At 60.6% G+C, this 57,671-nt stretch carries 41 protein-coding genes (1 of these 41 running past the window's edge); 31 read left to right on the top strand and 10 right to left on the bottom strand.

All coding sequences use genetic code 11. The annotated features are described in order from the left end of the window. Positions 1-560, top strand: partial view of a ShlB/FhaC/HecB family hemolysin secretion/activation protein gene (locus IEX75_RS17425; protein WP_229720927.1) — the final stretch only. It extends 1,210 nt beyond the left edge of the window; 560 of the gene's 1,770 nt are visible here — the last part of the coding sequence; its start codon lies beyond the left edge, outside the window; its stop codon occupies positions 558-560. A gap of 91 nt (positions 561-651) precedes the next feature. On the opposite strand, the gene IEX75_RS17420 is transcribed toward IEX75_RS17425, so the two are convergent. Together IEX75_RS17420 and IEX75_RS17415 are read right to left on the bottom strand one after the other, a co-directional pair. Further along, positions 652-957, bottom strand: a complete 306-nt coding sequence (locus IEX75_RS17420) for a helix-turn-helix domain-containing protein (RefSeq protein ID WP_188796111.1) — start codon at positions 955-957, stop codon at positions 652-654. 4 nt (positions 958-961) lie between these two features. Then, complete coding sequence (locus tag IEX75_RS17415) at positions 962-1,324, bottom strand: type II toxin-antitoxin system RelE/ParE family toxin (RefSeq protein WP_188796109.1); 363 nt, start codon at positions 1,322-1,324, stop codon at positions 962-964. A gap of 86 nt (positions 1,325-1,410) precedes the next feature. On the opposite strand from IEX75_RS17415, the gene IEX75_RS17410 reads away from it, so the two are divergent. Further along, on the top strand, positions 1,411-1,557 hold the full coding sequence (locus tag IEX75_RS17410) for a hypothetical protein (protein ID WP_188796108.1): 147 nt from the start codon (positions 1,411-1,413) through the stop codon (positions 1,555-1,557). Positions 1,558-1,725: 168 nt separating this feature from the next. Here IEX75_RS17410 and IEX75_RS17405 read toward each other — a convergent pair whose 3' ends face one another. After that, a complete protein-coding gene (locus IEX75_RS17405; protein ID WP_188796106.1) occupies positions 1,726-2,208 on the bottom strand; it encodes a hypothetical protein in 483 nt (160 codons plus the stop codon). Positions 2,209-2,285: 77 nt separating this feature from the next. Here IEX75_RS17405 and IEX75_RS24225 point away from each other — a divergent pair, with 77 nt between their 5' ends. The 7 genes from IEX75_RS24225 to IEX75_RS17370 all read left to right on the top strand — a co-directional run bounded on the left by IEX75_RS24225 (position 2,286) and on the right by IEX75_RS17370 (position 19,071). Continuing rightward, positions 2,286-2,624: a hypothetical protein gene (locus IEX75_RS24225; RefSeq protein WP_229720926.1), complete on the top strand. Its 339-nt coding sequence runs from the start codon at positions 2,286-2,288 to the stop codon at positions 2,622-2,624. A 254-nt stretch (positions 2,625-2,878) separates the two neighbouring features. Then, a complete protein-coding gene (locus tag IEX75_RS17395; RefSeq protein ID WP_188796102.1) occupies positions 2,879-3,532 on the top strand; it encodes a response regulator in 654 nt (217 codons plus the stop codon). 441 nt (positions 3,533-3,973) lie between these two features. Beyond that, a complete protein-coding gene (locus tag IEX75_RS17390; protein WP_188796100.1) occupies positions 3,974-4,957 on the top strand; it encodes an AraC family transcriptional regulator in 984 nt (327 codons plus the stop codon). A gap of 720 nt (positions 4,958-5,677) precedes the next feature. Then, a complete protein-coding gene (locus IEX75_RS17385) occupies positions 5,678-8,905 on the top strand; it encodes an autotransporter family protein (protein ID WP_188796098.1) in 3,228 nt (1,075 codons plus the stop codon). 730 nt (positions 8,906-9,635) lie between these two features. Then, on the top strand, positions 9,636-17,516 hold the full coding sequence (locus IEX75_RS17380) for an ESPR-type extended signal peptide-containing protein (RefSeq protein ID WP_188796096.1): 7,881 nt from the start codon (positions 9,636-9,638) through the stop codon (positions 17,514-17,516). A 19-nt stretch (positions 17,517-17,535) separates the two neighbouring features. Continuing rightward, positions 17,536-18,369, top strand: a complete 834-nt coding sequence (locus IEX75_RS17375) for an OmpA family protein (RefSeq protein ID WP_188796094.1) — start codon at positions 17,536-17,538, stop codon at positions 18,367-18,369. A 243-nt stretch (positions 18,370-18,612) separates the two neighbouring features. Continuing rightward, complete coding sequence (locus IEX75_RS17370; protein ID WP_188796092.1) at positions 18,613-19,071, top strand: DUF4019 domain-containing protein; 459 nt, start codon at positions 18,613-18,615, stop codon at positions 19,069-19,071. Between the two features lie 138 nt (positions 19,072-19,209). Here IEX75_RS17370 and IEX75_RS17365 read toward each other — a convergent pair whose 3' ends face one another. Continuing rightward, positions 19,210-19,548: a DUF559 domain-containing protein gene (locus IEX75_RS17365; RefSeq protein ID WP_188796090.1), complete on the bottom strand. Its 339-nt coding sequence runs from the start codon at positions 19,546-19,548 to the stop codon at positions 19,210-19,212. A 273-nt stretch (positions 19,549-19,821) separates the two neighbouring features. On the opposite strand from IEX75_RS17365, the gene IEX75_RS17360 reads away from it, so the two are divergent. The 3 genes from IEX75_RS17360 to IEX75_RS17350 all read left to right on the top strand — a co-directional run bounded on the left by IEX75_RS17360 (position 19,822) and on the right by IEX75_RS17350 (position 21,351). Beyond that, on the top strand, positions 19,822-20,355 hold the full coding sequence (locus tag IEX75_RS17360) for a DUF3011 domain-containing protein (protein WP_188796088.1): 534 nt from the start codon (positions 19,822-19,824) through the stop codon (positions 20,353-20,355). Positions 20,356-20,495: 140 nt separating this feature from the next. Continuing rightward, entirely contained in the window at positions 20,496-20,783 is a 288-nt protein-coding gene (locus IEX75_RS17355; protein WP_188796086.1) for a DUF2845 domain-containing protein, read from the top strand. A 4-nt stretch (positions 20,784-20,787) separates the two neighbouring features. Then, a complete protein-coding gene (locus IEX75_RS17350; RefSeq protein WP_188796084.1) occupies positions 20,788-21,351 on the top strand; it encodes a GNAT family N-acetyltransferase in 564 nt (187 codons plus the stop codon). Here IEX75_RS17350 and IEX75_RS17345 read toward each other — a convergent pair. Beyond that, the gene (locus IEX75_RS17345) at positions 21,335-22,639 is read right to left on the bottom strand and encodes an Nramp family divalent metal transporter (RefSeq protein WP_188796082.1); all 1,305 of its coding nucleotides are present in this window, start codon (positions 22,637-22,639) and stop codon (positions 21,335-21,337) included. The genes IEX75_RS17350 and IEX75_RS17345 overlap by 17 nt on opposite strands. A gap of 145 nt (positions 22,640-22,784) precedes the next feature. Beyond that, positions 22,785-23,813 carry an NADP-dependent oxidoreductase gene (locus IEX75_RS17340; protein ID WP_188796080.1) on the bottom strand — a complete coding sequence of 343 codons (1,029 nt, stop codon included), beginning with the start codon at positions 23,811-23,813 and terminating at the stop codon, positions 22,785-22,787. Between the two features lie 274 nt (positions 23,814-24,087). On the opposite strand from IEX75_RS17340, the gene IEX75_RS17335 reads away from it, so the two are divergent. The 6 genes from IEX75_RS17335 to IEX75_RS17310 all read left to right on the top strand — a co-directional run bounded on the left by IEX75_RS17335 (position 24,088) and on the right by IEX75_RS17310 (position 30,118). Further along, entirely contained in the window at positions 24,088-24,876 is a 789-nt protein-coding gene (locus IEX75_RS17335; protein ID WP_188796078.1) for a thioesterase II family protein, read from the top strand. Next, positions 24,873-25,700: a 4'-phosphopantetheinyl transferase family protein gene (locus IEX75_RS17330; protein ID WP_188796076.1), complete on the top strand. Its 828-nt coding sequence runs from the start codon at positions 24,873-24,875 to the stop codon at positions 25,698-25,700. The genes IEX75_RS17335 and IEX75_RS17330 overlap by 4 nt, the downstream gene beginning before the upstream one ends. Before the next feature lie 17 nt (positions 25,701-25,717). Further along, entirely contained in the window at positions 25,718-26,545 is an 828-nt protein-coding gene (locus IEX75_RS17325) for a hypothetical protein (protein ID WP_188796074.1), read from the top strand. Between the two features lie 271 nt (positions 26,546-26,816). Further along, positions 26,817-28,700, top strand: a complete 1,884-nt coding sequence (locus IEX75_RS17320) for an AI-2E family transporter (RefSeq protein WP_188796072.1) — start codon at positions 26,817-26,819, stop codon at positions 28,698-28,700. A 98-nt stretch (positions 28,701-28,798) separates the two neighbouring features. Further along, on the top strand, positions 28,799-29,791 hold the full coding sequence (locus IEX75_RS17315; protein ID WP_188796070.1) for a glycoside hydrolase family 43 protein: 993 nt from the start codon (positions 28,799-28,801) through the stop codon (positions 29,789-29,791). 120 nt (positions 29,792-29,911) lie between these two features. Beyond that, positions 29,912-30,118: a dodecin gene (locus IEX75_RS17310; RefSeq protein ID WP_188796068.1), complete on the top strand. Its 207-nt coding sequence runs from the start codon at positions 29,912-29,914 to the stop codon at positions 30,116-30,118. Between the two features lie 91 nt (positions 30,119-30,209). Here IEX75_RS17310 and IEX75_RS17305 read toward each other — a convergent pair whose 3' ends face one another. Both IEX75_RS17305 and IEX75_RS17300 read right to left on the bottom strand, forming a co-directional pair. Continuing rightward, positions 30,210-31,679, bottom strand: a complete 1,470-nt coding sequence (locus tag IEX75_RS17305; RefSeq protein WP_188796067.1) for an asparagine synthase-related protein — start codon at positions 31,677-31,679, stop codon at positions 30,210-30,212. Positions 31,680-32,062: 383 nt separating this feature from the next. Beyond that, positions 32,063-33,505: an FAD-dependent oxidoreductase gene (locus IEX75_RS17300; protein ID WP_188796066.1), complete on the bottom strand. Its 1,443-nt coding sequence runs from the start codon at positions 33,503-33,505 to the stop codon at positions 32,063-32,065. A gap of 934 nt (positions 33,506-34,439) precedes the next feature. Here IEX75_RS17300 and IEX75_RS17295 point away from each other — a divergent pair. The 9 genes from IEX75_RS17295 (at position 34,440) to IEX75_RS17255 (ending at position 49,693) form a co-directional block, all read left to right on the top strand. Continuing rightward, positions 34,440-37,427: a TonB-dependent receptor plug domain-containing protein gene (locus IEX75_RS17295; RefSeq protein WP_188796065.1), complete on the top strand. Its 2,988-nt coding sequence runs from the start codon at positions 34,440-34,442 to the stop codon at positions 37,425-37,427. 335 nt (positions 37,428-37,762) lie between these two features. Beyond that, positions 37,763-38,566 (top strand): class I SAM-dependent methyltransferase, encoded by an 804-nt coding sequence (locus IEX75_RS17290; protein WP_229720955.1) that lies wholly within the window; start codon positions 37,763-37,765, stop codon positions 38,564-38,566. A 16-nt stretch (positions 38,567-38,582) separates the two neighbouring features. Beyond that, positions 38,583-39,794, top strand: a complete 1,212-nt coding sequence (locus IEX75_RS17285; RefSeq protein ID WP_423373287.1) for an amidohydrolase family protein — start codon at positions 38,583-38,585, stop codon at positions 39,792-39,794. Then, positions 39,794-40,498, top strand: coding sequence for a class I SAM-dependent methyltransferase (locus tag IEX75_RS17280; protein ID WP_188796570.1), 705 nt, complete (start codon positions 39,794-39,796; stop codon positions 40,496-40,498). Before IEX75_RS17285 ends, IEX75_RS17280 begins: the two co-directional genes overlap by 1 nt. Before the next feature lie 263 nt (positions 40,499-40,761). Then, positions 40,762-42,264 (top strand): B12-binding domain-containing radical SAM protein, encoded by a 1,503-nt coding sequence (locus tag IEX75_RS17275; RefSeq protein WP_188796062.1) that lies wholly within the window; start codon positions 40,762-40,764, stop codon positions 42,262-42,264. Positions 42,265-42,267: 3 nt separating this feature from the next. Then, the gene (locus IEX75_RS17270; protein ID WP_188796061.1) at positions 42,268-43,386 is read left to right on the top strand and encodes a glycosyltransferase family 4 protein; all 1,119 of its coding nucleotides are present in this window, start codon (positions 42,268-42,270) and stop codon (positions 43,384-43,386) included. Then, a complete protein-coding gene (locus tag IEX75_RS17265; protein ID WP_188796060.1) occupies positions 43,383-44,510 on the top strand; it encodes a glycosyltransferase family 4 protein in 1,128 nt (375 codons plus the stop codon). The genes IEX75_RS17270 and IEX75_RS17265 overlap by 4 nt, the downstream gene beginning before the upstream one ends. Before the next feature lie 181 nt (positions 44,511-44,691). Next, the gene (locus tag IEX75_RS17260; protein ID WP_188796058.1) at positions 44,692-45,843 is read left to right on the top strand and encodes a Fic family protein; all 1,152 of its coding nucleotides are present in this window, start codon (positions 44,692-44,694) and stop codon (positions 45,841-45,843) included. Between the two features lie 397 nt (positions 45,844-46,240). Then, positions 46,241-49,693, top strand: a complete 3,453-nt coding sequence (locus tag IEX75_RS17255; RefSeq protein WP_188796056.1) for an autotransporter outer membrane beta-barrel domain-containing protein — start codon at positions 46,241-46,243, stop codon at positions 49,691-49,693. 299 nt (positions 49,694-49,992) lie between these two features. Here IEX75_RS17255 and IEX75_RS17250 read toward each other — a convergent pair whose 3' ends face one another. Together IEX75_RS17250 and IEX75_RS17245 are read right to left on the bottom strand one after the other, a co-directional pair. Continuing rightward, on the bottom strand, positions 49,993-51,204 hold the full coding sequence (locus IEX75_RS17250) for a nucleotidyltransferase family protein (protein ID WP_188796054.1): 1,212 nt from the start codon (positions 51,202-51,204) through the stop codon (positions 49,993-49,995). Next, positions 51,179-52,654, bottom strand: a complete 1,476-nt coding sequence (locus tag IEX75_RS17245; protein WP_188796052.1) for a B12-binding domain-containing radical SAM protein — start codon at positions 52,652-52,654, stop codon at positions 51,179-51,181. The genes IEX75_RS17250 and IEX75_RS17245 overlap by 26 nt, the downstream gene beginning before the upstream one ends. 250 nt (positions 52,655-52,904) lie before the next feature. On the opposite strand from IEX75_RS17245, the gene IEX75_RS17240 reads away from it, so the two are divergent. The 4 genes from IEX75_RS17240 to IEX75_RS17225 all read left to right on the top strand — a co-directional run. After that, entirely contained in the window at positions 52,905-53,864 is a 960-nt protein-coding gene (locus IEX75_RS17240; protein ID WP_229720924.1) for a phosphoenolpyruvate carboxykinase (ATP), read from the top strand. 262 nt (positions 53,865-54,126) lie between these two features. Continuing rightward, entirely contained in the window at positions 54,127-55,842 is a 1,716-nt protein-coding gene (locus IEX75_RS17235; protein ID WP_188796048.1) for an ATP-binding cassette domain-containing protein, read from the top strand. 124 nt (positions 55,843-55,966) lie between these two features. Continuing rightward, complete coding sequence (locus IEX75_RS17230) at positions 55,967-56,578, top strand: peroxiredoxin (RefSeq protein WP_188796046.1); 612 nt, start codon at positions 55,967-55,969, stop codon at positions 56,576-56,578. 241 nt (positions 56,579-56,819) lie between these two features. Further along, on the top strand, positions 56,820-57,671 hold an 852-nt coding region (locus IEX75_RS17225), incomplete at its 3' end, for an IS481 family transposase (protein WP_188796044.1).

Here is a 57,671-nt window from a genome sequence, read left to right as displayed (position 1 = left end):
TCAGCGGTACGCGTGGCCACCTGTACCTGGATAACTTCCAGACGCTGTTCGAGGATTATTTTGGTGCGCGCACTGCCGGCATTTACGTGAAGTGGGATTACTCCCTGTCACGCTTGCAACAGCTGAACGCTACCAACGCACTGTACTTCGGCTTCTCTGGCCAGCATGCCAACAAGAACCTGGATACTTCCGAACAGTTCTACCTCGGCGGCCCCAGCACCGTGCGTGGCTACGACGTAGGCGTGCTGTCGGGTGCGCAGGGCGACTTGGGCACCATCGAATACCGTCACGATTTCTCAGTCGCTGCGTTGCCGGGGCCGTGGCAGGCATCGGCTTTCGTCGATAGCGGTCGCGTGCAGGCGTACAAGCAGCCCTTCATCCCCGGGCAGAACAGTGGACGCTTGAGCAGCTTCGGCGTCGGCCTGCATTGGAGCGCGCCACGCGATTGGGTGGTCTCCACCAGCGTGGCCAAGCCGATCGGCAACAAGCCGGAGCTTGCCGGACCGCACGTGGGTAGCACGCCGCGGTTCTGGTTTCAGGTGCAGAAGGGGTTTTATTGATTTTGCGCGGTAAGCGTAGGTTGGAGTGAAAACTCCAACCTTAAACCCGCCAGTTGTGTCGGTCGTGGATTTGCCAGGCGAAGAGGGTGGGTCAGATCAGAGCCTCCAATCCCTTGCTGGCCACCAGATTCAGGAGCTTCAGCGATGGGCCGTTCGGGTGCTTTTGCCCTTGTTCCCACTTCTGCACGGTGGATGGACTGGTATTGAGATAAGCCGCGAACACTGCCTGGCTGGCACGGCAGCGCAAACGCAGTCGCTTGATCTGCGCAGGAGTGAAATCTTTGACCGGTGGCAGGCACAAGGCGTCAAACTCGCGCATAGTCTGTGCGTCGATCAGGCCATTGTTTGCCAATCCCTGGGCGGTTTCATGAAGGGTTTTCAGCAATCGACTTGCCATGGCGTTATACCTCGATCAATTCGCTTTCGGACTTTGCATGGCGCAGCTGCGTCATATCAAAGCCAAGATAGATGGCTGCCAAGCGTTTCAGGGCTTTCAGTTCCCCAACGCTGATATTGTCGCGCTCGTTCTTGGCAAAGCCATATATAAAGAAGGCCCGATCACGTAGACGGTAGGCCAGTAGCGTGCGCGCACCCCCACGCTTGCCGCGCCCAGACAACGCTACCCGTTTCTTGACCACATGACCCCCTAGGTCAGCATCAATCAAGCCTGCTTCCATTTCGCCAACTGCCATTCTTAACTCGCTGTCGGTCAGGCCCTCCTTTAAAGCCCATTTGGCAAATTGCCGGGTCTTATAGATATGCATGCGCGTCCATGTCGTTTTGAGAAAATTATAGCACTAGGTGCTATACATGGATATCAGGTGGTTTTTCCCTGATCGGCGATCGCGTCGTGCCGAAAAGCATCGTTGTGGAGAAGAGCCAGATCGTGGTGACCTATCTGGGCCGTTCGAGCGATCAGCCCATGAGCACACCGCCTACGGCAACCTTGGTGCGGCGGTTTGGCTTGCAGCAGGGCCATCTGGTGAACTTGCCGTAATCTCATGGCCGTCATTCCGGCGAAGGCCGGAATCCATGCTTCGTACTGGCGATGGATTCCGGCCTTCGCCGGAATGACGTTGAGGCAAGGCTGTTTATTTCCGAGGTGAACAACGCTGCGGAGATCAAAAACGTGGAGATATATTCGGATTTACACTTCAACCTCAATCTACGGCGAGCCCGTCGCAACAATAGCCGCGCCCGACATACCTTCCAATGCCGCCTTGGCAATCGCCTCATCACGCTGTTTCGCCGTTGCCAGCACTGTCACTATGCGCACAGCACCGCTTGCATCCCGCACTAAAAAACTCAACGTACGCCTCGCTCTTGCGGGTTGCTTCACTAATACGTTCGCGTAATGCGACAAACAGTGCGACAAACCCACGCTGTCCACGTCGCAAAACGCCATATTCGCCTGCGCAGGGCACCGTTCGGCGTTCGCTTGCGATGTGAGGCACACGGCGTTGATGCTTTGTACTGTCGCAAGTGGTTGTGCGTGGACTGCCGAAATCGGAGCAGCTAGCGACGAGGGTTGGATGACGGTGGGATAGATGGATCCCCCAATCCGGGAGGCGTCATGCGTTGTTTGAGCCATGGCAAAAGCGGGCAGGGCAAAAACAACCATGGCGGCAAAGCGCGCATTGGTGTGCATGACACCCTCCTTGTCCAGCAGGCGTACGCTTTCGAGATAAGCGCAGGCGTCTATTTGCAGGGACGCTAGTCCAATGGATGAGCTGCTGGCGTATCAGCCATCACAAAATTGAACGCATTGCGCGCATTCGTCACCTAAAGACGCGCAAACATACAAATGGTGTTATGCGATGGCGCCCGTTTCATCACGCCACCTTCATAACGCTCACCGACACGGTGATGTCGCAGCATTGCTGTTGCAGGATCAGGCAAATGCTTTCCCAGGCGACCAAACATATCGGCGACATCTTCGATATGCGCGGCAGTGATGTTCGCTGCTTTGAGGCAATCATGTCGCTCGCACAAGGCTTGCGCTTTCTTGCGGATCACTGTGATGCAGATCACAGCTTTGATGGCTGGCCTGCTATGACAGTATAGTAAGACGAATACGACTCACCCATCGGGATAAGGTCGTGGACTCAAAGGAGTAAATCAGTCTCTGTGGGCCGGGCGCGTGCATGTAATGACAGGTGCTGGCAGTGAGGGAGAACTGACATCCGGTCAATGCATGGTGGCAACAACCCAGATCCTGGCAAAAAAGCAAGCGACAACGGGCAGCGCACGCTGCGGAAGTAACAACAACGCTTTGCGGCGTGGTGCCACGCGCAAGGCCAGGAACAATAAGGTGGGGCGTGCAGGTCGTTATAGCGGATGACCATGAAGTAGTGCGCATCGGTTTGCGCACCATCCTGGAACAGAGTGGTGAGGGTTATAAGGTTGTCGGCGAAGCATCCACCGGCCGTGGCCTGTTGAAGCTGCTGGCTGGTACGCGGTGCGATCTGGTCATCGTCGATTTCCTGATGCCCGAGGAAGACGAAACGTCACTCGCGCTCGACGGTGTCGCGTTGCTGCATGAATTGCGCCGGCTGCATCCGAAGCTGCCGATCGTGGTGCTGACGATGATGCGCAACTCGGCGATCTTCCGCACCATTTATCAGGAAGGTGTGGATGCCGTCGTGGAGAAGGCGCGCGTGGTCGAAGACATGTTGATTGCGCTGCGCACGGTGCGCGCCGGCCGAACTTACGTCAGCAAGCAGGTTGGCGAGCATCTGGATGGCTACGCCGCCCGTAGCCAGGCCGGCAAGGCTGTGCCCGTGCTGTCCATGCGTGAGGCAGAAGTGGTGCGCATGTTTGCACAAGGCCGCAGCATTACAGATATTGCCGCGCTCACGCATCGCAGTGTGAAGACCATCAGCCGGCAGAAGCGTAGTGCCATGGAAAAGTTGGGGCTCAGCAGCGATGGGCAACTGTTCGAGTATGCGCGGACGCATGGCTTGGCGGGTTGACGTGCGTGGTGATATGCGCGCCACGAAATCACGCCGTCATCACGCCATCTTGACGCTGATTGAGATTCCTCTTATTTCGTTCGATCCAATTGCCACCTATGCTTCGAGCAAGCCTTTAATGGCGTAGGCATTCCACCCGGTCCATAAGTGCGTTGCATGGAAGGTTCGCGGTGATGGAGTGCATACAGGGGGCATCGCGTCATGGATAAACGGATGCCATTGATTTAGGGCTACAGGGGTCGCTCTTCATGCTATACGCATACCTTTGCGGTGCAGGGCTCGGTGCTGTCAGGCACGCGGACGCCAAGTACGTGCGACACAAACCTCCAGCAATCATGCGGTGATAAAGCGCGGCGCGCGGCGCCGTGCTTCTTTTTTGCCCAGCGACACGTTTTTGCTTGCGCGTGCCGCGGCCATCGATCTTTGCATTGGGAACGTCGCATGGAATCGCCCGAATCCGCTGTCGAACGCAAACGTTCATTGCCTGGCCTGGCCATCATCCGCCGGCTGCAGGAAACCTGCCGGCTGGAGGCCATCTCGCTGCAGGAGGGCGGGCTGAGTGGTGCCTTCGGCAGCTACCAGCACTGTGGTGCCAGCTTTTGCAGCTTCGTCACCGATTTTGCATTGCACGGTCGCTTTGTGTTGCCGCAAGGCCACTACTTGGCGTGCTATCTGCACGACGTGGCGCCGGAAAGCTGGTGCGCCGGCATGTCGCTGGCACCCGGCACGATGCTGCTGGTGCTCCCCGGCAGCGCATGCGAACTGATGCTGGGGCCGGCGTCGCGCGTGAGCATGGCGCTGGTGCCGTTGCACGGTGGTGCCAAGCGCGCGATCGACGCGCACGCGGATTTCTTCAACCTGCCTGGCCGGCAATTCACCTTGTTCAAGCCGGAATGCCATCGCGGCACACCGCTGCAAGCTTTGTACGGGATGCTGTATCAGGGGTTGGTGGAGGGAAACAGCCAGCAATTGTGGCGTCTTACGGAAAGTGGATCGGTGGATTTCCTGGCCGATGAGCGGGGCATCAGGGCGCTGTCCGACCAAGGTGGATTGCACACACCGTATTGCGCCAACTATCGCGCGTCATACCCTGCCTTCCGCAAGGCCGTGCAGTACATGCGCGAGAACTTGCAACGCGACATCTATATGGACGAAGTCGCCGCTGCGGCGCAGATCAGTGACCGCAGCCTGCGCATGAGCTTCGATGATTTGCTGAGCGTCTCGCCCACCCGCTATCTGACCTTGCTGCGGCTGCATGAGGCGAGTCGCCAGTTGTCCATGCGCAGCACCGAACGGCTGTCGGTGAAATCGGTGGCGATGAGCTGCGGCATCTGGAATCTGTCGCGCTTTGCGGCGAATTACCGGCGGGCGTTTGATGAGCATCCGAGCGATACGCTGATGAGGGCGTGCAGTTTCGCTTCTTGAGCTTCTTTCGTTCTCGTAGCGAGATCTGCAAGGCACCGGAAACAGCTCCCTCCCCTGCGACAGTAGGGGAGGGCTGGGGTGGGGTTGCTTGTGCTTTAGCGCATAGCCAAATTTCGCCAGGATATGCCTCGGGGCAACATTCAAGCAGCTCGCTTCGCTCGCACCCCACCCTAACCCTCCCCTGCAAGCAGGGGAGGGGATGGTCTTTTGCATTAATCGAGATGCGTGCTTGAGCAAGCGGCTTTGCTTTGTTTACGCCGGTGGCATATTGCTGAGATGTCATTTAGCACATCAGGCCACTGTTTGATTTTCTAGATAATGAGTCATGACAGAAAAATTAGTCCCTTTGGATAAATCCCAAAGCAAAGGGACAAAAAGCAGTCATTAGCTGTTTTTATTTTAGGAATCGTCTGGTCTGCGACCGCTAGGTTCGTGGTTATCCTATGCACCACGAAACGGCAGCATGGCGGCGAGGCACGGTAGTGCACTCGCAAGCCCAGTGTCTGCTGATTTTCCGCACTGAATACGAACAAGTCTGCGTCGACGCAACGCGGCGGCGTGGGCTGCTGCGTGCCTTTTGCAGTCATGCGGGAAAAAGAATTTCAAATAACGCAAAGACCAGTCATGAAAAACACAACAACTCATCCTATCGCTGCCACTGCCGCTCATTCCCGCACTTTTTCAAATAATCATGCATGGCCACGACGTAAAGCTGCCAGTGTGGCCGTGCTGACCTACGTGGCGCTGATGGCTTCGCAGGTACACGCCAATTGCACGACCACTAATAACGCCACCACGTGCGATACGACCACGCCGTCGCCGTGGACGAGCACCATCGGCACAGGGGCGAGTACGGCTTCCGGCGCTTCCGTCACGTTGCAATCCAATGCCCAGCTTGTGGTGGCTGATGCGTCGGCTATTGCGCTGGGGAACAACTCGACCATCCTGCTGCAGTCGGGTGCGCTGGTGCAGAACAGCGCCGTGAGCAGCAAAGGTACCTATGGCACCGGCGGCAACACCATCGATTTCGGTAGCAACACCACACTGACAGTAGAACAGGGTGCCACCGTGCTCGCATCTGGCACGGAAACCGATGCCGAAGCGGTGAACCCGGAAGGTACGGGCAATACCATCGTCAACAACGGCACCATCAAGGCCGTCCACGCTGCAGCGATCTGGTTTCAGGCCATGTCCGGCTCCAACGCCGTGATCAACAGTGCGACTGGCGTCATCGAGACCGACGTGGCTAATGGCGATGTGCTTGGCGCTTCAGGCAGCGCCTCGGTGGATTTCACCAACCAGGGCCAGGTGATCGGCAATCTGGCGTTCGCAGGCGGCAATGACACCCTGCATTTCTACACCGGCTCCTCGGTGACCGGCAGCATCGATGGCGGCGGTGGCAGCAACCTGATCACTTTGAACGGCACCGGCAGCAGCACGCTCGGTACCATCAGCCGTTTCCAGACGTTGCAAAAACAGGACAGCGGCACCTGGACCCTGGCCAACGCGCTCACCAGCATCGGTGTAACCAGCGCCGAAGTGCAGCAAGGCACGCTGATCCTCAATGGCGACAACTCGAAGTACACCGGCACCATGCTGGTGGATGCGCAAGGCACGCTGCAGTCGAGTTCGCAGAGCATGCCGTTGGCGGTGACGGACAACGGCCTGGTGCGTTTCCAGCAGGATAGCGACGGCACCTACACCGGCTTGATCAGCGGCACCGGCGCGGTGGAAAAGAGCGGCACGGCCACGCTGACGCTTGCGCCGAGCGCCGCGGGCGGCAATACATACAGCGGCGGTACCGTGCTCACGCAAGGCGTGTTATCCACGTCAGCGGACAACGCCTTGGGCGATACCAGCGGCGGCATCACCTTCAACGGCGGCACGCTGCAATTCGGCAGCAGTTTCAACCTTGCCAGCACGCGCGCCATCAGCGTGAACAATGGCGGCGGTACCATCGATACACAGGGCTTCCAGTCGACCATCACACAGGACATCAGCGGCACCGGCGCATTGGCCAAGGCTGGTTCCGGCGTGCTGGTGGTGGACGGCAATGGCAGCTACAGCGGCGGTACCGACGTCACGACCGGCACGTTCGTGGTCGGCGACGACAGTCACGCCAGCGCGGCGTTGAGCGGTGGCGGCGCGACGACGGTGGCATCGGGCGCGACACTGGGCGGCTACGGCAGCGTAAGCGGCGCCGTCACCAACAACGGCACCATCGCCGTGGCCGATGCGTTGTCGGCATTGGGCAGCAGCACCAAGGGCAGCTTCACCATCAACGGCACCTTGAACAACAACGGCGTGGTGCAGGTGGGTGGCACCGGTACCGGCAACAAGCTCGTCACCAACAGCTATGTGGGCGGTACGGGCAGCGTCGTTGCGCTCAACACGTATCTGGATGGTGACGGTTCGGCATCGGACAGGCTGGTGATCAACGGTGGCACGGCCACCGGCAGCACGACGCTGCAGATTACCAACGCGGGTGGTCCTGGTGCGCTGACCACGGCGAACGGTATCGAAGTGGTGGAAGCCATCAACGGCGGCACGACGTCCGCCAATGCCTTCAGCCTGGCCGGTTCGGTGGCAGCGGGTCCGTATGAGTATTCGCTGTTCCGCGGCAGCACCGATGGCAGCAGTGCCGACAGCTGGTATCTGCGTTCGCAGCTCGATTGCTCGTTGGTGCCAGGTGCTGCGGCGTGTGCGACGCCGGCACCGGCACCGGCTCCCACTCCGGCACCGACACCAGCACCAGCACCAGCACCAGCACCAGCACCAGCACCAGCACCAGCACCAACACCAACACCAACACCAACACCAACACCAACACCAACACCAACACCAACACCAACACCAACACCAACACCAACACCAACACCAACACCAACACCAACACCGACTCCGACTCCGACTCCATCACCATCACCATCATCTTCCAACACGACAACGACGACGCCCGCGCAGAAAACCGTTCCTCTCTATCGCCAGGAAGTGTCGCTTTACACCGCCATACCCTCGATGGCGCTGTCGTATGGCCAGAGCCTGATGGACAGCTTGCAAGAGCGCGTCGGCGATGATGTGTTGCAGGCGAGCAATGCGAGCAGCAACAGCAGCTGGGCGCGCGTCATTGCACAACACGATTCGCGTCATGGCGGATCGCTCGGCATCTACGGCGACAAGGGGCCGAGCTACAACGACGACATGTTCGCCGTGCAGGCCGGTGTCGATCTGTATCGTGGCCAGCACGACAACGGCAGCGACATCGCCGGTGTCTACATCGCCCTGGGTCAGATTGCCGGCGACGTGAAGCACTTCGATGGCATCACCGCGGGTCACGATCAACTGCAGAACTACACGCTCGGCGGCTACTGGACGCATATCGGTCCATCCGGCTGGTACACCGACACGGTGGTGCAGGGTACGGGCTACAACATCAAGGCCAGCTCTACGCGTATGGCGCCGCTGAAGACCGAAGGCCGTGGTGTCGCCGCATCGCTCGAAGGCGGCTATCCGATACCGCTGCGCAACGGCTGGGTCTTCGTGCCGCAGGCGCAGCTGGTGTATCAAGCCACGTCTTTCAACGATGCATACGATGCGGCATCCAGCGTGTATTTCGACAACGCCAACTCGCTGGCCGGCCGTTTCGGCACCGAGGCGAAGAAGAACTGGACACTCGGCAACGACACGCAACCCAGGCTGATGAGCACCTGGCTGCGCGTGGACGTGTGGCACGAGTTCATGGCCAACCCGGGTGTGGCGTTTTCCACGCCCGCTGCGCCGGTGAGCTTCCATTCCAATCTGGAAGGCTCGTGGGTTGGTCTTCGTGCCGGCCTCAGCACGCAGCTGACGCGGAGCGTGTTTGTCTACGCCAACGTCGGCTATGACATTGGCATCGACAATCATGGCGACGGTTACGGTGGCAAGGCCGGCATTCGTATCAATTGGTAAGCAGCTTGCTAAGCCTGTATCTCGACACTCGTCGTGATGCACTCCCTCCCCTGCGGCAGTAGGGGAGGGCTGGGGTGGGGTTGCTTGTGCTTTAGCGTGGAGCCCACGAAACGTCATCCGCAAGTTGCCATGAAAGGTGCAATGCCTGCATGGCAATGCTGGGGTTCGCACCCCAGCCTACGCAGCTTTCCCCAAATCCCTCCGCCCATTTCCGAATTCATACGACAATTGCCGAATTTGGCTATATCCCTTGCCGAATTTGTGCATCCGTTTCCGCTCCCATCCGCTTCAATCACCCAACAGTCATCTGCATGACGCATGGCGGCTGTGACAGGGGCACGAAGCCGGGGGCAATCATGAATCACAGCTGCGACACCGCGGGCACAAACGGTTTGCACATCGCGTGCGCGCATCCATCAGGTAGGGCGCATCGGCACGGCTGTGCCGTTAGCTATCCCTATCACCCGCCCGAACACCACTTGCCGAACGTTCAGTGCCCGCGCATCGCCGCGCTCGACACGTACTGAACCCGTTGAAAAGTTTTCCCGCATGCCAGGACGGCATGTGTTCGCGAAACGACGCGGACGGCCGGCGATTGACTCCACCCCCCGAGACGACGCCTCAGGATCCATTGCCTGTCGGGAAATTCCATGCGTTGCGCGCTTGAGTTCGCTGCATCGATCGATGACTTGATTTTTTCCGTCCGTGGAATCGGATTTGGGAGACAGCTATGAACAGGATCTATAGCAAGGTCTGGAATGCTTCGTTGAAGCAGCTTGTGGTGGCGTCGGAGTTCGCGACCTGTCGCCACGGGAGTGTCATCGACCAGCGCAGTGACAGCAACGCCGCATCATTACAGGCACTCGCGCCGCGCATGCTCAGCGTGCTGCTGCTATTGGGCTTGAGTACATGGGGTGGGCGAGTGGAAGCGCAGACGAACTGCTCGCCTTCGCCCTTCAACGCCTACAACGGCACCTCGTCGTGTATGGGTTTTAACGCGCAGGCAGCGGACCAGGCCACGGCGCTGGGTGCGAGCGCGACCGCATCGGCAGTGCAATCTGTGGCGGTCGGTTACGATGCCACTGCGTCGTCAAACTACGCAATAGCTATCGGCTATCAAGCGGTTGCTTCAGGTGCTCAAGGTGGGGCAGTGGCGTTGGGCCAGGGCGCTCTCTCAAGCAACATCAATACGGTCGCGATTGGCGTTGACGCCCATGCCACCGGAGCCGGCGATAGCGCTTTGGGTACCTTCGCTCACGCTACGGGAGGAAACTCGACGGCAGTCGGTGTTAGCTCAAACGCCATCGGCAATCAGGCGTTCGCCGGGGGCTGGTCGTCTGTTGCCAGCGGCAGTAGCGCCGTCGCTATAGGTGTAAGTAGCAATGCTTCGGCTGCGAATGCTGTTGCCGTCGGGCCTACCTCCAACGCCACAGCAAACTACGCGCTAGCCCTCGGCAATCAGGTCACGGCAAGCGGTGTGGGCTCGGTTGCAGCCGGATCGGGTGCTGTTAGTTCGGGTACTTCTTCTGTAGCGTTGGGCAACAACGCCTTTGCCAGCGGCAACAGCGCCATCGCGTTGGGTTTAGGGGCTCAGTCCATCGAAGGGGGGACAACGGCGAGCACCATTGCCATTGGCGAGAACGCCATCGCTAACAGCGCATCCGGCATCAGTATTGCCATAGGCCAGGGTTCTAAGGCCGTCGCTTCGGGTACGGGTGGCGGCTCGCCGATCGCAATCGGCGCAAACGCCAGTGCAAGCGGAACGTCCGGCATCGTAGCCCCAAATGGCACCACCACAACCTTCGAGGCTGTTGCGGTAGGCAATGGTGCGAACGCTCCGGGTTATGGGGGAACGGCGCTTGGAGATTCCGCCAATGCCGCGGCAACATGGACTACTGCCGTCGGCTTTATTGCCAATGCATCGGGGGCAGAATCCACGGCTTTTGGCGCGTTTTCGAATGCGAGCGGTACCTATTCCACGGCACTGGGTTTGGGCGGCAACGGGACCACAGGAGCGGTCACTGCCTCCGGTGCTGGTTCGCTAGCCATCGGCGGCAACGCAACGGCGGGCGCTGTGGCATCGGGCGCCAACGCCATTGCCATCGGCGGCCAATCGGTTGCGAGCAGTGCCGATGCATTGGCCATTGGTCTTTCGTCGAACGCGGCCGCACAAAACGCGATCGCCGTCGGCAATGGCTCGCGTGCACTTGCTGCCTCCACGACGGCCATCGGCGATACGAATACCGTTGCTGCAGCGGCGGGTGTGGGCTCGTTTGCAGGCGGTTACAAGTCGCAAGTGCTTGGCGGCACCGGCGCGGTGGCGATCGGCCAGCAGCAGATCGCGAGCGGCAACGGCGCTGTAGCGATCGGTGATCCGAATTCCGCCACCGGTAATGGTGCTGTAGCAACCGGTGCGAACGACACGGCCAACGGCAACGGTGCCGTAGCTATCGGCAACACTAACAATGCGACCGGGCAAGGCGCGGTGGCGCTGGGCAATTCGTCCAACGCAACGGCTGCCAGCGCACTCGCGTTCGGCGATACGGCTACCGCCAGCCAGGCGAATTCGATTGCACTAGGCGCAGGCGCCACGGCGGGTACGCAGGCGGGTGATGTGGCGTTGGGGGCGGGCTCCGCGACGTCCACGGTGGTGAACACGCCAAGTGTCACGCTCGGCGGCACCACGTACACCTTCGCCGGCACCAATGCCACCAGCACGGTGAGCGTGGGCTCGGGCACGGCGCCGCGCACGATTACGAATGTTGCAGCGGGCCGCATCAGTTCCAGCAGCACGGATGCGATCAACGGTTCGGAACTGTATGCGACGAATCAGGCGCTGTCGTCCATGATCACCGGCGCGACGCTGCATTACTTCAGCGTCAACGATGGCAGTACTACACAGGGCAACTACACCAACAACGGTGCGACGGGAACCAATGCCGTAGCGATTGGTCCGGCGGCGAGCGCGGGAGGCAACAGCATTGCCATGGGGTGGAATGCGGCAGCCTCCGGCGTGTCGGGCGGTGCGGTGGCGATCGGTTACAACGCTAACGCGGTAGGGGGAACTACAGCGTCTTACATGACCGCGATTGGCGAAAACTCCGCTGCAACTGGCAGCTGGGCGGTGGCCTTGGGGTGGGGATCCAACGCCTCAGGCCAGGCGTCTACGGCCCTCGGCTCAAGCACCGTTGCCAATGCCAATTTTGCCTATGCGGCCGGTTTCCAGACCAGCGCGACAGGCACGGGGGCCATGGCATTGGCTATCCATGCCACAGCTTCGGGGCAGAACTCTATTGCGGAAGGCAATGCTGCGAATGCTGCTGCTACGAACAGCATTGCCATTGGTACAAGCGCCGTTTCAACCGGGCCGCTAGGAGGTTCGACCGCCATAGGCGCCAATGCCAATGCTACGGGTTCCTTTACGACTGCCACTGGCACGAATGCAATTGCCAGTGGCGACTGGGCGACCGCTTATGGCTACAACTCCAACGCAGCAGTCACCACGGCCACTGCGCTGGGCAGCGGCGCCACGTCCAATGCGACCTTTGCATTGGCAACGGGTTATCAGGCAACGGCATCAGGGGTGGCTGCCACAGCCATCGGTCTGCATGCGCTTGCTTCAGGATCGAATGCCGTAGCAGAAGGTAATGCTGCCAATGCGACGGCCGCGAACGCTACGGCCATTGGCAATGGCTCGCAGGCGCTGGCGTCGTCGACGGTCGCTGTTGGCGATACCAACACGGTTACAGCCGCAGCGGGGACAGGTTCCTTCGCAGGCGGTTATCAATCCAAAGTGCTCGGCGGCACCGGCGCGGTGGCGATCGGTCAACAGCAGACGGCCAACGGCAATGGTGCGGTGGCGATTGGCGATCCCAATACCGCCACCGGCAATGGCGCGGTCGCTGAAGGTATGAACAACGTTGCAAATGGCAACGGTGCGGTGGCAATCGGCAATACCAACAACGCGACCGGGCAAGGTGCAGTGGCGCTGGGCATCAGTTCCACCGCCACCGCTGCCAGCGCGCTGGCGTTTGGCGATACGGCGGCGGCGAGCCAGACCAACGCCATTGCATTGGGTGCCGGCGCCACCGCCGGTGCGCAAGCCGGCGATGTGGCACTGGGTTCTGGCTCCACAACGTCGACCGTGGTGAACACGACTAGTGCAACCGTGGGCACGACGACGTATTCCGGCTTTGCGGGTACGAATGCGCAGAGCACGGTTAGCGTGGGTGCGGTGGGTAGTCCACGCACTATTACCAATGTGGCGGCGGGCCGGATCAGTTCGGGCAGCACGGATGCGATCAATGGCTCAGAACTGTATAGCGTGGCGAACACGCTGCAGTCGAACATCACGGCAGGGCAGACGCACGATTACAGCGTCAACAGCACGTCCAGCGGTACGGATACCAACTACAACAATGCCGGCGCCACGGGTAGCAATGCATTGGCCGCGGGCGTAAGTGCTTCGGCTGCTGGCGCGAGTGCAACGGCCGTCGGCAACAATGCCAACGCCGGCAGCGCGAACAGCGTGGCGCTCGGCAATGGCAGCAAGTCCAGCATCGGCTCGGCGGTGGCGATCGGCAATGGTGCAACGGCCGGCTCGAACGCGGGCGACGTCGCGCTGGGTTCCGGCTCCACCACGGCTGCCGTGGTGAACACACCCAGCACCACCATCAACAACAGCACCTACACCTTTGCCGGCACCAATGCGACCAGCACGGTCAGCGTGGGTGCGGCGAACAGCCCGCGTACGATCACCAATGTTGCGGCGGGCGAGATCAACGCCAGCAGCACGGATGCGATCAACGGTTCGCAATTGTTTGCCACCAACAGTGCCGTCACCACCGTGGGCGGGCAGGTGACAAACCTGGGCAATGTCGTAACGAACCTTGGTAATACCGTGGCTTCGTCGCTCGGCGGCAGCAGTGCGTACAACAGCAGCACCGGCGCCGTCACCACCAACCTGAGCTATGGCGGCAACACGTACAACTCCGTGCAGAACGTGCTGGACCAGATCAACAACGCCACCGACGGCGGCGGCATCAAGTATTTCCACGCCAATTCCACCCTGGCCGATTCGCAGCCCACCGGCACCAACAGCGTGGCAATCGGGCCAGTATCGGATGCGACCACGGCCAATGCGGTATCGATCGGCAATGGCGCGACGGCCGGAGCGAATGCGGGTGACGTGGCATTGGGTGCGGGGTCTGTCACGTCGACCGTCGTAAATACGCCAAGCGCGACGATTGCCGGTACCACCTACACCTTTGCCGGCACCAATGCGACGAGCACGGTAAGCATCGGCAGCAGTACATCGCCACGCACGCTGACGAATGTGGCAGCCGGGCAGCTCAGTTCCGGCAGCACGGACGCGATCAACGGTTCGCAGCTGTACGCAACGAACCAGGCCGTCGACAGCATCAACAACACGCTGACCACGGTGAATGGCGAGCTGACGCATTACTACAGCGTCAACGATGGCGGTACGCAGAAGACCAACTACACCAACAACGGCGCCACCGGCACGGATTCGCTTGCGGCTGGCGTCAAGGCGTCGGCGACGCAAACCAATGCGACGGCGATTGGCTATAACTCGCAGGCGCTCGCGGCGTCCACCATGGCGATCGGCGACAGCAACACGGTGGCGGCTGCATCGGGCACGGGTTCCATTGCCGGCGGTTATCAATCGCAGGTATTGGGCGGTACCGGTGCGGTGGCGCTGGGTAACCAGCAGACCGTGAATGGCGACGGCGCGGTGGCGATAGGTGATCCGAACTCGGTCAGCGGCACGGGTGCGGTTGGCGTGGGCGCCAACAACACCGTCAATGGTCAAGGCGCGGTCGCGCTGGGTGATGGCAACACGGCGACGGGGCAGGGGGCGGTGGCATTGGGCAATGCCTCGACCGCCTCGGCGGCAAGCGCACTCGCTTTTGGCGATGCGGCAAGCGCCAGCCAGGCGCAGTCGATCGCGTTGGGTGCGGGTGCCAGCGCTGGTGCGCAAGCGGGTGATGTAGCGCTTGGTTCTGGTTCGGTCACCACGACGGTGGTGAATACACCAAGTGCCGTGATCGCCGGCACGACTTACAACTTCGCTGGTACCAATGCGACGAGCACGGTGAGCGTTGGCTCGGGGACGGCGCCGCGCACGGTGACGAATGTGGCGGCAGGCCAGATCAGCGGCAGCAGCACGGATGCGATCAACGGCTCGCAGCTGTATGCGACGAACCAGGCGGTGGATGCGCTCAACACCACGGTCAACAACGGGCTGACGCATTACTACAGTACCAACGATGGCGGTACGCAGCAGGCCAATTACAACAACAACGGTGCGACGGGTGCGAACTCGCTGGCAGCGGGTGTGGCGGCATCGGCTGCAGCAACCAATGCAACGGCGATTGGCGAAAACTCGCAGGTAGCGGCCGGCATCACCGACGGCGTGGCGCTGGGTTCGCAATCGGTCTCTGATCGCGCGATTACGCCGGCCAGCGGCACCATCGGTGGCACCATCATTAACTACAACACCACCGATCGCACACTGCTCGGCGCGGTCTCGGTGGGAAGTTCCACCACCTATCGCCAGATCACCAACGTGGCGGATGGTACGCAATCAAACGATGCGGTGACGGTGCGTCAGCTGACCGGCGCGTTGACGTCATTTGCGACCACCACCACCAAGTACTTCCACGCCAATTCCACCGCGCCCGATTCCTTGGCGGTGGGTACCGATTCGATTGCGGTTGGCCCGAACACGGTAGGCAACGGTGATAACGGCGTGGCGATGGGCAATGGTGCGCTGGTGCAGCAAAACGCACCGGGCGGTGTCGCGATCGGCCAGAACGCGACCACAAATCTGCAAGACTCCATCGCGCTGGGTACCAACTCCACCGCAAGCGGTATCCAGGCCGTATCGATCGGCGCCGGTTCTTCCACGGTCAATCCCACCGACGTGGCCTTGGGTGCGGGCGCATCGGCCGGTGCGCAAGCGGGTGACGTGGCGCTGGGTGCGAATTCGGTTACCTCTATGGTGGTAAACACGCCGAGCGCGACGATCGCCGGTACGACCTACACGTTTGCCGGCACCAATGCGACAAGCACGGTAAGTATCGGCAGCAGTACTTCGCCACGCACGTTGACCAATGTGGCAGCGGGACAAATCGGCCCGGGCAGTACGGATGCGATCAACGGCTCGCAGCTCAATGCCACCAACCAGGCGGTTACCTCGCTCAGCACGGCGACCACCGTCCTAGGTAACACCGTCACCAATCTCGGCGACACCGTCGCCTCGTCGCTGGGCGGCAATACCACCTACGACTCGACCACCGGCGCCATCACCACCAACCTGAGTTACGGCGGCAACACCTATAACTCGGTGCAAAGCGTGCTGAACCAGATCGGTGGTGCGGTGGATGGCGCTGGTATCAAGTACTTCCACGCTAACTCGTCGTTGGCCGATTCGCAGCCCATCGGTACCAATAGCGTCGCGATCGGTCCGGTATCCACCGCGAGCACGACCAATGCGGTGTCGATCGGTAACGGCGCCACCGCGGGTGCCAATGCGGGCGATGTGGCGTTGGGTGCGGGTTCGACAACGTCGACGGTGCAAGGCACCAGCAGCGTGACGGTCGGCGGCAACACGTATGCGGTAGCCGGCACCAATCCCACCAGCACCGTGAGTGTGGGCAGTGCAGGCAACGAACGCACCATCACCAACGTGGCGGCGGGGCAGGTGAATGCCACCAGCACGGATGCGATCAACGGTTCGGAGCTGTATGCAACGAACCAGCAGGTAAATGCCAACACCTCCGCCATCGCCAACCTCAACACCACCGTCAGCAACATCAACAACGGCGGCAGCAAGTATTTCTCGGCGAACTCCAGCGGCACCGCGGCGTCGGCCACCGGCAACAATTCCGTGGCGGAAGGCCCCTCGTCGACCGCCTCGGGTACGGATAGCACGGCGATTGGCGATGGCTCCTCATCGAGTGGCAACAACTCGGTGGCACTGGGTGCGGGTTCCACCGACGATGGCCGATCGAATGTGGTGTCGGTGGGTTCGTCCACCGATCAACGCCAGATTACCAACGTAGCGGCTGGTACGGCGACGACCGACGCGGTGAACGTCGGCCAGTTGCAGACGGCCGAAGCCGGTTCCGTGCAGTACGACAAGAACAGCGACGGCACGGTGAACTACAGCAGCATCACCGTGGGGCAGGCGGGTACGCCGGCGCAGATCCACAACGTGCAGGCTGGTACGGCAGCTACGGATGCGGCGAACGTCGGCCAGGTGAATGCGGGTATTCAGACGGCCGAGAACTGGGCGCAGAACTACACAGACCAGAAATTCTCGCAGCTCAATCAAAGCCTGAACGCGATATCCAATCGCGCGAATGCCGGTGTCGCCGCAGGCATTGCCATGTCCAGCCTGGGCCAGGCGTATCAGCCCAACCTGAGCAGCTTCGGCGTGGGCTTTGGCAGCTATCACGGCGAAGCGGGCATGGCGGTGGGTTTGTCCACCATCACCGAAAGCGGGCGCTACATCTTCAAGCTGGCGGCTTCATCCAACACGCGCGGCGATGTGGGTGTGGGTGGCAGCGTCAACGTGGTCTGGTGAGGACAGGGAGACGATGAATATGAAAACGTCAAAGCAGATCTCGGTAATGGCAGTGGCTTTGTTGGCGCTGGGCTTGAGCGCTTGCGGCAATGTCAGCCGCAACGTCGCCGAGGATGGTTCGAATGCGCAGGAATTAGTTTGGCCAAAGCCGGACGACGTGACGCCCATGCATCGCGGCGGGACGTTCCCCGAAATCGACCATTTGCGCGAGCTGCATGCCGGCCTCAACAAGCAGCAGATCTCGCAGCTGATCGGCTGGCCGCATTTTGAAGAAGGCATTTGGGGCGTGCGCGAGTGGAACTACGTGTTCAACTTCCGCGATGCAGGTTCCGGTCAGGTGACGGTATGCCAGTTCAAGATTCTGTTCGACCACGACAAGCTGGCACGTGGTTTCTACTGGAAGCCGGAAGACTGCGCGCGTTACATGAATCCGCCACCGCCTGCGCCGGTTGCCAAGGCGGAACCGCAGGAGACCACGCTGTCGACGGACGCACTGTTTGCGTTCGATCGCTATTCGCTCAAGGACATCACCGATGGCGGGCGTGCGCAGCTCGACGCACTGGCAGCGCGCTTGCTGGATGAAAAGGATCGCATCGCGCATATCAGCGTGGTGGGCTACACCGATCGCCTCGGTAGCGATGACTACAACCAGGTGTTGTCGCAGCGTCGCGCGGATACGGTGGCGCAATATCTCGTCGCCAAAGGCGTGCCGCAGGATGTGATTGGTGCAGAAGGGCGAGGGAAGGCCGAGCCAGTGGTGCAGTGCGCGGATCAGGCGCGTAGCAAGCTGATCGCCTGCCTTGCGCCGAATCGGCGTGTGGTGGTGCGGGTGGATACGCACGATCGAGGTTGAAGATTTTGCCCTTCTCCCCTTTGGGAGAGGGTTGAGACAAAGGGGAATAGCGCGCGATGTCTGTTTTCCCCTCACCGTCATTCCGGCCTTCGCCGGAATGACGACGGGGCGAGATTGGCGCTAGTGCCAATAGCCCCATCTCTCCGCCGATGGATGCGGCGGAGGGAGCAGATCGCGCAGTTAAGTCGTTGAGGCTTGTCGCAAGTTTGTTTTTCAAAACAGCATTCTCGGGAGCTGATCATCATGCGCGTCATGACATGTCTTTCTTTCCTCGCCCTGGCCACCGTCACTGCCAGCGCTTTCGCTCAATCGCCAGCCACTCATCAACCCACGCCGCAGGAATACGCCCAGCGCAACCAGCAACTCGAACAGGCTGCCTTGCAGGTAGCCGACCTGGTCGACAAGGGGCAGGAAGGGCAGGTGTGGGATGGTGCTTCCGCCATGACCAAGCAACTGGTGGCGCGCGATGCTTTCGTGAAAGGCGTCAGCACGGATCGCCGCACAGTGGGAACGCTGATAACGCGTACGCCGGCGAACCTTTCCTTTAGTGAATCCGACGGCAAGAAGCTTCCTCCGGGACTGTTCGCCAACGTGGCATTTGCTACGCGCTTCGCCAATGAAAAACAGCCGGTGCGTGAGCTGATCTCGTTTCACTTGGATGGTGACAATGTGTGGCGCGTGACGGGGTATACGTTGCGGTGATGTTTGGCTACTGCCCGCTCGCTTCGCTCGCACCCCACCCTAACCCTCCCCTGCAAGCAGGGGAGGGGATCGATCCCGCGGTGATGTGCTCCCTCCCCTGCGATAGCAGGGGAGGGTTGGGGTGGGGTTGCTTGTGCTTTAGCGTGCAACCAAATTTTGCCAGATAACTTCCAAGACATCTCCCGTCTGCAACAGCACTTCATCATTCCAAAAGCGCAACACACGAAATCCTCGCGCTTCAAGCCTGCGAGTCCTGACTGCGTCGTACTCTGCAGCGTCCACATGTTGACCACCGTCGATCTCAATCACGAGCATCGCGGACAGGCAGACAAAATCGACGATGTATTCGGCGATCGGATATTGGCGCCGAAATTTATGAGCTTCCAAATTCCTGTGGCGAAGATGACGCCACAAGTGACGCTCTGCGTCCGTACTGTTGCGCCGTAGTTGTCTGGCGTAGTTCCATTTTTCTTTCAACGCAATAGCGTAGTTTGGTCGCGAGGTTGATTTAGCCCATCCCGGCCCTCCCCTGCACGCAGGGAAGGGAGTGGATCTACGTAAGTAAGAAGCTCACGGCTCTCACATCCGCCTCATTTAGGCATTGTCGACCAACACGGTTTTCGCAACGGCACGGCAGCCGGGCTCAACATGAACTGCTGCTTTCACCCCTCCGCCAGGAGCTCATGACTTGCCGCGGCGATACGGCTATCGTCCGTATCGAAATATTTTGCGCGGAAAAAAGGAGCATCCATGAGCGTGATCGGCAAGTTTTTGGTGAGCGGTGCGGCCACATTGGCCGTGGGGTTTGGCTTGTTGGCGGTCACTACGCCGTCGCACGCGCAGCAGGGGCCACAAGGTGCGTATTGCGCCAGTAACGACAACCGCTTCGCCCGTTGCCAGGTGCCCTGGCGCGATGCGGTGCTGGTGCAGCAGGCATCCAAGGTGCGCTGCATACGCGACCAGACGTGGGGATTCGATCGCAACGGCATCTGGGTAGACAAGGGCTGCCGTGGGCAATTCGCCCCGGCATACGGCCGGCCATCCTATGGCGGACCGGGGCCTGGCTGGAGTCGTCCGCCACAGTCGTTTCAAGTGCGTTGCGAAAGCCACGGCGGCAGCCGCCAGTACTGTCCTGCGGAGCTGCACCGCGATGATTCGGTGCGCATCGTCAACCAGCTCTCGAGCGCCGATTGCCGGCAAGGTCGGAGCTGGGATTGGTCACGCGATGGCATTTGGGTAGATCGCGGCTGCCGTGCCGTTTTCGTCGTGGATCGCCGCTACTGACGGCGTGCAGGTTGGGTTAGCGCAGCGCGCAACCCAGCCTCTTTGAAGGGAGACATGCCGACTGATGCTGCGCTGATCCCACCCGCAGTTCGATGGCATCCGTTGATCAAGCCGTCCACACAATGAAAAGGGAGTTCGTCATGCGCCGCTATCTTCTTCTAGGTTTGTTGTTGGCCAGTATCACCGCGCAAGCCGCAACATCGCTGCGCGTGGGTGACAAGGTGCTGACGATCGGTGACAGCGCCGCCTATGTGCAGCAGTTGATGGGTCCGCCAACGGTGCGTACTTATTTGCATCGGACGGACGGTAGCCTGACGGATGACCAGGTGTCGCGTGGCGAGCAATGGCAATACGTGCAGGACAACAAAATAGAAATCATCACCATCGTCAACGGCAAGGTCACCGACTTCCAAACGCAATACCATTGATCGCATGCCGATACCGACGCTCGTTACCGAACGGCTGATACTTCGTGGCGTCACCGAAGCGGATGCCGATTCGTACGAGCGTCATTTCGTCGACTACGACGTGATCCGGCACTTGTCGGCGGAAGTGCCCTGGCCTTATCCAACGGGCGGCGTGCGCGCCTTTATTTGCGCTGCGATCGTGCCGGTGCAAGGCCACGATCGCTGGGTGTGGGGGTTGCATCGCAAAGATGTCGATGGCGTGATCGGCGCCATCGACTTGCGGCGTGATGGCGAACGGAAAAATCGCGGGTTCTGGCTGGGTCGCGAATTCTGGGGCAGGGGCTACATGACCGAAGCGGTGATCCGCGTGAACGATTTTGCGTTCAATGAACTGGGTTTCGAGCGTCTGCTGTTTGCCAATGCCGTGAGCAATGAGCGTTCTCGCAACATCAAGCTGAAAACCGGTGCCAGGTTCATCGGTGTCGCGCCGGGAAAATTTGTGGATGCCGGCTATACGCAGCAGGAGATGTGGGCGTTGACGAAGGAGCAGTGGCTGGCTTGGAAAAGCCGAATCAGCGAACAGCGTTGATGCCAAAAGCCTGCAGCACCCACGTCGCATTGAGTACCAACACCGCCGCCGTCGCCGCCCACGCAACCCCTTGCAAGCGGGGACGATTGCGATGCACACCCATCACATCGCGGCGGCCAGTCAGCCAAACCAAGGCCAGCATCGGCAGTGACAGTGTCAGGCTCAGAATCACCTGGCTCGACAACAGCGCCTTGGTGGGATTGATGCCGGCGCCCACGACGAAAAAGCTGGGCAGCATGGTGATGGCGCGCCGAAACCACAGCGGTATCCGCCACTTCACAAAGCCCTGCACGATGACCTGGCCAGCCATGGTGCCGACCACCGAGCTAGATATCCCCGAGGAAATCAGTGCGACCAGAAACAGGCCCGCAGCGGCAGCGCCCATCGCAGGCCCTAGTATTCGATAGGCATCCTGGATGTCGGAAACGTTGGCGTGGTGATCATGAAAGGCGCTCGCCGAAGCGATGATCATCGCCACGTTGACGAAGCCGGCCAAGGCGAGGGTGATGCCGACTTCGCGATGGGTGAATGTCACTAGCTTGGTACGCTCGGCATCGGTTCGCACGGGAACGCGCGCCTGGGTCAAGCCGGAATGCAGATACAGCGTATGCGGCATCACCGTGGCGCCCACGATGCCTACGGCGAGGTTCAGGGCATTGGCGTCGGGAAGCTCATGGCCAACCAGTCCTTTGAACACGCCGCTCCATGCCACGGGAGATAGAAACAGTTCCGCGGCGTACGCCATGCCGATCGCTCCGACCAGCACGCCAATCGCCAGTTCCAGTGGCCGGAAGCCACGGTTTCCCAGCAGCAACATGGCACACGTGATGGCTGCCGTGATGATCAAGCCGGGCAGAAGGGGCACGTGGCACAACAGCGATACGCCCAAGGCGCCGCCGAGCAATTCCGCCAGATCCGTCGCCATCGCAGCCACTTCGCTGGCCAGCCACATGCCCAGCACCAGCGCGGGCGGCAGATGCTCGCGCGACAACTCTGCAAGGTTGTGCCCGGTAACGACGCCCAGTTTGGCGGAAAGCATTTGAAACAACACCGCGGTGGCGCTCGCCAGCACCACCACCCACAGCAAGCTGTAGTTGTATTGCGCGCCGGCCTGGATATTGGTGACGAAATTGCCGGGGTCCATGTACGCAACCGAGACGACGACACCCGGTCCGACCAGACCCAGCAAGGCGCGCCAGTTGCCACGCCGCTCGCCCAGCATTTCGTGCACGGAGTGGGTGATTTTCTCCGAGCTGGATAAGCGGCGATCGAGGACCAGGGTGTTCATCGGTACACGTATTCGGCTTGCCGGCGGATCACACCGGCGCAGTAACTGTCGTGACCGAATCTAGCGCCGCCGCCGGTTGGGGTGAATTCGATTTATCGGATGGCGGCGATAGCCCAGGTCAATAGGGTGTCGCTTTTACGTGACATCACCCTTCGCCAACCCGCACCACCACCTTCCCAAAATGCTTTCCTGCCAGTAAATCCATCAAGCCTTGTGGTGCTTGCTCGAGTCCATCCACGAACGCCTCGCGCACGGTCACTTTGCCTTGCGCCACCCATCCACTCATATCGCGCAGAAAATCCGCAAATTCGGTCGCGTAGTGATCGAGGATGATGAAGCCTTCCACGCGCAAGCGCCGTGCCAGAACCAGCCCCATCAACTGCGGCACGCGATTGGGTCCTTCCGGCAACTGCGTTGCGTTGTACTGCGCAATCAAGCCGCACACCGGCACGCGTGCTCCGATATTGAGCCGCCGCAGTACGGCGTCGAATACGGCGCCGCCGACGTTTTCGAAATACACGTCGATGCCTTTGGGCGTCACCGCGGCCAGTTGCTCGGCAAAGTCGGGTGCACGATGATCGATGCATGCATCGAAGCCGAGTGTTTCCACCGCATAACGGCATTTATCGGCACCACCTGCGATGCCGATGGCGCGTGCGTGTTTGAGCTTGGCGATCTGCCCGACGGCCGAGCCGACGGCACCGGTTGCTGACGCCACCACCACCGTCTCACCAGGCTTCGGCTGCCCGATCTGCAGCAAGCCGTGATACGCGGTGAAGCCAGGCATGCCCAATACGCTCAGCGCCAGCGAGGGCCGGCTGATGCGACTGTCGAGCGCGTGGATGTCGTTGCCATCGGAAAGCGCATAGTCCTGCCAGCCGCTGGCGCCCAGTACTACATCGCCCACTTTGAACGAGGGATGGCGCGATACTTCCACACGGCTCACGGTGCCGCCCACCATGACGTCGCCGAGGGCTACCGGTGGTACGTACGACGGGGCATCGCTCATGCGGCCACGCATATACGGATCCAGTGAAAGATAGATGGTGCGCAGTAGCACCTGGCCTTCGGCGGGTTGCGCAACCGGCTGGTGTTCGAGATGAAAATCACTTGGCTTGGGTTCGCCATGTGGGCGCGACTGCAACACGATGCGGCGATTGACGGTCGGTGTCATGGGATTTTCCTTGGGAGCGATGCCACGCTTAGTGGTATCCGTTGCCGTGATAACGAGGCGCGAGTTTGTGTGCGGCGAAAGCGTCTATGCATGCTATCCGACGTCATGTGTCTGAATCCTGCGCCTCGGCAAGGAAGGCGAAACAGGAGATATTTTCACGATGTCTTCACATCCTTGGCGACGTGCCGATGGGGCATCGCACCGGCTTATCTCAGCCATCGAAGTTGATGCAAAATGACACGCGATGCGTGGGGCATTCGAAGGGGGCAAGGGGATGGCCGTAAGCATGCGGGCGAATGCGGCCGATGCGGGCCGCTGGTTCCGGCGCTTCAATGCGAGCGCCGGTACCCGCCGCCGCCTGATCTGTTTTCACCACGCGGGTGGCGGCCCCTCGTTGTTCCGGGACTGGCACCAGCACCTGACGCCGTATACGGAGATCTGGGCAGCCGCGATTCCAGGGCGGGAAATCCGTGCTGCCGAACCGCCGCTCTATCGTCTGGATACGCTCGCCCTGATGCTGGTCGAGGCGCTGCCGCTCGACCTGCCGTTCGCCTTTTTCGGTCACAGCCTGGGCGGCGTGGTCGCTTTCGAAGTGGCGCGGCAATTACACGAGCGCCGTCTGCCTCTGCCGCAGCGCCTGTTCGTATCGGCTTGCCCCGCACCGCAGTTGTGCCGGCGCGAACGATCGCGCGCCACGCTAAGCGATGCCGAACTGCTGCGCATGCTGGAAAGTTTCGGGGGCACGCCCAAGGAAATCCTCGGGCATCCTGATTACCTGCAAATGGTGTTGTCGGTGCTGCGCGCGGACTTCAACCTCATCGATAGCTACGTGGTGCCGGAGGGCAGCGCCTTGCGGCTGCCCATCACCGCCTATGCCGGGACGGCCGATGCGCATATCACGCCCTCGCGAATACTCGCCTGGCAGCACTGGGCATCGCCTGGCTTCGCCTGCCGCAGCTTCGAAGGCGATCATTTCTATCTCAATCATCAGCGCGCGGCGTTGATCGACGACCTGCTGTCGCGCTGGAGCGGCGACGAAGCACGCCGAGCCATGCGCGCATGAGCGATGCCAGTGCGATCGATGGTGACGCGGCGGTGGTGGCAAGCTGCCGGCTCATCATGGTTCACGCGACATCTGCGGCATTGTGGCAAGAAGCTCGCCGCCTTTGCGACGACGCCCTGGCGCAGGGCTTCAGCTTCGTGGCCATGTTGCGTGATGCGGAGGCCTTTGCTGACGAAGGTCTGCTGACGGAAGCGGATCGCCAACGCGCTGCGCGCTTTCGCCAGCCGCGCGATCGCCACAATCTCGTCTTGGGCCGCACCATGGTTCACCATCTGGTTCGCCCGCATGGCGCGTTGGCGCCATGCAGTTTTTCCGTCGGTCCTTACGGCAAACCCTTTTTGCCCGACGCCCCAGCCTACAATCTCTCGCACTCCGGCCCCTGGATTGCTTGCGCAGTCGGCCGCGCCGAACCCATAGGTATCGACGTCGAAACGTTCGCCCGCCTGCGTGATTATCAAAGCCTGCTGCCCACGATTGCGCACGAGACCGAACGCCGCAGCATCGAACAGGCAGCGCCAGACCATCGGCTGATGCTGTTCAAGCGCTGCTGGACACGCAAGGAAGCCGTGTTGAAGGCGACCGGCGTAGGGCTCAGCGACAAGCTGCAGGCTATCGATGTTTGCCTCGATCAGAACGAACCCGTGCTTGATGTCCCGCTGCCGTTGCGCCTGGTGGATCTGCCGATACAGGGCGAGCCGGTGACGGCCTCGCTTGCGCAGTCGCCTTCCGTGGCGGGTGTCGTCGTCATGCTGGTCCTGGCCGACATCGCAAGCAACGAGAAGGTGTTCGTGCACAATGGCGGCCCACGGCCACCCGCCGTCTGAAACACAGGAGGTGATCCATGTTCGGCAGTATCGTTCTTGAAGCCGCCATCGGCATGATCGTGTGCTTTGGCTCGGTTGCGTTGATTGCAAGCAGCCTTCAAGAGGCCATGGCCTCCTTGCTTCGCATGCGTGCGAGGACGTTGTTGAAAGGCGTCGACCAGCTTTTGAATGGGCATCCGCTGGTGCTGGACATCTACAACCATGCGCTCGTGAATCCGCGCAGCAACGGCCGCGCGGAAAGCATCGGCAACCTGTCCATGAAGCTTGCGCCTTCCTACATCGTGCCGATCAATTTCGCGCGTGCGATGGTGGATTCGCTGGATCGAGGGCAAGTGACGTTTGGCAATCTGCGCCCGGTGCTTGAAGGCATTTCCGATGTGCAGATTCGTACCTGCCTTTGCAGCATGTATGACCGCGCCGCGGGCAGTACGGCCAATTTTGAAGCCGAGATAGCCCAATGGTTCGACTCCGCCATGGACCGCATCTCGGGTGCGTACAAACGGCATGCGCAATGCTGGGCCTTTATCCTTGCGTTGACGGTGGCCATCGCCTTCAACATTGATGCGAGCCACGTGTTGACACACCTATGGACCATGTCGGCCACCGGTGTGCTTCATTTGCCTGTGACGGGACCGGCAACGGACGTCGCCGGTGCCTTTTCGTCCTTGGGCAAGTTGCCGATTGGATGGAGTGCTGCCCCCGGCTTCGGCATGGCGATGATTGCCATGATTCCCGGCTGGCTCATCACGGCATCGTCGTCACTGTTCGGGGCGCCATTCTGGTTTGGCTTGCTGGGGAAGGTCACGAATCTTCGTGGTGCAGGGGACAAGCCCAATAACGCTTGATGCGTCTAGCCGCGTAGATTGTCCCTCTGATCCGTCGTCCCGGCGAAAGCCGGGACCCAGTGACTTTGGGGCTCCTCAAAGTCGCTAGGCCCCGGCTTTCGCCGGGGCGACGGGAAACAGACAACTTTCGTTATGGTGGGTGCCGTGACGTTGCGTGGCTGTGAGGTGCAAACCTCAACATGGCATCTTGGCTTAGCTCCGTGATTGCCTGCCCATCCCAAGCATGCCATCGTTGCTGGCACTTGCCAGGCACCCAAAAAGCCAAGCCCCCATGCCCGTCATACCGGAACCACTTCCTGCCTCGCACGTGAGCCATCGCGCATTGACCGTCATCGCCACGGGCGTCGTGCTGGCGTTGCTGTATTTCGGCAAGGATGTGCTGGTGCCCGTCATCCTGGCCATGATCCTGGCGCTGCTGATGGCGCCATTCGTGCGCATGCTGCAGCGGATCGGATTGGGGCATGCGTATGCCGTCTTGGTTGCCGTGTTGTTGCTGGCGCTGTTTGCGACGGGCCTGATGACGGTTATCGGCTCGCAGATCGTGCATCTTGCCGGCAGCCTGCCGCAGTACGAGATGACCATTCGTGCCAAGGTGCAGCTGTTGCACGACGTGACCATTGGTCGTTTGCAGGCGATGCGCGGTGAGGCGGGCAAGTTGATCAACGCGCTGGGCACTCGGAGCGAAGGGGCAGGGCAAGCGACACTAACCCCCATGGCTCCCTCCTACGCGGCGCCCGGATTGCCGACCCTGGGCGGCGGTCCTTGGGATGCGATAAGGAGCGTGCTCTCATCACTGTGGAGTCCGTTGGAAACGGCCGGTATCGTTCTGGTCGTGCTCGTGTTTATCCTGCTTGAGTACGAATCCCTGCGTGATCGCTTCATCCGTGTGATAGGTGGCACCGATCTGCGCGCAACCACCGTTGCGATCAATGATGCCGGCCAACGGTTGTCGCGGTTTTTCGTCTCGCAGTTTTCCGTCAATTTCGGTGTCGGCTTGGCGATATGGCTGGGCTTGGCGGCCATCGGGCTTCCCAACGCATTGTTGTGGGGAGCGCTCGCCGCGGTACTGCGTTTTGTACCTTATGTGGGCGTATGGCTGGCCGCGCTGCTGGCGGCTTTGCTCGCGGCGGCGGTCACGCCGGGTTGGTCGCTCATGCTGCTGACGCTTGGCTTGTTCGCCGCCGTCGAAGTGATCGTCAGCCAGTTGGTGGAACCGCAGCTCTATGGGCATGCCACCGGCTTGTCACCGCTGGCTGTGGTGGTGGCAGCCATTTTCTGGAGCTGGCTCTGGGGGCCGATGGGGCTGGTGCTGTCCACGCCGCTGACGCTTTGCCTGGTGGTGGCTGGGCGGCACGTCCGCTCGCTCACGCTGCTTGAAATCCTGCTGGGCGATACGCCTGCCCTGACCATGCCGCAGCGCTTCTACCAGCGCGCGCTTTCCGGAGACTCCCAGGAAATCATCGCCGCTGCGCGCGAATTTCTGCGGCAAAAATCCTTTGCCCGATATTGCGACGTCGTGTTGCTGCCGGCGTTTCAGCTTGCACAGATGGATCTGCGGCAAGGCACCATCAATCCGGATCAATTGCGCCGGGCACGCAGCGCCGTCGTGCGAGTCATCGAAACCCTCGGCAGGGACACGCCCGTGCAGCCACGTTGGCGCCGGCGCACGTCCGTACTCGATGACGACAACATCGGTCATTACCTCCGGCAACAGCGCGAGCAGGTCAGCGGACGCTGGCAAGGTCCGCTCGCCGTGGCCCCGGGATCGATCGTGTTGTGCATCGACATCGGCGTTCGCGAAGACGATCTGCTGACCGAGGTGTTGGTGCGCGTTCTGCGGGAACTTCACATCGACGCGCGGCATGTCTCCATGCAGGACGTGGAGGATTTTGCGCAGGAACACCATCCGGAAGCCACGCCCAACGCCGTCTCCATGGTGCAGGTGGTGATTGCCGATGCCACCAACGAGTGGGAGCGGGGCGATGCCGTAACACGGGAACTGCGGCAAAGGTTTGCCGACGCCACGATCGTCACTGTCGTGCTCCCCAATCTCCTGGAAGATCCGGTGCTGCCGGAGACAGGGCCGCACGTTGATGCTGTCGCCAAGTCATTCGAAGAAGCGGCGCAGTACGCGCTCAAGAAATTCATGCCGTAGGTTGCGGTCTGTTTCCAGCCAGGCTAGCCGCGATCCATGCGCTTCTGCATAATAGTCATACAATATGATTGCATCGCGGCAAAGCCAGGATTTACTCAATGATTCGAATCAGTGTCTTGCTGGGGGCGGGCATGCTTGCCGCGCTCAACCTTGCGCACGCCACCGCACCCGAGCCGGCAGCCAAAACGGCACACCTCCAAGGCCCGCTGTTGCCATCGGGAGCAGACCCGTGGGTCACCCAGCGTAACGGCATTTACTACTACACCAGCACGGAAGGCGACCATATCTCGCTGCGCACGACGACGGACATGGCGCGCTTGGCCGATGCAAAGCCTGTTGTGGTGTGGCGCGCACCGCAAGAAGGCCCCAATTCTGCTTCGATCTGGGCGCCCGAGCTGCACTACTTGGACGGCAAGTGGTATCTGTATTACACCGGCGCCGACAAGGCCCATAACGATGACCAGCATCGTCATGTTTTCGTGCTGGAAAATGATTCAGCGGATCCCACGCAGAGCCAGTGGCTCGATAAAGGCATGCTGAAAACACATTTGAACGGCATCGACGGCACGGTATTCGACCATGCAGGCAAACGGTATTTTGTCTATTCCGCGTACGTCGGCGACCACAGCGATTTGATCATCGCACCCATGACCACGGCCTGGACGCTGGGCGAACCGCAAGTAGATATCGCGCATCCTACCTACAACTGGGAAATGCAGGGCGGCCGCAAGATCATGGAAGCGCCGGAATTCATCCAAGGGCCACGTAGTACGTTGTTTCTCACGTATTCGGCCAGTGCGTGCTGGTCGGACGGCTATTCGCTAGGCCTGCTGCAGGCCGATCCCGATGCCGATTTGCTTGACCCTGCGTCGTGGCATAAGTCACCAGCGCCGGTATTGACCAGTTCGGCCAAGTTCGGCTTCTACGCACCCGGGCACAACGGGTTTTTCAAAACCGCCGATGGGCAGGACTGGATCATCTTCCACGCCAACGCCGGCCCCGGTTGGAAATGCACGCCGCGCCGGGCACCGTACATCAAGCCGTTTCATTGGGATGCGCAAGGGCGGCCCGTGTTTATGGATGGGGCGTAGGGCGCAACGATTCATTCACGCGAATCGATGGCGAGTGGAGTAAATGTTGGGTCGGCCGGATCAGTGATCGAAAGCCGCCTTCGGGCGGTTGCCTGTCCACAACCGACGGAGACCCAAGCCATGTCCGATCACGTCTACAAGACGATTGAACTCACCGGTTCCTCAAAGAGCAGCAGTGACGAGGCAGTTCGCTGCGCCATCGAGCGAGCATCCAAGACCGTTCGCGATATGCGTTGGTTTGAAGTGACGGGTGTCAGAGGGCATGTGGAGGGTGGCAAGGTGGCGCACTGGCAGGTGACGGTGAAGGTGGGTTTTACGCTCGAATAGCATGTAGGTTGGGGTGCAAACCCCAACATCGCCATGTCGATCGACATCATCATGTTGGGGTTTGCACCCCAACCTACGACAGCGGTTGTTTTCAGGCTGAAACAAGCTCGTCGACACGATCCGCATCCGAAGGCGGTGCATCCGCAGCGGCATTCACCGGATTATCCAATCGGCTAAGCAGCCACGGCAGCGTCACCGCGAGCAAATAGAACTTGGACGCAAAGAATTTGTTGTCCAGGCAATCGCGATGCTCCTCCAGCCATTTCGATGCGCCAGGAACCAGCGTCTGCACCTGCAGGGCAAAGGCATGGACCTGCTCGAAGCGCTGCTGCGCCAGGCCCTGCACATCGAAGCGGAAGGAACCCTTGGCTCGCACATAGGGCAATGCCTCGAAGCGTTGCGCGATATAGCGGCGCACCAGCACCTTGTTCACCCCGCCGCGGCCGATCAGGAGGTCATCCGGAACGCTGTTGAAAATCCATTCGCAAAGCTGCGGGTCGCAATACGGATAGGCGAGGCGCAAGCCCATGGTGGGTGCGGTGTACATGCCTTTGGCGAACCCTGCCGCTTCCATCACGACGAGCACGATGCGTCGCACGGCCTCGGCGGATTCCGCAGCCTGCATGTCGTCCCGATAGGCATCCATGCGTTGGCGCGAATAGCCGGACACATTCGCGCCGAGAAGCTCATCCACCTCGCTATCGCTGAAACGCGAGCCTGGGAAATAGCGTTCGAACCCGTGCATTTGCAGTGTGCCGAGTGCAAAGCAAAGCTTGAAATGGCGGCGTACGAGCGGGTGCCTGAGCCATGCGCCGGGTAGACGGGCACTTCTTGCCAACCAATAGAGAACGCGGTCTCTCAGATGCAAAGGCACACCAAAGTAGGGGTCTGCGCCCAACGCATCGATAATGCCGTCGCCGTGGTGAAGGCCGATTTCCGTCGCAACGTCCACGTACGAGAGCGTGGCAAAGTCGGCCGTCAGCAAAGGTATGCGCGGCGCGACGGCCACGTAGCGGTCGTAAGCCCGTCCCGGATCACACACCCATCCTTCGTGGCGCAGGCCTAGCTGGCGCGCCACGAAACGTGCCGAGTCGACTTCGTTCTCCTCCTTGCCGCCCAGATAGGTAATGCAAGTCGTATCGGGACGCGCGTCCGCCACGGCGATGGCCAGCGACGTGGAGTCCTTGCCGCCGCTCTGCAACAACCAGGGAGCACGCATAGTGGCCGTGCTACGTTGCACGGCCTGGGTAAGCAATTGATGGAAGGTATTCAGCAAGGTTTCGTCGCTCACTGCACCGGAAGCAGGTCGTGACGTAGCGGAGGTGGATTGATAGGCGAAGTGGAATCGAAACTCGTCCTGCATGCCCTGTTGCAGGGTGAAACCGGTCTGCACATTCTTCACATCACGGTAGATGGTGTGCGGCGGGTAAACAAAGCCGTTGCGCAGCAGATCGGCAAGTGACACCGGATCGATAGCATTACCCGATGCGCGTGGCGTCTCCAGGGGCAAAAAATCCAAGGCGCCGTAGGGGCTGGTATGGAGATGGGTTGTCCTGTTCATCGCCGGTAACCAAGCCGGCCAGTCGAAACGCAATGTATCCACGCAACCACCTACGGTTGATTCCAGATCAGCAGATCGCCATGCGGAACGAGTGATGGCCCAATCGAGGCGCAGACCGTCATCGCTTTGGTACGCGCGCCGACGCCACCGCAGCTGAGTAAACCAACATCATGGTCAAGCCAACAAAATGTGGCGCGACGTCATCGTCATGATGTCTTTACGTAGCGCCACGCGTGGTACGGGGTTTTACAACATGCTGCCTTTCGTGTTTCTCGCGCGAATCTTAGGAAATGCTTTGTATACACGCGGTAAAAATACACATTCCAGAGCGCATATGGATGCATCGTTATCGCATAAGCGTTCAGCTTCACCAGGCTCGTCTGCTACACCTCGAAGGCAAAATTCGGCCTCGCGTGGGCGGGTTTCAGAACAGGGGCGCCTTCGATGGTTGTCAGTGCGCTGTCCAGCAGCGATGGGAGTGGCGGAAGTGCAGCCTGCAACGCGGACATGGCGACATCCTGCGGTACATCGCCGGCGCGCGGAAAATCGCGCAGCAATTGTTCGAGCACCTGGTTTTGCACGCGGCCGCGCTCATAGGCGTACGCATACGGCAGCAGCGTAAACGTGACCATGCGATAGCGCGACATAAAATATTCCGGTGACCATTGCGTCATCCGCGTGCTGAGTTCGAGTTTGGCGAGGTAACGGGGATCGGCGACCGAATCGCGCATCTCCACGTAGTTTTCCAGCGTCATGGCGGCGATGGCGTCGGCATTCGGTTTGCGGATCTGCTGGAACTTGGCGAATGCGCCGGCCGTATCGCGGCCACAGCCGGCCAGCAGCTCGGCCAACACCACCGTGTCCTCGAAACCACAGTTCATGCCTTGGCCGTGAAAGGGTGCAATGGCGTGTGCTGCATCGCCAACCAGTACGGCGCGCCCGTCGATATGCCAGCGATCGAGATAGAGCGTGGCAAGCTTGCCGACAGGGTGGCCGTCGTAATCGTCGGCAAAGCGCGGCATCAGCGGAGCCAGGTCCGGAAAATCGCGGCCAAAAAAGGCGCTTGCCGTCGCGGCGTCCCGCAGCGTGTCAAAACTGGGGTGAGGACCATGCAGTGGCAGGAACAGCGTGACATTGAAGCTGCCGGCGATGTTCGGCGTTGCAATGGACATGTAGCCGCCGCGTGGCCAGATGTGCAGGGCGTGAGGTTCAATCGCAAAGCGACGGTGGTCGGCGGCGGGAGGAATCTCCAGTTCCTTGTAGCCATGGCCTAGTGGTTCCACGCGAATGCCGAGCGGCTGGTAAAGATCCATGGCGGCACGCAGGGCGGAGCCGGCACCATCGGCACCGATCAGCAAGCCGGCACCATAGTCACGCTGCACGTCCTCGCGATCGATCAGCGAAAGGCATTGCTCATCGATATCGGCAGACACCAGCGTCTGCCCGAAGTGGAAGGTGGCGCCGGCTTCCTCGGCCGCATCGACCAGCAGCGCGTTGAGACCGCTGCGTGAAATCGACCAGATGACTTCGCTGTCGTCGACACCATAGCGTTGCAACCCGGCTTCGCCGCCAAGCGGATGCACCATGCGGCCGCGCATCATCACGGACTTCTGCAGTGCGCGCTCCGCCAGCCCGGCCGTGCGCAACGCCTGCAGTCCGCGCTCGGCAATGGCGAGGTTGATGGTGCGCCCGCGCTTGAACCCGATGCGTCGTGGATCGGAACGTTTTTCGAAGACCGTCACGGCAAAGCCACGCTTGGCCAGAAGTTGTGCGAGCAGCGCGCCCACCGGGCCGCCGCCGATCAAGGTCATTGCTTGCCGGGCCATTCCTACTCCTTGATGCAAAGGTCGTTTTCAAAAACTCGGCAGCGAGAGTTTCAGTGCGATGATCAAGAAGGGATGAAGAAGCCGTCGCCAATCGTTGAGTGGCGGGTGATGCATGCGTGAATGCCGTGGCAAAACGATGTCGTCAAGGTGTTGCAGAGGCCGCTAACACGCTGAAATTTGGATCGAAACAATGATTGTGATTTTTTTATTGAAAATCACACGGAATGTGGACATTGGCGAATCAAAGCTGAAGGCAATGTTTTCCGGCGATCGTCATTGCCGTCGTGGCTACTGCAGATATCGGACGACGAGATGCGCAGCCTCGCCGACGAGCGTTTCAAATGCATCGTCAGCACGTAGGTTGGGGTTTGCACCCTGATATATCCCCACGATTTGCTGAGGAAACGGACGTGCGCCCTTTAGGGTCCGAAAGCGCCGCAGGCAATGCCTCATTCTCCCGCGCGCCAGCTCGGAGCGATGCGACAAAAAAAACGCCCGCAATGCAGGCACATCGCAGGCGCAAATCGACACATTTGAATGACTAACCCGCGGGAAGACTCGGGACATCATGCGTATGTCCGCCGTGTCCCCACACGTCGAATACATAGCGATGCCAGTCGCTACGCTCAACTCGGCAAAACGCCGAAGAACATCGATACGCACGCGTTATTTTATAGGCCCGCAAACGGAAGACCATTTCCCGATGGGGAAGGCTTCCAGTGCAAATAGGCCAAATTTTTCGTGGAAAATTGCGATGGCCTATTTAGGCCGGCAAAGACATTTCCTTGTCCCAATTTGGACCGTGAGCAAGTGACGGCAATCGCTTAACTTGCCTCTAACAGCGTTGACTTTTCTCCTTGGCGACTCCGGAAAGCCGAGGCGCTTCTGTGCGGGGAAAGAGCGCTATCAGGACATCCATAGGGGAATTTGTTGCATGAAAGATCTACGACACAAGTCGCTGTGCCTGCTTATTTGCGCGTCGCTTGCAGGTTCCATTGGGCATGCCGGTGTGGTCGCTGCGCAGACGGCAAATGATTCATCCGCACCCGATACGCAGGGAAAGCCGCTGCAGGTGATCCAGGTGACCGGTTCGCTGATCCGCAGCGTCGATATCGAGCAGGCGCAGCCCGTCGTGACCATTTCGGCGCAGGATATCCAGCATCAGGGCTTTGCAACGCTGGGACAGCTGCTGCAGAACCTTACCTCTACCTCCACCGCGGACATCAGCAAATCCAATCCCTCTGATGCCAGTACGGATGTGGGCGGAAGCTACGCCGACCTGCGTGGCCTGGGCTCGACGCGTACGTTGATTCTCATTGACGGCAAACGCGTCGGCAGCTCCTACACGGGCATGACCAATCTCGACACCATTCCCGTTTCGATCATCGATCACGTGGATGTTCTGGCTGACGGCGCGTCGGCGGTGTACGGTTCGGATGCCATCGGCGGCGTCATCAACGTCATTACCAAGAAAGACTTCAATGGCGCGCAGATCGACATGTACGAAGGCAAGTACATGCCGCACGGCGACGGTACGCAAGGGCAGTACGGCGTGACCTTCGGCAAGAGCAATGCGCGCGGCTCGATCCTGTTCTCCGCGCAGTACCAGAATCAGGATGGGATCAGTGCCAACCGCCGTCCATACAGCGCTTATCCCTTGACGGACCGGTTTCCGCTGAATGGCCTTGGTGAAGGCGCCTATGGCAGTTTCGTCAATGCAAACGGCGGGATTTCCGTGCTCAATACCGGCGGCGATCCGCGCAACATCAATGATTACCATGCGCTGGTGCAGCCGACGGTGGCGGCCAACGGCGTGACCACGAATGCGGGCGACAGCTACAACTACAGCAATCAGGTCAGTCTGCTCAGCGCGACGACCATGAAGAACATGTTTCTTGCGGGGCAGTACAACATCTCGGACAACCTGTCCGCGCATTTCAATGCGGCTTTCAACCAGGACGACAATACCTCCGAGCTGGGCGGCTTTCCGCTGTCTTCGTCCAGCATCACCTCGTCGGTGCCGCAGTACAACAATCTGCTGCTGTCGGCCCAGAGTTATTACAACCCGACCAATGCGGACGGCCAGACGCCGACGGATCTTTCCTTCCAGCGTTACGTGGAAGAACTGCCCCGCCAGACCATCAACAAGCAGGAAAATGTTCGCTTCAGCCTGGGCTTGCAGGGTTATTTCCAGCTGGGCGAGCATCAATTCAGCTGGAACGCGGATTACTACGACACGCGCTACACCGGTACCGTCATCACCCAGGGCAACTTCTATCTGCCTCACCTGGCGAATGCGCTCGGGCCGTCGTTCCTGGCTTCCAACGGCACGGTGGAGTGCGGTACGCCCGGCAACGTGATGGCAGGCTGCGTGCCGCTGAATGCACTTGCCGGTCCGGGCGGCTACACGACGTCGATGCTCGACTACATCGCCGTCCCCACCTACGAACACTACGGCAGCTCGGAAAAAGGCCCGCAGATCGACATCAGCGGCGACGTGCTGGAGTTGCCTGCCGGTGAGGTGAATGTGGCGGCAGGTGCTACGCATCGCTCCGTGTCCGGCTATGACACGCCCGACCTGAATTCGATGGAAGGCCTTACCACCAACCTCAGCGGACAACCTACCCGCGGCGGCTATGGCGTGAACGAAGCCTATGGCGAAGTCAGCGTGCCGGTGCTGAGGGACCTGCCGATGGCGAAGTCGTTGAACGTGGACGTCGCCAGCCGTTTCTCGCACTACACCAACTTTGGCAATACCCACAACAACCAGTACAAACTCAGCTGGAAGCCGATCGACGACCTGCTGGTTCGCGCCAGTTACGGCTCCGGTTTCCGCGCGCCGGCAGTGGCCGATCTGTATGGCGGCGTCAGCACCACCTATCCCTCGTACACCGATCCCTGTGATGTGACCTATGGCCTGGCCCGCTACAACGCGACCGTTGCGAAGAACTGCGCCAATGGCACCGGCGGCCAGCCTGCACTGAGCAAGCAGGCCTTGAGCGCGGCCGGCCTGGGCAGCGAGTACACGAATGGTTTCATGCAGGAACAGGCACCCGGCACACCGACGACCTCGCCAGGCGGTTACCCGGTGTACCAGCCGTTCACCGTGGGCGGCAATGCCAGGCTGCGGCCGGAAACGTCCAAGAGCAAGCAGTTGGGCTTCGTATACAGCCCCGGCTATCTGCCTGGTTTCAATGCCACGGTCGACTGGTTCGATTACAAGGTGCGCAACGTCATCTCCTATATTTCGCCGGATGAGGTGTTGTACAACTGCTACGCCCTGGCCATTGCCCGCGATTGTGGTTTGTTCCAGCGCTCGGCCAGCAATGACTACCAGGTCAGCGGTTTGTTCATGGGCGAGGAGAACCAGGGCTTCATGCGTGCGACCGGTTACGACGTGAACCTGTCGTATGCGCTGCCGAAGTTCTCCTTCGGCGAGTTCAAGCTGATCTCGCAGTCCACCTACTACACACGCAACGAAAACCAGCAATACGACAACACGCCAGTCACCTCGAACAACGGCATCGGCTCATCCTGGCGCGTGCGTTCCAACTTCACCGTCAGCTGGAACTACCACGACTTCGGCGCGGACTGGACCCTGCGTTACTACTCACCGCTGAAGGACTCCTGCTACAACCCGCAGTACTCGGCGTTCCCATGCACACTGCCCAACTATTACCAGCCGGGCGTGGGCATCACCCCGATGACGCAGGTCCCGTCGGTCACGTTCAACGACGCACAGGTGCACTGGAAGTCGCCATGGGGCGGTGTCATCGCGCTGGGCATGAACAACGTGTTCAATCGCAAGGGACCGTACGTCTACGGCTCGGGCACGAACACCGGCAGCGATACGATGTACTCGTACAACGCGTCGTATGACTACGGGCGGTTTGTGTATCTGCGTTATACGCAGAAGTTCTGAAGCGCATAGCTCGCAGGTTGGGGTTTGCACCCTGATATATCCCCACGTTTTTTTGCGTTGTCCAAGCGAAAAAGCTGAAGTTCAGGTCAATGTTGTTTCAGAGCGAATCGTCATTCCGGCCTTCGCCGGAATGACCACTGGCAACGTGGGGATATCTCAAGGTCTGCACCCCAACCTGCATCGCAAGCCCTCTCTCGGAAACGAAGAGGGCTTTTTTAATGCCAATTCAACCAAATTCCCCTGCACCAGCACTTACGACGTGCCCCCATGCCAATCCGGCGGAGACCGTAGTGAGTCGTACCTACCAGCTAGAAGCAGGAAGCCAGGCCGCCACGCTGAATGAAGCGCAGTTGCTCGATACCCAGCGTGCTTTCGACAGCGTTGCCGCCGACTACGACGGCCCGCGTGGCAACAATGAGCTGATCCAGCGCATGCGTCTCACTCTGTGGGACACCGTGCGCCGTGAAATCCCGGCCGGCTCGCGCCTGCTCGATTTGGGCTGCGGCACGGGCCTCGATGCGGTGGAATTTGCATCGCGCGGTTACCAGGTGGTGGCCAGCGACTGGTCGCCGCGCATGGTGGAACGTACGCATGCACGTGCTGCCGCCGCAGGTATGCAAGCGCAGGTCTCGGCCGTGCACGTCGGCGTGCAACAGCTCGACCGCCTGGAAGGCGGGTTCGATGGGATCTACTCCAATTTCGGCCCGTTGAACTGCGCGCCGGACATGGTCGAGGTAGCCCATCAATGCGCGCGCCTGCTGCGGCCCGGCGGCAAACTGGTGTTTTCGGTCATTGGCCGGATCTGCCCGTGGGAAACCGGCTACTACCTGTTCAAGGGGCGCTTCAAGCGCGCGAGCATTCGTGCGACACGCGGCGTCACCGCGGTGGGCATGAACCGCCACACGATCTGGACGCAGTACTACCTGCCGCGCGAGTTCTATCGTGCCTTCGCACCGCACTTCAGCTTGAACGGCTACCGCGCCTTGAGCCTGTTCATGCCGCCGCCGTACTTGGTGGATGTCTATCAGCGCCGCCGCAAGTTTGGCGAATGGCTGGGCCGGCTCGACGATCGCTTCGGCGCATGGCCCTTGCTGCGCGATATGGGCGACCACTTCTTGATCGTGATGGAGCGGCGCTGACGCGATGGACGGGTTGCTGGCCAGCACGCCTGTCAGCTTGTGCCATGCGGCGGTGCTAACGCCGGAAGGCGTGATGCGTACGCCGTTGCCGATCAGGGCAGGGCGCATCGATGCCGTATTGGCGTCGTTGGCCTATCGCGTCGACTTGCGCGATCACCTGATTTTTCCCGGCCTGATCAACGCGCACGATCACCTGCACGTCAACGCCGTGCCGCCATTGCCCGCGCATGCGCCATTTCCCAACAGCTACGCGTGGATCGGCGCGTTCCAGGCGCATTTCCAGCATCCCGACGTGGTCGCCGCACTGCAGGTGCCGAAAGCCTTGCGCATGCGTCATGGCGCGCTGAAGAACCTGCTGGCCGGCACCACCTGCGTGGCGCATCACGATCCATGGCATCCGGCGTTGGATGAGGACGATTTTCCCGTGGCGCTGTTGCGCGACTACGGGTGGAGCTACGCGCTTGGCTGGACCGATTATGGTCCGCCGGTGCGCGAGAGCTTTGCCGCCACGCCCGTGGACCGCCCGTGGTTGATCCATCTGGCTGAAGGCACCGACGTTGTCGCGGATGCCGAACTGGCGCAGCTGGATCAACTCGGCTGTCTCGCCGGCAACAGTGTGCTGATTCATGGCGTGGGCATGAGCACCCAGGATATCGGCCGGGTGATCGCACAAGATGCTGCCGTGGTGTGGTGCCCGCGCAGCAACCTCAACCTGCTGGGACGCACGCTCGATCCACGCCGTTTGTGTGCGGCGGGCCGGCTTGCGTTGGGCAGCGATTCGCGACTCAGCGGTGCGCGTGATCTGCTTGACGAACTGGCCGGCATCGTCGATCGCTACGAACTCGATCCAACCCCATTGCTGGCGCTGGCCACGACGCAGGCAGCAGACATTCTGCGCATGCCATCGCGTGGTCATTTGCGGCCGGGCGCAATAGCCGATCTGGTGATCGTGGAAGACCTCGGCGGCGATCCCGCGCGCAGCATGGTGGGTATCGAACGCAGCCAGATCCGTGCGGTAGTGCGCGATGGCGTCCCGCGCATTGCCGATACGGATTTCGCCGAATGGTTTGCCATGGCCGGTGTGGAAACCGTACCGGTAGTGCTGGATGGCAAGCCGAAACTGCTCGCTCGCCCGCTGGCGGATCCCGCCTTGCTTGCGCTGGAACCGGGGCTCGAGCTGAGCACTACCGAGCACGAGCTTGCGATGGCAAGCGGGAGCTACCCATGATGACGAGCGCACCCGTTCTTTCCCCCACCGAAGCTTATGCCTTGTGGGCGCCTCGCTATCCGGCGCATGCACACAATCCGGTGATGCAGACCGAAGAACGCGCCATGCTCACGTTGATGCCGGCGGATCTGCATGGCCTGAACGTGCTCGACGTCGGCTGCGGCAGCGGCCGCTACATGCTGCACGCCCTGCGCCGTGGCGCGGCACGCACGATTGGCGTGGATCTTTCCGCAGCCATGCTGCAGCGTGCGTACACCGAGTTGACAGCGTGCCAGTTCAATGCGGGTATCGGATTGGCACAGGGCAGCATGACGTCGCTGCCGGTGCTCAATGCATGGGCGGATCTCACGATGTGCGGCCTGGTGATCGGGCACCTGGAGCAGTTGCACCAAGCCCTGCGTGAATTGCATCGCGTGACGCGGCCGGGCGGCATCGTGTTGTGCAGCGATGTGCATCCGATTGGACCTGCGCTTGGTTGGCAGCGGGATTTCAGGCACGACGGCCGGCGTTACGCGGTAAAGCATACGCAGCATCTCTACAGTCACTGGCATGCGGCATGTAAGTCGCTGGGGCTGGTGATCGAGGATGTGCTGGAGCCGATGCTGGATCCCGCGGATATTCCGGCGGATGCGAATTTTGATCGCACGGCGCTGGATGTGCCGGTGGCGTTGGTGTTTCGGTTGCGGCGAGCATTCAAAGGCTGACTGATGCACGCATATTTCATCGACGCGAGAAACGGTTCCCTCCCCTGCGTGCAGGGGAGGGCTAGGGTGGGGTGCGAGCGAAGCGAGCGGCGAGGAGACAGACGCCGGCGCAAGGTGTCTCATCGCACGTTTCTTGTGATCAGAAGTGATTCGGCGAAATTTGGCTTCACGCTAAAGCACAAGCAACCCCACCCCAACCCTCCCCTGCACGCAGGGGAGGGAGCTCCATTCCGCCAGCCCATCATTTGTACAGCGCTGAGCCTATGACTCGCACTCTCCTCATCAACCCCACCATCACCTCGCGCTCCAGCGCGCGCTTCCCGCTGTCCCTGCTGAACCTCTCCGCCGCACTCGACAAGCATGGCAGCAGCGAGATCATCGACGGCAACGTCGACCGTGACTTGATCACCGCCACCTTGCACAACATGGAGGGCGGCGACTTCGATGCGGTAGGTATCAGCGTGATGGGCGGCCCGCAAATCGCGCCCGCCATCGACGTATCGAAAACCATCCGCGAACGCTTCCCGCACGTGCCGATCATCTGGGGCGGCTATTTCCCCACGCTTTACACCGACACCGCGCTCGCGGCGCCTTATGTCGATTACGCCATCCGCGGCCAGGGCGAGGAGAGCTTTCCGGAACTGGTGCATGCGCTGCGCCAGCCGCAACCCGCACTCGCCAACATCGGCGGCTTGTCGTGGAAAAACGGCGACAGCATCGTGCACAACCCGAACCGCCGTTTTTCACTGCCGGACACCGGCCTGGTGCTGCCGTACGACAAGCTCGGCGATCCACGCCGTTATCTCGCACGCACCTTTCTTGGCCGACGCACGGCAGCACACCAGGCCGCGATCGGTTGCCGTTTTCGCTGCACCTTCTGCGGCGTGGCGGCGATGTTCGGCGGCACCACCCAGCTGCCTGCTGCAGCGCGGTTGGAGCGCGACCTGAGTTATCTGAAGTACGAACTGGGCGCCGATTCCATTCAATTTTTCGACCATAACTTCTTCGACCGCGAAGAAGACATGATTCCCCTGCTCGAAGTGATGGCGAAGCTGGAAATGCCCTGGTGGTGCTATGCCCGTGCGGATGCGTTGCTGAATCTGTCGGAAAGTTCCTGGAAGCTGGTGCGCAAGAGCCGGCTGAAGATGGCCTACATCGGTGCGGAGTCGCCCAGCGGCCAGATGTTGAAGGAAATCCGCAAGGGCACGCGACCGGATCAGACGCTGGAAGTCGCCGAGCTATGTCGACGCAACGGCGTGATTCCGGAGCTGTCCTTCATGGTCGCGCCGCCGGAAAAGACCGAAGAGGAAACCGAGCACACCTTCGAGTTCATCCGCGAATTGAAACGCATCAATCCGGAAGCGGAAATCATCGTCTACATCTACACGCCACTGCCCGAAAGCAGCCGGCATGAAAAAGATCGCGGCAAGCGGCCGGGCATGGCGTTGCGCGACCTCAACGGCGAGCCGGTGGTATTTCCGAAGACGCCCGAGGAATGGACGCAACGCCAGTGGGTCGACTATGCCTGCCATGCCGATGCGCCATGGCTTACCGACAAGCTGCGCCAACGCATCCATGATTTCGTCACCGTATTGCGTTGCCGCTATCCCACGGTGCAGGACATGCGCTCGCCGTCGTGGGCCAAACGCAGCCTGAGCGCGATGGCGACCTGGCGTTATCGCTATCGGCGCTATGACCGGCCGTGGGAGTTGAATCTGGCCAATCGGCTGGTGAAGTTGCGGATGCCGCAAGTGTCGGGGCTGTAATCCGTGCACATCGCACAAATCAATTTCCTGCCTCCTCCCAAGGAGCTTGCTGTCGCCGACGTGTTCGCGCATTGGCCTTCTCTGACGGACATTCCCGATGCCGCTGCGAGCTCAGGTATCAAGGTTTCAGTCATCCAGGCAGCGGCACGCCGCGAACGCGTCACACGCAACGATATCGACTATCACTTCATAGACACCGCCAAAGCCAAGACCTGCATCGAACGCGGCTACCAATTCGCCAGCCAGCTCGATCAGATCAAGGCCGACGTGTTGCACGTGCACGGTTTGAACTTCGGCGAGGATGCGTTCGCCATTTCGCATTACCTCCCGCGGTTGCCGGTGCTGTTCCAGGATCACGCCGACCGCCTGCCACGCTGGTGGCGGCGACCCTTGTGGCGGCGCTGGTATGCCAACGCGGCGGGTGTTGCTTTTACCGCCAGCGAGCTGGCACATCCATTCACGTCTGCCGGCGTGCTGACCACGCACACGAAGTTGTTTGCGATACCGGAGTCGAGCTGCCGGTTCGTGTTGGGCGATCGTGCGGCGGCCCGCGCAGAAACCGGCCTTTACGGCAATCCCTGCGTTGCATGGGTGGGGCATTTGAATGACGGCAAAGATCCGTTGACCGTCCTGGAAGGCGTCGCCCAGGCAGCCGCGCAAGTTCCCGACCTGCAACTGTGGTGTGCGTTCGGCAGTGCGCCGTTGCTACAGCAAGTGCAACAACGCATCGCAAGCGATCCACGCCTGGCCGGGCGCGTGCATCTATTGGGCAAGGTGCCGCACGCGCGGATTGAGCGATTGATGCAATCGGCAGATGTCTTCGTTTCCGGCAGCCATGCCGAAAGCTGCGGCTATGCCTTGCTGGAAGCCATGGCTTGCGGAGCCTTTCCGGTGGTCACGGCGATTCCATCGTTTCGCGCATTGACGGGCGATGGGCGCATGGGCGAGTTATGGCGTCGCGGCGATGCGGCGCAGCTGGCCAACGCCCTGAGATGCGCCGCGGGCGGCAGACCATCGCGCGAGCAAGTGCGCAAGCATTTCGACGACAACCTTTCGTTCACGGCAGTCGGCCGCAAGTGGGCAGGCGCGTATGCGCAAGTGCTCGGCAGGAGCACGCCATGAAGCTCGCATTGGTGCTTCCCGGCGGTGTGGATCGCAGCGGTGAGGTCCGCGTCATTCCCGCCTTTCTGGCTTTGATCGAGCGCCTGGCGCGCAGGCATGAGGTCCATGTCTTCGTCCTGCACCAGGAGGCAAAAGCAGCGCGTTGGCAATTGGCGGGTGCGCAGATCCACAATATTGGCGAAGGATGGACGCGCTTGCGTGCCATCGCGGCGATTCGCGAGGAACATCTGCGCGCACCGTTCGATCTCGTCCAAGCGATCTTTTCCGGCTCCTGCAGCTTTATCGCGGTGGCCGCGGCAAAGCTGCTGCATGTGCCAAGCCTGGTCCATATTGCGGGTGGCGAGCTCATCGCACTGCACGAGATAGGCTATGGCGGCCGGCAAAAATGGAAAGGGCGGCTGCGCGAAGCACTGACGCTGCGAAGCGCCGACGTCGTTACCGCTGCCAGCATGCCGATCATCGATTCGCTGCGCAGCCTGGGCCTGCGTGCGGTGCGCGTGCCGCTGGGCGTGGACTTGCGCCTGTGGCCCGCGCAGGCGCCGCGCAGGCGCAGCAGGGAACGCGCAACGTTGATCCACGTGGCCAGCATCAACCGCGTTAAGGACCAGGCTACCTTGCTGCGTGCGTTGTCCCTGCTTGCAAAGGACGGTGTGGATTTTCAGCTGGATCTCGTGGGCGTCGACACCTTGCAGGGCGAACTGCAAGTGCTGGCGCGTGAACTTGGTCTGCAGAGGCACATCCATTTTCGCGGCTTCAAGACGCAACGCGAATTGCGGCCGATCATGGAGACGGCGGACTTGTTGGTGATGTCGTCCCTGCATGAAGCCGGTCCGCTGGTCCTGCTGGAAGCCGCCGTCGCCGGCGTGCCGACGGTGGGTACGGCAGTGGGGCATATCGCGGAGTGGTCGCCCGTGGCGGCACTGGCCGTACCGGTGGGCGATTGGGAAGAGCTGGCCGAGATGATTCGCTGCGTGCTGGACGATGAATCGTTACGGCTTCGGTTGGCTACCGAGGCGCAACGCCGGGCGTTGCTGGAAGATGCGGATTGCACGGCGCGGATGTTCGAGGCCTTATACCACCAGCTGTGTCATCGCCGAGAGGCCGTCGCTTCCGTAAGCCTGTAGTTCATAGGTCCCCATTCGGTAGCTGATGCCCCAAGCCTAGAGGACGGTATCTGCGGTGGCGGATAGCCACTTTTTGCTACACTATTAAAGCACTCTTTAATAACATCCTGAATCAATCAAAGAAATTTTACTAAGCTTTGGGCTAATTCAAGGAAGCTTTAACAAAGCAAGGGGAGGATCGATGGACAGGGAGACTGGTACGTATGTGGCAACGTCAGCAGGCGGCGAAAACGTCCGTGCTTTTGTGCCGGTCCGTCTTCCGCCATTGAACCCCCGTCTTGATCCCCACAGCTATCGGGGCAATGCGGAGGCCGAGCAGGCACTCGAACGCCTGAAGGCGCTGACGGGCTTGGTCGCTTCCGGTGAATGGTTGATCTACAGCGCCATCCGTAAGGAAGCATTACTAACCTCGCAAATAGAAGGTACTCAGGCGACCCTCACCGATCTGCTTGATGAGGAAGCTGGCATCGAGGTCAAGGATACGGACGTTAGCGACGTCACGAATTACCTGCGGGCGTTCGAGTACGTGCGTAGCCAACTGGCTAGCGAGAATGGCTTGCCCCTTTCTACCCGTCTGCTATGTGCGGCACACAAGATCCTGATGGAAGGAGTGCGCGGCAATAACAAGCAGCCAGGCGAGTTGCGCACGTCCCAAAACTGGATCGGCGGTAGCCGGCCCGGCAATGCCGTGCATGTGCCGCCGCCGCACCTGGAAGTACCGCGTTTGCTGGGAGAATTGGAGCACTACATCCACGGGAGTTACGAAGGATCAACAGACTTGCCGCCATTGGTTCGCATCGCCTTGATTCACGCGCAATTTGAAACGATCCATCCGTTCCTGGATGGAAACGGGCGTATTGGACGATTGCTGATCGCCGCGTTGCTGGAGGCATGGAAAATCCTGCCGGAACCCTTGCTTTACGTATCTGGCCAGCTCAAGGCGTACCAGGCCGAGTATTACCGTCGCTTGTCCAACATTCGCCTCACTGGCGATTGGGAAAGCTGGATCGCGTTCTTTCTGGATTGCACCAGGCAAGCAGCCGAGAGTGCGCAAGCAAGCATCATCAGCATTGCGACCTTGATTGCAAACGACCGCAAGAAGGTCATGGTGACTGACGGCAGCACGGTTCAAACGATCCGTCTTTTTGAGAACTTGCCAACGATGCCACGGCTCACCGTGGATCTCGCCACAAAGGTACTCGGGGTGACCTATCCGACCGCCGCCACCGCTGTGAAGGTGCTGGAGAAGGCGGGCATCCTGACGGAAACCTCGGGTAAGAGGCGTGGCCAGGAGTATGGCTACAAGGGTTACATCGAGTTGCTGAGTAGATAGCCCGAGACCGCCACGCGTCCGCAGCAACATCATTAACTACCAAATGGCGCCGTAGGTTGGGGTGCAAACCCCAACATCGCCGTGTCCATCTGGATGGCAATGTTGGGGTTTGCACCCCAACCTACGCTGCCTGCGGGTGCGAACAGGGCTTGTCATCAACGTGAGGTGTCGGATTCATCCCGACAGCTTCGCCGCACGCGCAAAACATTCTGCGTGATTGCATTCACATCACGGCTATCCCATCCCAACCCGCAGCCTGCAATGTGGTACTTACCGCGTGCGAATGTTCGGTGATCGAACGAAGCGTTTGTCATGAGCTGACACGTGTGGCCTGAAATGACTGGTGACGCATCCGCGTCACGCCGTCATTCATTGCGCTTCATAAGGGGACAACAGAGTGAACAAGAAAATCGACGCGTCGAGCATCGAGCTGTGGCGCTATTACCGAAGACAGCCGTACTTGTTCGCGCAGCTTCCCGAAGCATGGCAGGCGTCCATCGAAGCGAACTACGCCGAGGCGATGCAGCGGCTGCGCATGCGCCAGCGGCGCCGGGCGATACCGATTTCGATGATGGCGACGTTTGCTGCATTGACCGCGGCGAAGGCGAAGGCCGCGCCGGCCACCACCTATACGGCCACGCTCACGGGCACCTCGGCGGATACGTCATACAGCACATCCACGGATGCCAACGGCAACCTGGTGTACGGCTTCGCGAATGGCGATTCCATTGATGTCGAGTCGGCAAACACCAACGTCTATGGCGTTGAGATAACCACGTCGTCTTCGTCAGTCATTCTCAACGCGACCGCGGGCAACCTGTCCATCCTGGCAACCCGTGATGTGCCCAGCTCGGGTACCACCGGTGGTGCAGCTGTCGGCGTGTACGCATCCAGTCCGCAGGGTGCCGCAAAATCGGTCACCATCAATGGTCCGGTCAACGTCAGTGCAGTCGACAACAACTCGTGGACCCAGCGCATCGGCGGCACGATCTATGGCAATGCCGATGCATTGTGGGCCGATAATTACGGCAGCATCACGATCAACGGCAACGCGACGTTGAAGGCCTCGACGCCGGGCTACAGCCATGCCATCTACCTCACCGGCAACGGCAGCAGCATCACGATCAACGGCAACCTCACGGCCGAATCAGACAGCAACAGTACTGACTATGCGATTGAGCAGGATGGCCGTGGTGTCCTGAAAGTCACCGGCAACGTCGATCTGACTGCCGATGGCGTCTATCCCTCCGATAACGTCAACGGCATCTGGGATGAGAGCGTATCGGCGCATACCGAAATAGATGGCTATCTGAAGTTGTATGCCATCGCGCACGGCTCGACGGTGATGGGCATTCGCAACAATGGCTACATCTACGTAGGCGGTCCCACCACCATCACCGCCATTGGCAATCGCAGTGCGTTCGGCGTTAACGCTGGCCACTGGCTGTCCAAGACCATTTTCAATGGCGATGCCACCATTTCGGCACAAGGGGGAAGCAGTACCTTTGGCGACACGACCGGCGTCTACAACTACGGTGGTAACGGCGGCAACGGCTACATGGTGTTCAACGGCAACGTCAGCATCACCGCGACCGACGGAACGTTCGAGGGTGATTCGGATGTCTATGGGCTCAATAATGCCGGCAACATGACCTTGTCCAAGGCCGGCGCTACCGTGCAGATCCAGGCGACCGGCACGCAGGGCAGTCATTCGGCCTACGGCATCGCCAACTCGCTATCGCTCATAGTTCCGGGCAATGTTGCTATTACTGTCTCTGAAGTCGCAGGCGCTACATACGGCATCGTGAACTACGGTACGGCAAATTTCACCGGCAGCCTTTCAACTGCCCCGGCTTCAGGCTCGAAGGCGGCAAGCAACTATGGTGTGGTCACGCGTTCGTCCGGCACCTCGGCCGCGACAACCAACATCAACCAGGCCAAGAGCAACGATGTAACCATTCAAGGTGACGTGCTGACCAACGCAAAAAGCGGCTACGACGGCATCTTGAACCTCAATCTCGATACATCCACATCCTGGCTCGAAGGGCTGGTGCTGGCCGATACCGACGGAACAGTCGGCCAGGCCAATGTCTCGCTGAGCAACGGCGCGAGCTGGATCGTCACTGGCAGCGGTACAGTAAGCACGAATTTCGGCACGGGTACGCTCACCGTCGGTTCCGGTGGCGTGATCGACATGGCGGCAAGCTGGGGTACGTTTTCGCCAAACAGCGTACCTACCTACAGTCTGCGTACTTTGCAGATCAACGGCAGTGGCGCCAGCGTCAATCTTGCCGATGGCTCGGTGTTTACGCTTCTAAGCGATATCCGCAACGGTCAGGCGGACGAAGTGGTGTTCGGCAGCGGCATCCGCTCGTTTACCGCGCAGGGTGCGCAGCAGGTGCGCATTGCCTACGATCCGGTGCTCAGCAGCACATCGTGGGTAAACGCGACAACGCTGCAAAACGGTACGTCGATCGCGGCGTCCAAGCCGATCGTAATCGTCGATGCCACGGCAGCCGCCAACGGAGCCGCGAGTTTCCTGGGCGTGAAAGGTCTGACCAGCCAGTGGAGTGCCACTTACGAAAACGCATTGGTGCGTTTCTCCTACGTACCGGAAGTGAGCCTGAGTTCGAATGGCAAGCAGATACTGCTGGCCGGGATCGATATTCTGGGTAATGGATCGAGCAGCACATCGGGCGGTGGCACGTCATCGTCGTCCAGCGGCAGCACCGGTACGACGGCGCCGAGTACGGGCAGCAGCTCAGGAACCGTATCGAGCGGCACGGGCAGCAGTTCTGCTACATCCAGTACTTCCGGTACCGGTACGACCACCACGACAGGCACGAGCTCTTCCAATGCGGGAAGTTCGAACAGGGCCAGCACTGGTACTGGCGTGGCGATTACCAGCCCTGCCATCACGCCTTCGACAGGCGTGCTCGTGGCCGGCGACGCCTCGCTTGCACTGGCGAATATCTGGCACATCGAGGAACAGTCCGTGTCGCGTCATAGCGAAGCTTTGCGCAGTGACGAAACGCCCATGGCGTCAGGCGTATGGGCCGATGCGGAAGGCGGCGATTTCATCGGCAACAGCAGCGATGGGCGCACGTATCGTCAGAGCGAAACCAGCACGTCGTTCGGCGCAGAACAGCGAACGGATTTCGACGGTGGCCGCAATATCGCCGGCCTGGTTTATACGCATACCCAATCGCACGCGAGTCTGCAGAACGGCACGGCGAGCCTGCGCGGTGATTCCCTTGGCGCGTACGGCACCTGGGTGTCGAATGGTGGCGTGTTCGCCGACGTGGTCGGCCGCGTCGGGCAACTGCGTGACGATTATTCGTCGACGAATTCGTTCGGTACGGCATCCGGCCGTTATCACACCACCGCGATCAGTACGTCGGTACGCGTAGGGCGGCGTTTCGAAGGCGCACGTGGCGGTTATATCGAGCCGCAACTGCAGGCCGCGTACGGTTCGATTGGCGCCAGCAACTATGCCGCGAGCGACCAGGTTCGTTTCGACGTGAAACAGAACCATAGCTTTCTCACGCGTGCCGGCGTGCTGATCGGCAAGACCTTTACGTTGTCGCCCGGCGTTACCGGTGACGTGTATACGCGTGTGTCGGCCATCCACACGGTTGGCGGCAAATCGAACGTCACCGCTTCGCTCGATGGCGGTTCCGTGCCGGTGGCGCTACCGACGCGTTATGGCACGGCTGGTGAAGCGGTGGCGGGTGTGCGCGCGGCGCTGGGTGGCAAATGGAGTGTGTTTGCCGAAGCAGGGGATACATCTAGGAATGGGGCGATTGCCGGTGGGTGGCATGCGGCGGCGGGTGTGCGGATGAGTTTGTAGGTTGGGGTGCAAACCCTGATATATCCAGACGTTCCCTGTCATGCCAGCAATGGTCAAAGTCACGTTGATACTGTTTCAGAGCGAGTCGTCATGGGGAACTTGTTTTCACCATAGTCTTCAATCGTGCCTTATCGTCATTCCGGCGAAGGCCGGAATCCATGCTTCGTACTGGCGATGGATTCCGGCCTCCGCCGGAATGACGGTGAGGTACTATGAAATTTCCCCGGACAGAAGTGGGCCTTCGCCGGAATGACGATCAAGCAAGACCGGGCGTTATCACTGGATCGCGTGACTCAAATCTAAGTCACCGAAACAAACTCATCCAACGCCGCCCGCACCACATACAGCGTATCCATCCGCGGCACCGGCCGCGTCAGCCGTGTCAGCAGGCGCCGTACGTGCTTTTGCCTGACCCAATCCTGCCCCTTCAGCCACACCTGCGTACGCACCATATCCGCACGTTCTTTGCGCGATTCTTCGGTTGGCCTGAGGCGATTCAACACGCAATGACCGGCCTCGCTCAACGAGCGCGACCATTCGATGCCGGGCAGGGCACTCAGCCACAGGGCGGAGCACGAAACCTGCGTCAAGGTTTGATGCCGGGACAGCTTGCGCAGCAACGGCGTGCATGCCGGTTCCAAGGCTGTAAACGCGGTGCGAGGCACCGCATTCGCGTAATAGCGGGCCACCATGTGCAGCGGCGGCACGGCCCACCAGGCGGGTTCATGCGACTCCCACAACACCTCCCAGTCGCTGATGTGCATGCGCGTGGCCAGCAGCGAGATATCGTTGAGATGCACCAGGCGCAGGCTGCGGCCGCAGATATTGCCGGCGGCGTGCAGCAGCAGATGGCTCATCAAGGCGCCGTTGGACGAATAGGGATTCAAGCCCGGCAGCGGATGGCGCGGGTAGATCTGCCTGGTGATGTCGATGGTGGAAATCGGCAGGCGTTCCTGGATGCGTGTATGCAACTCGATATTGATCGGTGTATCGCGATGTTCGCCTAGCCCGATGACCGGTTCGCCGGCATGGGGCTTGAAGGTGCGGTGCTTCCACTGCGTGAAGGATTCCACGTAACCCAACGCCTGCAGCAGCTTGCTGGCGTGTTCCACATCGTCTTCGCGCACCAGCAGGTCGATGTCGGCCATAGGGCGTTCGCCCGGCGCGTACAGGCCGATGGCATGCAAGGCCGAGCCCTTCAAGGCAACCATCGCCACACCGGCCGAACGCGCCTCGGCGTCGATGCGCTTGAGCAAATCCGCAATGCGTTGATGACGCTGCTCGACGTGCGTGTACTGCGCTTCCAGAAACCGCCGCCAGGCCAGGTTTTGCCAGGGCGAACAGCGATGCAGCAAAGGCGATATGCCATGTGCCGCTGCGGCGGCCGAAGCCAGGCGCCACTCCAGTTCGTTCCATGCGGGCGTGGGATGGCCTGGACGCGCCAGTTCCGCCGCAAGTGTTTCGGTGGTGCGGTGCAGGCCTTCTCTAACAGTTTTGAGCGGCGGCAGCATGGCGGATCGCGGTGATGGTTGAGGTGGCGTGTTCGGTGCGGTGTGCGTATTCATTCGCGATCAGTGCATCCCATTGGGCATCCAGCGCGGCAGCAGCTTGGGCGTCATGCGCCGGCGATTGCCGCAGCGTGACTTGTGCGTGCAGCAAGTCGCGGAAGCGGCGATAGAACTCCGAGTCGTAGGCGCCGCGAAACATCATGGCGAGATCGTCGCTGTCGTCCCAATGGGTTTTCCGGCCGAGCTGCGCCTTCACCTGTTCGTAGAACTTGGTGCCGGGCAGGGGATAGGAAACGCTCACGCCGATATCGTCCGGCGCGGCCTGCGTGACCAGTTCGCGGGTGGCGAGCAGGTCGTTCAATTGCTCGCCGAGGTAGCCGAGCTGGATAAAGAAGCTCACGCGCACGCCGCGCGCGCCCAGGCGCTGGCGTGCGGTGATCAGCTCCGCCATCTTCGTGCCTTTGTTCATCGCGTCGAGCACGCGCTGGCTGCCGCTTTCCGCGCCAATCCACGCTTCGGCGCATCCCGCTTGCGCGAGTGCATCGGCCATGCGTTCGCTGATCAGGTCGGCGCGGGTTTGAATGGTGAACGGCACCGAGCCGTTGGTGGCGTGCAGATGCTCGGCGAATTCGGTGACCCAATCCACGTGAAAACCGAAGATGTCGTCTGCCATCCAGATATGGTCCGGCTGGAAGGTCTGCTTCAGATACGTCATCTCGGCCGCCATGTCCTGCGCGCTGCGTTGCTTGTAGTGGTTGCCCCAGATGGGCTTGGCGCACCAGTTGCAGCGGAACGGACAGCCGCGCGACGCGGCCATGTTGAGGCTGAAATAGCCATGCCGTTCGCGCCACAGGCTGCGATAGCGGCTGATGTCGAGCAGATCCCAGGCGGGGCGCAGCGTAAGCCGGGGGTCCGGCGGCACCACGCCGATGCGCGTCACATGCGTCTTTTCGCTGACCACGGTGGCGACACCGGTGATACCGGCGACCCAGTTTGCGTTGTCGGTATCGGGATTGCGTTCCAGCCGGCTGATCAGTTCCGTGAGAGCGGCAATGCCTTCGCCGATCAGCACGGCATGCGCGCCGGCAGCAAGAAAAGCCTCCGGTTGATCCGACGCATCGGAGCCGGCCACGATGATGCGTACGCCGCGTGCGCGCGCTTCGCCGATCATGCGGCAGGCCGCTTCGCGCATCACGCTCAGGCACATCTTGGTCAGGTAATTGAAGTTGTCTTCATAGAAGACCACCACATCGGGGGCCGCGGCGTGCAGAGAACCGGCGTAATCCTCCACGCCGTCCGCCAGCATGGCATCGAATAGGCTGACCTCATGCCCCATCTGCCGCAGCAGGGCGGCAACCTGGATCGTCGCCAGCGGGGGATAAGGTTTGCCACGCTCCCATTGTTTCCGGTCGTACCGCAGGAAATAGGAGTGGCCGACCTGGATTTTTAGCATGTTATTTGGCGCCTCGATCTAGTCCTGGGAAACGCGGCATGTGGTGCTGCGTGACCGTGAGTGCGCCATGGCTGGTATTCGGTTGCAGCCATATGAGCGCACAACCTTTCCCTGTCCCGGGCGCACTCACGCGTGGTCCCCATCGGCTATTAACGGATAACGTTTGACCAGCATGGCCCCCCCTCCCCAGCATGTCGCTCGCGAGCTCTGCGCAGATCCTTTCAGCGAGCGTTTCCCGCGACCGTTATCCGTGCATAAGCAACTGCTGGGTGGGCGCTTTCATTTCGAAAGCACCAGCCAGGCTTTGCTGGACCTGGTCGAGGCCGCTTACGGCGACGTGCCGCCACATCGCCTGCCGTTCCTGACGCCCGAGTTGCATGTCCAATTGCGGCTGGTGCCGGGTGGGCATTTGCCGAATGCGATGGAGCCGCCGCCGGTGCAAATGCAATCCGGCATGGATTTGCTGTTCGGCGTGATCAATGCCGCCAACTATGTGGTGATATCGCCACGGCAACGGCAGGCGCTGGTCGTGGCCTCCGAAGACATGCTCGCGTTTCCGTATCACCTGCGTTATGAGCTGATCGAATTTGCCGTGTTCGTGCTGGCTGCGCGTTGCCTTGGCCTGGTGCCTTTGCACGCTGCGTGCGTGGGCAGGGAAGGGCGTGGCGTGCTGTTGCTGGGTGATAGCGGTGCGGGCAAAACCACGCTGGCCTTGCATGGTTTGTTGGAGGGAATGGAATTTCTTTCCGAGGATGCCGTGTTCGTGCAGACGGAAAGCATGCTTGCGACGGCGGTTACCAATTACGTGCACGTGAAAAACGATGCGCTGCGTTTTGTGGATGATGCGAAAGCGCAGCGCTGGATCAGCGAATCACCGGTCATCCGCCGCCGCAGCGGCGTGGAGAAGTTCGAGGCCGATGTGCGGTCGGGGCATGGGCGACTTGCCAAGGCACCGTTGAAGCTGGTGGGCGCCGTGTTTGTATCGTCTGAGATGACGGACGATCCTGATGCGCTGTTGCGGCCTGTGCCCAAGGGCGACATCGCTGCGCGCTTGGATGCGGATCAAGCGTATGCAGCCGGGCAGGCTGGATGGTTGCCGTTTCAGCAGAAGCTGGTGCAGATGGGGATGCATGAGTTGCGGCGAGGGGGGCATCCGCGTGCGTCCGTTGAAGCCCTAAGCGATTTGCTGGATCGCCGGATGAGACTTTAGTCATGAAGCATTCTGATCTCTCTCTGGCCAAAGTCCTGAATATTGACCGCGACGCCGTTGCAGAGCGCATCGTCATTCCGGCGAAAGCCGGAATCCAGTTCAAACATGGTGTGCGGAGCACTCAACATAAAAAGATTAAGAGTGCTTCGCACCACATATTCAAACTGGATTCCGGCTTTCGCCGGAATGACGTGAGGCGAGGAAGTGCTTTACGGCAAGCTCCAAGTTCGTCTGCGCGCTTTAGAAGGAACCGGTGAGCTGCATGGACAAACAGACCCGCCACGATCACGCATCCATGGGCGCCTTCCTTGGCACGCTCAAAAGTACCGATGTAGCGAAGATAGCCGTCTACGTTCTGTTGTCTTTGGGCTGCGCCCTCGCCGGCAGTGCCGCCGCCGTCATGCTGGTTCCCATGGTCCAGCCCGGCCACCCGCTGGTGCTCGGCGGCAGAACCATCGACATCCAGGGCAGCATCGAAACACACGCGCTGCTGTTCGCAGCCATTACCGCATGCTTCGCTGTGCTGCGCTGGCAGGCAGCCTGTTTGGCGGCCCGCCTGGCCAGCCATTACGGCATGCATCTGCGCCGTGCCGTGCATGCACGCCTGATCGATGCATCGTTGCCATCCCTGGCCGATGCCACCTCGGCCGAAATCGCCAATGTCCTCACCTACAACGTCGAGATCATCACGCAAGGCTTCAACGCGTTGCTGCAGTTGCTGGTAGCAGGTATCACCGCAGCCGTCAGTCTGGGCCTGGCCTTCTGGGTGTCGCCGCCGTTGGCGCTGGCGACGCCTTTGCTCGCCATCCTTGCCTTGGCGGCATCGCGCATCAGCAGCCGCAAGCAAGCCACGGTCAGCCGCCAATACATCGCTGACTTGACCCGGCTGTTCTGGTTGAGCGAGGACTTCCCGCGGCGCTTGCGCCACGTGCGTTCGTTCGAGCGGGAAGATGCGGAAAAAGCGAGTCATGCCGATATCTCCGCCAAGCTTGGCCAGGGCTATCGTCACCAGCTTGATCTCATTGCCTCGGGGCGGTTGATGCTTGAGTTGCTTGCGGCGGCCGGCGTTGCTGTCATCTTTGTGCTTGCCTATCGCTTGCACGGCGTCGACCAGGCGTCGTTGATTGCCGTATGCCTGTTGCTCGGACGTTTGCTGCCCTATCTGGTATCGACGCGGCAAAGCTTGCAGCAACTGCATTCAGCCGTGCCTGCATTTGAATTGTGGCAACGCTATATGCAATTGCAGCCTGCGCGCACGGTGCACGTTTCGCTGCATGGCGCGCAGATCACCGGCACGTTGCATATCGAGCACGTACAACTGGAGCCGCCGCTGGCAGCGTTGGATATTCGTGATCTTTCCCTGGCACCCGGCACGCTCACACTGCTTTCCGGTGACTCCGGCATCGGCAAGACCAGCCTGGTCGACGTGCTGGCGGGCATGATGCGGCCGGGTGCTTTTACGGCGCGCCTTGGCCAACGCTCGATACGCTTTGATGAATACCGCGAGCTGGTGCGCAACAGCGCCTACATCAGCCAGAGCGTACGCCCCTGGCAACGCACGGTGCGCGAATGCCTGCTGTGGGCAGCGCCGGATGCGAACGACGACATGCTGCGCCGTGTGTTGATCGACGTCGGCCTCGACAAGCGATTGGCCGGGTCGCAACACGGACTGGATACGGCATTGAGCAGTTCATCCAGCCGGCTTTCCGGCGGCGAACTGCAGCGCTTGCTGCTGGCCCAGGTCATCCTGCGGCAGCCCTTGCTGGCCTTGCTGGACGAGGCGACCAGCGCACTCGATGCCGCTGCCGAAATCGCCGTGCTGTCCGCGTTGAAGCGTCGCCTGCCGCGCACGATCATGCTGGTGGTGTCGCACCGCAGCAGCGTGGCGGCGATAGCTGATCAATGCCTTGCCATCGGTGCGGATTTCAGTGCAACCGTCAATGCGGGAGAACGTGCGCACGCATGGTCGCAGGTGTAACCCCTGACATCGGTGCGTCGAAGTAGACAGGTTGGGGGCTTGCATCCCAACCAGCGGACGGTGGAGTAGGATGCGCCGTGCCACGCTCCACACCCCCACATTTCGATAAGAGAGGAAGGCAGGAATGAAAAAGCATCTCGTCACATCCATCGCCGTCAGCGCGATGGTCACCATGCTGTTCGCCGTGCCGGCTTCTGCCGCGCTTGCGCCCGGCGCTGCCGCACCTGATTTCACCGCCGAGGCCAGCCAGGCCGGCAAGGATTTCAACTTCTCGCTCAAGGAAGCGCTCAAGAAAGGGCCGGTCGTGGTGTATTTCTATCCCTCGGCCTATACCGGCGGCTGCGATCTCGAAGCGCACACCTTCGCGACGGATAAAGCCAAGTTCGATGCTGCCGGCGCGACCATCATCGGCGTATCGGCCGACAGCATCGATCGCCTCAACAGCTTCTCCTCCGATCCGAAATACTGCGCCGGCAAATTCCCGGTTGCCTCCGACGCCACCGGCAAGATCGCGGCTTCCTACGAGCTCAAGACCGAAGCCGCACAGCCCGGCCTGACCGACGTGCGCGGTGTCGCCATCGATCATGGCTTTATCGAACGCACCACCTTCGTCATCGGCCGCGACGGCAAGATCGTCGCCACGCTTTCTTCCGAGGCGGATCATCTGCATCCGGATCAGCACGTGCAGAAGTCGCTGGCTATCGTGCAGCAGCTGCAGGCGGGCAAGGCGCCGTAAGGTTTGCTTTGGTGTGGTGCAAGGACCGGCACGTGATGGTGCCGGTCCGGTGTGTTTCGACGTCATTCCGGCGAATACCCACTGCTGTCCGGGGAAGTTTCGTAACACCTCACCGTCATTCCGGCGAAGGTGTTTCGTACCAGGACATAGTTAACAGGTGTGCCAGGACATGGTTTACACCTCGAGCCTCGCTACAGGCGGCTCGAGGTCTCTATCCATGCCCTGGAAGGAAGCATCTGTGATGACTCTTCGCACCGAGTTCGTTGCCCTGGCGCATCGCCCCGAAAACACCATCGCCGAACTGTGCCGTCGTTTCGGCATCAGCCGTACGACGGCCTATAAATGGCTGGCTCGGGCCCGGGCCAATGAGCCCTTAAGCAATCGATCGAAACGACCCCACGTCAGTCCTCAGAAGACGTCCCCGGCGATGGAAGAGAGGGTGGTCTGCTTACGTGACACCTTTCCCGATTGGGGCGGCCGCAAGCTGTCCAAGGTGCTGAGGCGTGACGACCACGTGGACGTGGCGCCCAGCACGGTCACCCATATCCTGCGTCGTCATGGCCGACTTGGGTCGCCGATGCGTGCACCCTCCAAGCCCTACATGCGATTTGAGCACAACGCGCCCAACGAATTATGGCAAATGGACTTCAAGGGGCCGGTGCACGTGGGACGCGTTCGCTGTGATCCGCTGACCGTCCTGGATGACCATTCGCGCTTCAACCTCGTCCTTGGCACCAACACGGACATGTGCGGCAACACCGTTCGGCAATGGCTTACGGAGGCGTTCCGACGCTACGGTCTGCCACGACGCATGAACATGGACAATGGATCGCCGTGGGGCGTGGGCAATGGCGACTCCCGGCACCTGTCATCGTTCACGATATGGTTGGTTCAACTGGGCATCCATGTGAGCTTCAGTCGTCCGTTCCATCCGCAGACCAACGGTAAAGACGAGCGCTTCCATCGTACCCTGGATGTCGAGGTCTTACGCCGTCGCACCTTCCATTCGATGGAGCAACTGCGCCAGGCATTCGATCATTGGCGGGAGATCTACAACCACGTCAGACCTCACGAAGCCCTCGGCATGGAGACG

Origin of the sequence: Dyella nitratireducens (assembly GCF_014642835.1) — a bacterium.
Lineage (GTDB): Bacteria > Pseudomonadota > Gammaproteobacteria > Xanthomonadales > Rhodanobacteraceae > Dyella_B > Dyella_B nitratireducens.
This window is presented reverse-complemented; position numbering and strand designations above follow the sequence as displayed.

Coding starts and splice junctions, on each gene's coding strand:
- IEX75_RS17420 (WP_188796111.1), bottom strand. CDS start 957: ATGGCAAGTCGATTGCTGAAAACCCTTCATGAAACCGCCCAGGGATTG.
- IEX75_RS17415 (WP_188796109.1), bottom strand. CDS start 1,324: ATGCATATCTATAAGACCCGGCAATTTGCCAAATGGGCTTTAAAGGAG.
- IEX75_RS17405 (WP_188796106.1), bottom strand. CDS start 2,208: ATGCACACCAATGCGCGCTTTGCCGCCATGGTTGTTTTTGCCCTGCCC.
- IEX75_RS24225 (WP_229720926.1), top strand. CDS start 2,286: ATGAGCTGCTGGCGTATCAGCCATCACAAAATTGAACGCATTGCGCGC.
- IEX75_RS17390 (WP_188796100.1), top strand. CDS start 3,974: ATGGAATCGCCCGAATCCGCTGTCGAACGCAAACGTTCATTGCCTGGC.
- IEX75_RS17380 (WP_188796096.1), top strand. CDS start 9,636: ATGAACAGGATCTATAGCAAGGTCTGGAATGCTTCGTTGAAGCAGCTT.
- IEX75_RS17375 (WP_188796094.1), top strand. CDS start 17,536: ATGAAAACGTCAAAGCAGATCTCGGTAATGGCAGTGGCTTTGTTGGCG.
- IEX75_RS17370 (WP_188796092.1), top strand. CDS start 18,613: ATGCGCGTCATGACATGTCTTTCTTTCCTCGCCCTGGCCACCGTCACT.
- IEX75_RS17360 (WP_188796088.1), top strand. CDS start 19,822: ATGAGCGTGATCGGCAAGTTTTTGGTGAGCGGTGCGGCCACATTGGCC.
- IEX75_RS17355 (WP_188796086.1), top strand. CDS start 20,496: ATGCGCCGCTATCTTCTTCTAGGTTTGTTGTTGGCCAGTATCACCGCG.
- IEX75_RS17350 (WP_188796084.1), top strand. CDS start 20,788: ATGCCGATACCGACGCTCGTTACCGAACGGCTGATACTTCGTGGCGTC.
- IEX75_RS17345 (WP_188796082.1), bottom strand. CDS start 22,639: ATGAACACCCTGGTCCTCGATCGCCGCTTATCCAGCTCGGAGAAAATC.
- IEX75_RS17340 (WP_188796080.1), bottom strand. CDS start 23,813: ATGACACCGACCGTCAATCGCCGCATCGTGTTGCAGTCGCGCCCACAT.
- IEX75_RS17335 (WP_188796078.1), top strand. CDS start 24,088: ATGGCCGTAAGCATGCGGGCGAATGCGGCCGATGCGGGCCGCTGGTTC.
- IEX75_RS17330 (WP_188796076.1), top strand. CDS start 24,873: ATGAGCGATGCCAGTGCGATCGATGGTGACGCGGCGGTGGTGGCAAGC.
- IEX75_RS17325 (WP_188796074.1), top strand. CDS start 25,718: ATGTTCGGCAGTATCGTTCTTGAAGCCGCCATCGGCATGATCGTGTGC.
- IEX75_RS17320 (WP_188796072.1), top strand. CDS start 26,817: ATGCCCGTCATACCGGAACCACTTCCTGCCTCGCACGTGAGCCATCGC.
- IEX75_RS17315 (WP_188796070.1), top strand. CDS start 28,799: ATGATTCGAATCAGTGTCTTGCTGGGGGCGGGCATGCTTGCCGCGCTC.
- IEX75_RS17310 (WP_188796068.1), top strand. CDS start 29,912: ATGTCCGATCACGTCTACAAGACGATTGAACTCACCGGTTCCTCAAAG.
- IEX75_RS17305 (WP_188796067.1), bottom strand. CDS start 31,679: ATGAACAGGACAACCCATCTCCATACCAGCCCCTACGGCGCCTTGGAT.
- IEX75_RS17300 (WP_188796066.1), bottom strand. CDS start 33,505: ATGGCCCGGCAAGCAATGACCTTGATCGGCGGCGGCCCGGTGGGCGCG.
- IEX75_RS17295 (WP_188796065.1), top strand. CDS start 34,440: ATGAAAGATCTACGACACAAGTCGCTGTGCCTGCTTATTTGCGCGTCG.
- IEX75_RS17280 (WP_188796570.1), top strand. CDS start 39,794: ATGACGAGCGCACCCGTTCTTTCCCCCACCGAAGCTTATGCCTTGTGG.
- IEX75_RS17275 (WP_188796062.1), top strand. CDS start 40,762: ATGACTCGCACTCTCCTCATCAACCCCACCATCACCTCGCGCTCCAGC.
- IEX75_RS17265 (WP_188796060.1), top strand. CDS start 43,383: ATGAAGCTCGCATTGGTGCTTCCCGGCGGTGTGGATCGCAGCGGTGAG.
- IEX75_RS17260 (WP_188796058.1), top strand. CDS start 44,692: ATGGACAGGGAGACTGGTACGTATGTGGCAACGTCAGCAGGCGGCGAA.
- IEX75_RS17250 (WP_188796054.1), bottom strand. CDS start 51,204: ATGCTGCCGCCGCTCAAAACTGTTAGAGAAGGCCTGCACCGCACCACC.
- IEX75_RS17245 (WP_188796052.1), bottom strand. CDS start 52,654: ATGCTAAAAATCCAGGTCGGCCACTCCTATTTCCTGCGGTACGACCGG.
- IEX75_RS17235 (WP_188796048.1), top strand. CDS start 54,127: ATGGACAAACAGACCCGCCACGATCACGCATCCATGGGCGCCTTCCTT.
- IEX75_RS17230 (WP_188796046.1), top strand. CDS start 55,967: ATGAAAAAGCATCTCGTCACATCCATCGCCGTCAGCGCGATGGTCACC.